This is a genomic window from Escherichia sp. E3659 (assembly GCF_005781135.1).
Classification (GTDB): Bacteria; Pseudomonadota; Gammaproteobacteria; order Enterobacterales; family Enterobacteriaceae; genus Escherichia.
In genome coordinates this window covers 57,672-115,342 of the sequence record NZ_VATQ01000004.1, presented here as the reverse complement: position 1 = coordinate 115,342, position 57,671 = coordinate 57,672, and the positions used below count along the sequence as shown (strand labels likewise).

At 50.1% G+C, this 57,671-nt stretch carries 55 protein-coding genes (2 of these 55 cut by a window edge); 31 read left to right on the top strand and 24 right to left on the bottom strand.

Annotated elements, in window-relative coordinates:
- Positions 1–599, bottom strand: partial view of a DeoR/GlpR family DNA-binding transcription regulator gene (locus tag FEK47_RS04990; protein ID WP_000022286.1) — the 5' portion only. It extends 190 nt beyond the left edge of the window; only the first 599 of its 789 coding nucleotides appear in the window; its start codon is at positions 597–599; the stop codon falls past the left edge of the window.
- 39 nt (positions 600–638) lie between these two features.
- On the bottom strand, positions 639–1,535 hold the full coding sequence (locus tag FEK47_RS04985) for a sugar kinase (RefSeq protein WP_135405538.1): 897 nt from the start codon (positions 1,533–1,535) through the stop codon (positions 639–641).
- Positions 1,536–1,707: 172 nt separating this feature from the next.
- Between FEK47_RS04985 and yihU the strand changes: the two genes are divergently transcribed.
- The 10 genes from yihU (at position 1,708) to fabY (ending at position 11,398) form a co-directional block, all read left to right on the top strand.
- Entirely contained in the window at positions 1,708–2,586 is an 879-nt protein-coding gene (gene yihU / locus FEK47_RS04980) for a sulfolactaldehyde 3-reductase (RefSeq protein ID WP_135486864.1), read from the top strand.
- Positions 2,587–2,610: 24 nt separating this feature from the next.
- Complete coding sequence (locus tag FEK47_RS04975; protein WP_135486863.1) at positions 2,611–3,498, top strand: aldolase; 888 nt, start codon at positions 2,611–2,613, stop codon at positions 3,496–3,498.
- A gap of 32 nt (positions 3,499–3,530) precedes the next feature.
- The gene (locus tag FEK47_RS04970; protein WP_135486862.1) at positions 3,531–4,541 is read left to right on the top strand and encodes an alcohol dehydrogenase catalytic domain-containing protein; all 1,011 of its coding nucleotides are present in this window, start codon (positions 3,531–3,533) and stop codon (positions 4,539–4,541) included.
- 69 nt (positions 4,542–4,610) lie between these two features.
- Positions 4,611–6,044 carry an MFS transporter gene (locus tag FEK47_RS04965; protein ID WP_105283764.1) on the top strand — a complete coding sequence of 478 codons (1,434 nt, stop codon included), beginning with the start codon at positions 4,611–4,613 and terminating at the stop codon, positions 6,042–6,044.
- Between the two features lie 101 nt (positions 6,045–6,145).
- Positions 6,146–7,495, top strand: a complete 1,350-nt coding sequence (locus FEK47_RS04960) for an MFS transporter (RefSeq protein ID WP_105283807.1) — start codon at positions 6,146–6,148, stop codon at positions 7,493–7,495.
- A complete protein-coding gene (locus FEK47_RS04955; RefSeq protein ID WP_135486861.1) occupies positions 7,485–8,372 on the top strand; it encodes an aldose 1-epimerase in 888 nt (295 codons plus the stop codon). The genes FEK47_RS04960 and FEK47_RS04955 overlap by 11 nt, the downstream gene beginning before the upstream one ends.
- A gap of 140 nt (positions 8,373–8,512) precedes the next feature.
- The gene (yihX, locus tag FEK47_RS04950) at positions 8,513–9,112 is read left to right on the top strand and encodes a glucose-1-phosphatase (RefSeq protein ID WP_001521802.1); all 600 of its coding nucleotides are present in this window, start codon (positions 8,513–8,515) and stop codon (positions 9,110–9,112) included.
- Complete coding sequence (locus FEK47_RS04945) at positions 9,106–9,978, top strand: virulence factor BrkB family protein (RefSeq protein WP_000920721.1); 873 nt, start codon at positions 9,106–9,108, stop codon at positions 9,976–9,978. Before yihX ends, FEK47_RS04945 begins: the two co-directional genes overlap by 7 nt.
- On the top strand, positions 9,975–10,412 hold the full coding sequence (dtd, locus tag FEK47_RS04940) for a D-aminoacyl-tRNA deacylase (protein WP_000560983.1): 438 nt from the start codon (positions 9,975–9,977) through the stop codon (positions 10,410–10,412). Before FEK47_RS04945 ends, dtd begins: the two co-directional genes overlap by 4 nt.
- A gap of 44 nt (positions 10,413–10,456) precedes the next feature.
- Positions 10,457–11,398: a fatty acid biosynthesis protein FabY gene (gene fabY, locus FEK47_RS04935; RefSeq protein ID WP_001297068.1), complete on the top strand. Its 942-nt coding sequence runs from the start codon at positions 10,457–10,459 to the stop codon at positions 11,396–11,398.
- Between the two features lie 64 nt (positions 11,399–11,462).
- Here fabY and FEK47_RS04930 read toward each other — a convergent pair whose 3' ends face one another.
- A complete protein-coding gene (locus FEK47_RS04930; protein WP_135486860.1) occupies positions 11,463–12,371 on the bottom strand; it encodes an alpha/beta hydrolase in 909 nt (302 codons plus the stop codon).
- Positions 12,372–12,599: 228 nt separating this feature from the next.
- Here FEK47_RS04930 and FEK47_RS04925 point away from each other — a divergent pair, with 228 nt between their 5' ends.
- The 4 genes from FEK47_RS04925 (at position 12,600) to FEK47_RS04900 (ending at position 14,477) form a co-directional block, all read left to right on the top strand.
- The gene (locus FEK47_RS04925; protein WP_000897302.1) at positions 12,600–12,911 is read left to right on the top strand and encodes a hypothetical protein; all 312 of its coding nucleotides are present in this window, start codon (positions 12,600–12,602) and stop codon (positions 12,909–12,911) included.
- Positions 12,912–13,202 carry a NadS family protein gene (gene nadS, locus FEK47_RS04920; protein ID WP_000356397.1) on the top strand — a complete coding sequence of 97 codons (291 nt, stop codon included), beginning with the start codon at positions 12,912–12,914 and terminating at the stop codon, positions 13,200–13,202. It abuts the gene before it with no gap.
- 358 nt (positions 13,203–13,560) lie between these two features.
- Complete coding sequence (locus tag FEK47_RS04910) at positions 13,561–13,839, top strand: hypothetical protein (RefSeq protein WP_130223052.1); 279 nt, start codon at positions 13,561–13,563, stop codon at positions 13,837–13,839.
- A gap of 419 nt (positions 13,840–14,258) precedes the next feature.
- Complete coding sequence (locus tag FEK47_RS04900) at positions 14,259–14,477, top strand: CopG family transcriptional regulator (protein ID WP_001313440.1); 219 nt, start codon at positions 14,259–14,261, stop codon at positions 14,475–14,477.
- Between the two features lie 217 nt (positions 14,478–14,694).
- Here the strand turns inward: FEK47_RS04900 and fdhE are convergent, their stop codons facing one another.
- From fdhE to fdnG, 4 genes are all read right to left on the bottom strand, one after another.
- Entirely contained in the window at positions 14,695–15,624 is a 930-nt protein-coding gene (fdhE, locus tag FEK47_RS04895; protein WP_000027708.1) for a formate dehydrogenase accessory protein FdhE, read from the bottom strand.
- Positions 15,621–16,256: a formate dehydrogenase cytochrome b556 subunit gene (gene fdoI, locus FEK47_RS04890; RefSeq protein WP_000829013.1), complete on the bottom strand. Its 636-nt coding sequence runs from the start codon at positions 16,254–16,256 to the stop codon at positions 15,621–15,623. The genes fdhE and fdoI overlap by 4 nt, the downstream gene beginning before the upstream one ends.
- On the bottom strand, positions 16,253–17,155 hold the full coding sequence (gene fdoH / locus FEK47_RS04885; RefSeq protein WP_000331381.1) for a formate dehydrogenase O subunit beta: 903 nt from the start codon (positions 17,153–17,155) through the stop codon (positions 16,253–16,255). Before fdoH ends, fdoI begins: the two co-directional genes overlap by 4 nt.
- A gap of 126 nt (positions 17,156–17,281) precedes the next feature.
- Positions 17,282–20,341 (bottom strand): formate dehydrogenase-N subunit alpha, encoded by a 3,060-nt coding sequence (gene fdnG, locus FEK47_RS04880; protein ID WP_138183127.1) that lies wholly within the window; start codon positions 20,339–20,341, stop codon positions 17,282–17,284.
- A 193-nt stretch (positions 20,342–20,534) separates the two neighbouring features.
- On the opposite strand from fdnG, the gene fdhD reads away from it, so the two are divergent.
- The 4 genes from fdhD (at position 20,535) to FEK47_RS04860 (ending at position 27,091) form a co-directional block, all read left to right on the top strand.
- Positions 20,535–21,371 carry a formate dehydrogenase accessory sulfurtransferase FdhD gene (fdhD, locus tag FEK47_RS04875; RefSeq protein WP_135486859.1) on the top strand — a complete coding sequence of 279 codons (837 nt, stop codon included), beginning with the start codon at positions 20,535–20,537 and terminating at the stop codon, positions 21,369–21,371.
- A gap of 310 nt (positions 21,372–21,681) precedes the next feature.
- On the top strand, positions 21,682–23,517 hold the full coding sequence (locus FEK47_RS04870; RefSeq protein ID WP_135486858.1) for an ATP-binding protein: 1,836 nt from the start codon (positions 21,682–21,684) through the stop codon (positions 23,515–23,517).
- A 1-nt stretch (position 23,518) separates the two neighbouring features.
- Positions 23,519–25,825 carry a hypothetical protein gene (locus FEK47_RS04865; protein WP_135486857.1) on the top strand — a complete coding sequence of 769 codons (2,307 nt, stop codon included), beginning with the start codon at positions 23,519–23,521 and terminating at the stop codon, positions 25,823–25,825.
- A gap of 210 nt (positions 25,826–26,035) precedes the next feature.
- Positions 26,036–27,091: a YiiG family protein gene (locus FEK47_RS04860; protein WP_138183126.1), complete on the top strand. Its 1,056-nt coding sequence runs from the start codon at positions 26,036–26,038 to the stop codon at positions 27,089–27,091.
- Positions 27,092–27,255: 164 nt separating this feature from the next.
- Here FEK47_RS04860 and araD read toward each other — a convergent pair whose 3' ends face one another.
- From araD to yiaK, 10 genes are all read right to left on the bottom strand, one after another.
- On the bottom strand, positions 27,256–27,951 hold the full coding sequence (gene araD, locus FEK47_RS04855) for an L-ribulose-5-phosphate 4-epimerase (protein WP_135486856.1): 696 nt from the start codon (positions 27,949–27,951) through the stop codon (positions 27,256–27,258).
- The gene (locus FEK47_RS04850; RefSeq protein ID WP_135486855.1) at positions 27,945–28,805 is read right to left on the bottom strand and encodes an L-ribulose-5-phosphate 3-epimerase; all 861 of its coding nucleotides are present in this window, start codon (positions 28,803–28,805) and stop codon (positions 27,945–27,947) included. The genes araD and FEK47_RS04850 overlap by 7 nt, the downstream gene beginning before the upstream one ends.
- Positions 28,798–29,460 carry a 3-keto-L-gulonate-6-phosphate decarboxylase UlaD gene (ulaD, locus tag FEK47_RS04845; protein WP_135486854.1) on the bottom strand — a complete coding sequence of 221 codons (663 nt, stop codon included), beginning with the start codon at positions 29,458–29,460 and terminating at the stop codon, positions 28,798–28,800. Before ulaD ends, FEK47_RS04850 begins: the two co-directional genes overlap by 8 nt.
- On the bottom strand, positions 29,457–30,953 hold the full coding sequence (gene lyxK / locus FEK47_RS04840; RefSeq protein ID WP_135486853.1) for an L-xylulokinase: 1,497 nt from the start codon (positions 30,951–30,953) through the stop codon (positions 29,457–29,459). The genes ulaD and lyxK overlap by 4 nt, the downstream gene beginning before the upstream one ends.
- A gap of 3 nt (positions 30,954–30,956) precedes the next feature.
- The gene (yiaO, locus tag FEK47_RS04835) at positions 30,957–31,943 is read right to left on the bottom strand and encodes a 2,3-diketo-L-gulonate TRAP transporter substrate-binding protein YiaO (protein WP_135486852.1); all 987 of its coding nucleotides are present in this window, start codon (positions 31,941–31,943) and stop codon (positions 30,957–30,959) included.
- A 12-nt stretch (positions 31,944–31,955) separates the two neighbouring features.
- A complete protein-coding gene (gene yiaN / locus FEK47_RS04830) occupies positions 31,956–33,233 on the bottom strand; it encodes a 2,3-diketo-L-gulonate TRAP transporter large permease YiaN (protein WP_167854651.1) in 1,278 nt (425 codons plus the stop codon).
- A 2-nt stretch (positions 33,234–33,235) separates the two neighbouring features.
- Complete coding sequence (gene yiaM, locus FEK47_RS04825) at positions 33,236–33,703, bottom strand: 2,3-diketo-L-gulonate TRAP transporter small permease YiaM (protein WP_135486850.1); 468 nt, start codon at positions 33,701–33,703, stop codon at positions 33,236–33,238.
- Between the two features lie 114 nt (positions 33,704–33,817).
- Entirely contained in the window at positions 33,818–34,738 is a 921-nt protein-coding gene (locus tag FEK47_RS04820; protein WP_135486849.1) for a DUF4862 family protein, read from the bottom strand.
- A gap of 23 nt (positions 34,739–34,761) precedes the next feature.
- Positions 34,762–35,226, bottom strand: a complete 465-nt coding sequence (locus FEK47_RS04815; RefSeq protein WP_130223019.1) for a YhcH/YjgK/YiaL family protein — start codon at positions 35,224–35,226, stop codon at positions 34,762–34,764.
- An 11-nt stretch (positions 35,227–35,237) separates the two neighbouring features.
- The gene (yiaK, locus tag FEK47_RS04810) at positions 35,238–36,236 is read right to left on the bottom strand and encodes a 3-dehydro-L-gulonate 2-dehydrogenase (protein WP_130216228.1); all 999 of its coding nucleotides are present in this window, start codon (positions 36,234–36,236) and stop codon (positions 35,238–35,240) included.
- A 214-nt stretch (positions 36,237–36,450) separates the two neighbouring features.
- On the opposite strand from yiaK, the gene yiaJ reads away from it, so the two are divergent.
- Both yiaJ and FEK47_RS04800 read left to right on the top strand, forming a co-directional pair.
- Complete coding sequence (gene yiaJ, locus FEK47_RS04805; protein ID WP_135486848.1) at positions 36,451–37,284, top strand: IclR family transcriptional regulator YiaJ; 834 nt, start codon at positions 36,451–36,453, stop codon at positions 37,282–37,284.
- Positions 37,285–37,385: 101 nt separating this feature from the next.
- Positions 37,386–37,859 carry a 4Fe-4S binding protein gene (locus FEK47_RS04800; RefSeq protein ID WP_135486847.1) on the top strand — a complete coding sequence of 158 codons (474 nt, stop codon included), beginning with the start codon at positions 37,386–37,388 and terminating at the stop codon, positions 37,857–37,859.
- A gap of 141 nt (positions 37,860–38,000) precedes the next feature.
- On the opposite strand, the gene avtA is transcribed toward FEK47_RS04800, so the two are convergent.
- Positions 38,001–39,254: a valine--pyruvate transaminase gene (avtA, locus tag FEK47_RS04795; RefSeq protein WP_130216234.1), complete on the bottom strand. Its 1,254-nt coding sequence runs from the start codon at positions 39,252–39,254 to the stop codon at positions 38,001–38,003.
- Between the two features lie 174 nt (positions 39,255–39,428).
- On the bottom strand, positions 39,429–41,459 hold the full coding sequence (malS, locus tag FEK47_RS04790) for an alpha-amylase (RefSeq protein ID WP_135486846.1): 2,031 nt from the start codon (positions 41,457–41,459) through the stop codon (positions 39,429–39,431).
- 320 nt (positions 41,460–41,779) lie between these two features.
- On the opposite strand from malS, the gene FEK47_RS04785 reads away from it, so the two are divergent.
- Positions 41,780–42,604 (top strand): protein bax, encoded by an 825-nt coding sequence (locus tag FEK47_RS04785; protein WP_032337158.1) that lies wholly within the window; start codon positions 41,780–41,782, stop codon positions 42,602–42,604.
- Positions 42,605–42,732: 128 nt separating this feature from the next.
- Here FEK47_RS04785 and xylR read toward each other — a convergent pair whose 3' ends face one another.
- From xylR to xylF, 4 genes are all read right to left on the bottom strand, one after another.
- Positions 42,733–43,911: a D-xylose utilization transcriptional activator XylR gene (gene xylR / locus FEK47_RS04780; RefSeq protein WP_130210034.1), complete on the bottom strand. Its 1,179-nt coding sequence runs from the start codon at positions 43,909–43,911 to the stop codon at positions 42,733–42,735.
- Between the two features lie 77 nt (positions 43,912–43,988).
- Complete coding sequence (gene xylH, locus FEK47_RS04775; RefSeq protein WP_130210036.1) at positions 43,989–45,170, bottom strand: xylose ABC transporter permease XylH; 1,182 nt, start codon at positions 45,168–45,170, stop codon at positions 43,989–43,991.
- The gene (locus FEK47_RS04770; RefSeq protein WP_135405320.1) at positions 45,148–46,689 is read right to left on the bottom strand and encodes a D-xylose ABC transporter ATP-binding protein; all 1,542 of its coding nucleotides are present in this window, start codon (positions 46,687–46,689) and stop codon (positions 45,148–45,150) included. Before FEK47_RS04770 ends, xylH begins: the two co-directional genes overlap by 23 nt.
- 77 nt (positions 46,690–46,766) lie before the next feature.
- Positions 46,767–47,759 carry a D-xylose ABC transporter substrate-binding protein gene (gene xylF, locus FEK47_RS04765; RefSeq protein ID WP_130210040.1) on the bottom strand — a complete coding sequence of 331 codons (993 nt, stop codon included), beginning with the start codon at positions 47,757–47,759 and terminating at the stop codon, positions 46,767–46,769.
- 366 nt (positions 47,760–48,125) lie between these two features.
- On the opposite strand from xylF, the gene xylA reads away from it, so the two are divergent.
- The 4 genes from xylA (at position 48,126) to yiaA (ending at position 51,965) form a co-directional block, all read left to right on the top strand.
- Complete coding sequence (gene xylA / locus FEK47_RS04760) at positions 48,126–49,448, top strand: xylose isomerase (protein WP_064527882.1); 1,323 nt, start codon at positions 48,126–48,128, stop codon at positions 49,446–49,448.
- 70 nt (positions 49,449–49,518) lie between these two features.
- Positions 49,519–50,973 carry a xylulokinase gene (gene xylB, locus FEK47_RS04755; RefSeq protein WP_135486845.1) on the top strand — a complete coding sequence of 485 codons (1,455 nt, stop codon included), beginning with the start codon at positions 49,519–49,521 and terminating at the stop codon, positions 50,971–50,973.
- A 167-nt stretch (positions 50,974–51,140) separates the two neighbouring features.
- Positions 51,141–51,482, top strand: a complete 342-nt coding sequence (yiaB, locus tag FEK47_RS04750) for an inner membrane protein YiaB (protein WP_130223009.1) — start codon at positions 51,141–51,143, stop codon at positions 51,480–51,482.
- A 45-nt stretch (positions 51,483–51,527) separates the two neighbouring features.
- Positions 51,528–51,965 (top strand): inner membrane protein YiaA, encoded by a 438-nt coding sequence (gene yiaA, locus FEK47_RS04745; protein ID WP_130216246.1) that lies wholly within the window; start codon positions 51,528–51,530, stop codon positions 51,963–51,965.
- Between the two features lie 36 nt (positions 51,966–52,001).
- Here yiaA and FEK47_RS04740 read toward each other — a convergent pair whose 3' ends face one another.
- A complete protein-coding gene (locus tag FEK47_RS04740; protein ID WP_135486844.1) occupies positions 52,002–52,997 on the bottom strand; it encodes an acyltransferase in 996 nt (331 codons plus the stop codon).
- Positions 52,998–53,170: 173 nt separating this feature from the next.
- Between FEK47_RS04740 and FEK47_RS04735 the strand changes: the two genes are divergently transcribed.
- From FEK47_RS04735 to yidD, 6 genes are all read left to right on the top strand, one after another.
- Positions 53,171–53,470 (top strand): YsaB family lipoprotein, encoded by a 300-nt coding sequence (locus FEK47_RS04735; RefSeq protein ID WP_130216250.1) that lies wholly within the window; start codon positions 53,171–53,173, stop codon positions 53,468–53,470.
- 94 nt (positions 53,471–53,564) lie between these two features.
- Positions 53,565–54,476: a glycine--tRNA ligase subunit alpha gene (gene glyQ, locus FEK47_RS04730; RefSeq protein ID WP_001168544.1), complete on the top strand. Its 912-nt coding sequence runs from the start codon at positions 53,565–53,567 to the stop codon at positions 54,474–54,476.
- A gap of 9 nt (positions 54,477–54,485) precedes the next feature.
- Entirely contained in the window at positions 54,486–56,555 is a 2,070-nt protein-coding gene (gene glyS / locus FEK47_RS04725; protein WP_130216252.1) for a glycine--tRNA ligase subunit beta, read from the top strand.
- 68 nt (positions 56,556–56,623) lie between these two features.
- Entirely contained in the window at positions 56,624–56,983 is a 360-nt protein-coding gene (locus FEK47_RS04720; RefSeq protein ID WP_138183125.1) for a hypothetical protein, read from the top strand.
- 298 nt (positions 56,984–57,281) lie between these two features.
- The gene (hokA, locus tag FEK47_RS04715) at positions 57,282–57,434 is read left to right on the top strand and encodes a type I toxin-antitoxin system toxin HokA (protein ID WP_130216254.1); all 153 of its coding nucleotides are present in this window, start codon (positions 57,282–57,284) and stop codon (positions 57,432–57,434) included.
- A 157-nt stretch (positions 57,435–57,591) separates the two neighbouring features.
- Positions 57,592–57,671 carry the beginning of a membrane protein insertion efficiency factor YidD gene (yidD, locus tag FEK47_RS04710; RefSeq protein WP_135486843.1) on the top strand. The gene runs 301 nt beyond the window's last position, so only the first 80 of its 381 coding nucleotides appear in the window; its start codon is at positions 57,592–57,594; its stop codon lies off the right edge, out of view.

The window sequence follows — 57,671 nt, the reverse complement described above, 5'->3', positions numbered from 1 at the left end:
ATCGTTCTCGCGACTAACGCTTCATTGACATCAAATTCCAGCAGGGTGCCGTCATGTTCAATGGCACCAATACTGGTGATTAAATAGTCTGCGCGAAAACCTTCAATAAAATCCACGGCTCCAGGGCCGATAATCCCACCGTTATGGGCGCGTAAAGTGCCTCCCGGCACCATCACTTCAATATCCTGATTCTTATAAAGAATCTGTGCCACACGCAGGCTGTTAGTGATAATGCGTAAATCACGACGGTTGAGTAATGCCCTGGCAACGGCTTCTACGGTTGTACCGATGGTGATAAAGACAGTACAGCGTTCGGGAAGGTAATCGGCGACCGCCTCAGCGATCGCCCGTTTCTCGGCGGTTAGCGAAAGTTCCCGTTGCTCAAAAGCGGTATTCATGACGCTGGAGACGCGCCCGGCTCCTCCATGATGACGGGTGATCAACCCCTGCTCACTGAGTTTTCGGATATCCCGGCGCACGGTTTGCGTTGAAACATCCAGCAGTTGTGCCAGTTCTTCAATATTCATATAACCGCGTTCTGCGATTAGATGAACGAGTTGGTCATGGCGTGGATTACCTGTCACTTCGATGATACTCATGAATACTCCCTTGCCCCTCCTCGGTAGATGTTTACCATTTTACGCATAAAGTGACAAAAATGATTCGGTTTGCTCACGATTAGGAATGCCAGCCCGACCGCCAGGCTGGGTACATTTCATCGCGGCAACCGCACTGGCAAAACGAATAGCCTCTTTTGTTGGCATTTTTTCTGCCAACGCTACCGCGAGTGCGCCGTGAAAAACATCGCCTGCTCCAGTGGTATCAACCACATTGACAGAAAATGCCTCCTGTTGACACAAATGATCATCTTCAATCCACAACGAACCTTCAGAACCCAGCGTGACATACACTTTACCTGCTGTTTGTGTCGTTGCCTGGTACAAGCTTTCTTCAGGTGACTGAAGGCCAGTCATACGTTTCAGCCCTGGCGTAGAGAAAACGGCGTGATCGGCAAGCGCGACAAGTGGAGAAATATCCTGCGGTGTCATATCGGCGTCTAAAAGTGTTGTCACACCCGCAAGGCGCGCTAGCGAGAATGCTTTTTCAGTACCGCTATGCCAGCGAACATCGGCCAGAATCAGATCATAACGAGAGAAATCGATCGCTTCTAACCATTCGGCATCAGTACCGAGATCAGGACTTGGATAATTAACGATAATCCGTTCGCCATGCTGATCAACGAGGATCGCTGATTGCGACGAACGGGCGTTAGGATATCGGCGGCAAAATGCGGTATTGACGCCCCAACCCTCAAGTTCTGCAAGTAAGGTATTTCCACAACTGTCATCGCCGACGCGACCGATGAAATCAACCTCCACGCCAAGCTTTGCGATTGCAACAGCGGCTGTTGCTGCAGGGCCGCCACCAATCTCAAGATAATGATTTGCCTGATATTTCCCGCCGCCCTCCGGCAGAGTGGGCAAAGAATAAATCCTGTCCTGAACTGTGATACCCACGCATGCAATTCTGGTCATATTTGTCTTGTCCTGTTTAAGTTTGTCGTCTTTGGTCAATTTAAATGACACAAATGATCAAATTAGTGATGCGTGTCGTGTTTTTGAACATAAATTACAAATATGCTCAAAAACAGACGAAAACGAATTTTCAATTGTCATTATTTTGTCAATGTCAGACAGGAGAGCATTCATGGCAACCATTGCATTTCTCGGGCTGGGGCAGATGGGTAGCCCAATGGCTAACAATCTATTGCAAAAAGGGCATTCATTGCAGGTATTTGATGTCAATGCACAGGCCGTCGATGCGCTAGTTACGCAGGGGGCCACTGCGGCACAAATCCCAGCAGAAGCGGCAGCAGGCGCTGAATTTATCATCACTATGCTTCCCAATGGTGACATTGTTCGACAGGTGCTGTTGGGGGAAAAAGGCGTCTGTGAAACTGTTTCATCTGACGCGTTAGTGATTGATATGTCGACTATTCATCCCTTACAGACCGATGCATTAATACGGGAATTACAAGAAAAAGGCATCAGTATGATGGACGCCCCCGTGGGCAGAACGTCCGTGAATGCGATTGATGGCACATTGCTGATTTTAGCGGGTGGCACTGATGAGCAGATTGCGCGTGCACGCCCGATTCTCATGTGCATGGGTAATGAGCTGGTTGAGGCTGGCGGCCCAGGAATGGGGATCCGTGTGAAGCTAATTAACAACTATATGAGCATTGCGCTTAATGCGCTGTCCTCCGAAGCCGCTGTGTTATGTGAGTCACTGGGATTAAATCTTGATGTCGCAATTAAGGTGATGAGTGGTACGGCAGCAGGGAAAGGACATTTTACGACCACCTGGCCTGGCAAAGTGCTGAAAGGCGATCTTTCTCCCGCCTTCATGGTGGACCTGGCATTGAAAGATCTGCGTATTGCAGTTGACGTCGCTCGGGAAACGGGGGCGCCGCTCAATATGGGGATTGCAGCAGAAAGTTATTACGCCGCAGCAAGTCAAGACGGCAAAGGGCGGCAGGACTGGAGCGCCCTGCTAAATCAGGTTCGCCAGCAGGCTGGTCTTTAATTTTATCTATTAACAGGAGTTTCTATGTCACCCCACTTCACCCCATACACGCTGAAAGATATCTCCCGCCCAGGTGGTGGATTCGCCATGTTAGCTGTCGATCAGCGTGAGGCCATGCGCCTGATGTTTGCGGCAGCAGGGCAGCCAAAACCCATCGCCGACTGTGTACTCACCGATTTTAAAGTTGCCGCGACCCGAATCCTTTCTCCTTATGCTTCTGCCGTTCTGGCGGATAAACAATTTTGTCTTGAGCAAATAGTCGAGCAGGGCGCTGTTGCTAATTCTTGCGGCCTGATTGTCGCTGCCGATCTTTTTATCCCAGGTAATGGCATCCCGGTTGATAGCGTTGAAATAGATATGTCCGTCGACCCGCATAAAGCCCGTGAAATGGGGGCTAAGGCAATGAAATTACTTGTACTCTGGCGTGAAGATGAACCCGCAGAGGAACGTCTGGCAATGGTTGATAAATTTGTTCGTCGCTGCCGTAGTGCCGGGCTGGTTAGCATTATTGAACCTGTGGTGCGTCCACCTCGTCGTGGTTGGGACTTTGATCGTGAAAGCGCCATTGTTGCCGCCGCCGCAGAGCTTGGTGGAACAGAGGCTGATCTTTACAAAGCCGAGATGCCATTAGGGGGCAAAGGCGATGAAAAAACCTTACTTGCCGCCTGTCAGAAACTTAACGATCAGATGAAGATGCCGTGGGTAATTCTTTCTTCTGGCGTTGATGCCGATATTTTTGGCCGCGCAGTCAGTATTGCCATGAAAGGTGGTGCGTCGGGCTTCCTGGCTGGACGAGCGGTTTGGGCGTCGGTTGTTGGTGCACAAGATCCACAAACTATGCTGCGCGATGTCTCCGTTCCACGCTTGCAACGGCTGGCTGAAATTGTCGATGAAGGTATCGCGCAACGCTAATCCCCTATGGATATCGATTCTGGAGAATAACAATGGATAAAATTACCCAGGTTTTATTTTCAGATATTGGGAAAGTCACCACTCAATATGTTGAAGTACCACACCAGCAACTTAAACCGCACGAAGTACGGATTGCGCCCGTGTTCTACGGGATATGCGGTTCGGATCTGCATGTTCTGAAAGGCGGTCATCCGTTTGCCAAACCGCCTGTCATCCCCGGTCATGAAATTGCAGCGCGTGTTACGGAAGTGGGCAGCGACGTTAAAAATGTACAGCCGGGCGATCATGTTGTGGTCGATCCCATCATGGCTTGCATGGAATGCCGGGCCTGCAAAGCAGGACGTTTTAATCTTTGTGAACCACCGCAGGTTGCCGGTTTTCGCGCGCCGGGCTTTGCTCGCTCACAGCACATTGTTCCTGCGCGTAATTGCCATGTTGCACCAGCCTCTTTACCGCTAAAAGTGTTGGCCTTTGCCGAACCGGCGGCTTGTGCTCGCCATTGTGTTAACCGGATGCCGAAGGCTTCTCTGGAAAGCGTACTGGTTATTGGTGCCGGAACGATTGGCTTATCTATCGTGCAGGCACTGCGCATTATGGGAGCAGGGAAGATCACCGTGATTGAACCTGACGCTGCCAAACGCGCGCTGGCGTTAAAGCTGGGCGCAGCAGAAGTTTGGGCTCCAGGGGAACTGGCCGCAGATGTGCGATTTACGGGGGCGATTGATGTTGTTGCAGCGCAGGCCACGCTTAATGATGCCTGTACCCGTGTGTATGCCGGAGGCACCGTCGTCTGCATGGGCGTACCGAGTGGGCCGCGTGAAATACCGCTACCGATGATGCAACGTTTCGAGCGTGACTTGCTCAACTCTGGCATGTACATCCCTGAAGATTTCGATGCTGTTATCGAATGGCTGGCGGATGGGCGGTTTGATACCAGTGAACTGGTTACCGATTTATTTGCCATTGAGGATGCAGCGGCAGCATTCGAACGTGCGCAGCAAAATGATTCCATAAAAGTCATGCTGCAATTTGCGCCGGAATGATTTTCTAAATCTCTGTCTGGCGCTGCGCCACGCTAGCGCCACCCTACAACAATTAAAAAGGACACTGCGATGAGTCAAATCACCAGTCCTGCAACTTATTCAATTAGTCGGCCACAGGACGTAATTGATATTGTTAATAAGAACTCTGCAATCAACACCAGCATCGGCGTTATTTTTATCGCTTTAGGCGGCATATTGATTGATGCCTACCAGGCGGCGATGGTGGGCTTTGGTAATAAATACATTGCCGCTCAATTTGGCATTTCGCCGGGCCTTGCCGCAACCGTTAATGCGTCAGTATTAATCGCCGCGTTAATTGGCGGTTTATTAGCGAACCGAGTAATAAACCGCTTTGGGCAAAAGCGGGCATTTATTATTGGCATGGGGCTGTGCACCATCGGGGCTGCTGCGGTAGCTATTGCGCCCAGTATCTGGTGGGTGCTGGTGTGCCGCGTCATCATGGGCTTTGGCTTAGGCATCGACTTCCCTTTGGCAACCAATGCCGTGGCAGAGCTTCGTGGTTCAACGTCGAAGAAAACCGGAACGTCGGTCAACCTCTGGCAAATGGCCTGGTATGTTTCGACAACCGTTGTTTATTTGGTGCTTTTGCCGCTGCTTCTGTCGGGTATCGCTGAAGAACAATTGTGGCGTTACGGAATATTCATCGGAGCTATTTTTGCAGTCATCTTCATGATTTTGCGTTACTTCTTTATTGGTGAATCCGCAATGTGGGCCGCACGCGTCGGGCGTTACCAGGAAGCGTGCGACATTCTGGGAAAACGTTATGGTGTTCAGGCTCGCGTTGCGGCACCGGGTACAGCAGAAGCCAGATCCTCGGAAAAAGCAGAGAATAAATACAGCGGTGGATATGGCATCTTATTTAATGATCGTTACCGCAAACGCACCATTCTTGGCTGTGTCGTGGCAACCATGCAGGCGTGGCAATATAACGCCGTAGGTGTTTATCTTCCTCTTACGTTGGCGGGAATAATAAGTGGCGGGCTTACTGGTGCGTTGACGGGTTCTGCCGTCGTGAATGCCCTTTGTGGGGTGACTGGCGGGATGATCGGCTCGTTTATTCTCCAACGACTGGGTACTCGCCGACAATCGATGTATGGATTTGCCGTTGTGACCTTAGCATTACTGTCGTTAGGTGCGCTGGCAACGACTAACCCCTGGCTGTCTTTAGGGTTATTGGGATCAATTATTTTCTTCCATTCAGCGGGGCCTGGTGGGCTGGGTATGACCATTGCCACACTCTCTTATCCTCCTGCTATTCGCCCTACAGGGGTCGGGTTTGCCCGCGCGATTATGCGCACCGGTGCGATTGCCGGGCTTATTTTCTGGCCGATGCTGTGGGGGGCGTTGAAAACTGAAGCGTTTTACTGGTTGGCAATTGTGCCATTCCTGGGATTCCTGACCTGCGTATTGATTAATTGGGAACCTTTGGGGGCGAATGTGGATGCCGAAGACGCGGAAGTTCTGGCGGAATTGAACAAATAAACATAACGCGTATCGGCATCGGGCCGATGCGCGTATTTATCAGACTGCCCACTTTGTAGTGGGTTATTCCCCAATTTCTCGCCGACCAGGAGAGGAAAATGATGTCTGAAACGTTACCCACACCGCGAGAAGGACTTTCCGGTAAAGCCATGAGACGTGTCGTAATGGGCAGTTTCGCGGGCGCGTTGATGGAATGGTATGACTTCTTTATTTTTGGCACGGCAGCAGGGCTGGTATTTGCTCCGCTTTTTTTCCCGAACAGCGATCCTTTTATAGGTCTTATAGCCTCCTTTGCGACCTTTGGCGTTGGTTTTTTGACTCGTCCCTTAGGTGGCATCGTCTTTGGCCATTTTGGCGATAAAATTGGGCGAAAAATAACACTTATCTGGACACTGGCTATTGTCGGTTGCTCCACATTTTTGATTGGTTTTATTCCGACGTATCAGGAAATTGGGATCTGGGCACCGCTCATATTAATGGCGCTGCGTTTAATTCAGGGCTTTGGCCTTGGTGGCGAGTATGGCGGAGCGGCATTGATGACCATTGAATCTGCGCCCGAATCCCGGCGCGGTTTTTTAGGTTCGCTCCCACAAACGGCTGCATCAGTGGGGATTATGCTGGCAACCGGTGTTTTTGCGCTCTGTAACCATTTACTGACTCAGGAACAGTTTCTCTCCTGGGGATGGCGTATTCCGTTCTGGCTTTCAGCGGTGATGTTGATCGTTGGATTATTTATCCGCCTGCATACTGAGGAGACACTGGATTTTCAAAAGCAAAAAACGACGAATAATAAAGAAAAGTCTGTTCCTCCGTTGATTGAATTATTCAAAAAACATCCGCGAAATATTTTATTAGCGCTGGGCGCGAGGCTGGCGGAGAGTGTCTCTTCCAATATTATTAACGCCTTTGGTATTGTCTATATTTCCAGCCAATTAGCATTATCGCGAGATATTCCCCTGACGGGTATGTTGATTGCCTCGGCGATCGGTATTTTCAGTTGCCCATTGGTTGGATGGTTATCAGATCGTATAGGTCAAAAATGTCTGTATTTATCAGGCGCGGGATTTTGTGTCCTGTTCGCGTTTCCTTTCTTCTTATTGCTGGATAGTAAAAGTACGCTCATCATCTGGTGCAGTATGATCCTCGGCTATAACTTAGGCCCGACGATGATGTTCGCCGTGCAGCCGACACTCTTCACCCGCATGTTCGGCACCAAAGTACGATATACCGGCCTTTCTTTTGCCTATCAATTTTCCGCGATTCTTGGCGGATTAAGCCCTCTTATCGCCTCAAGTTTGCTGGCGCTAGGGGGAGGAAAGCCGTGGTATGTCGCTCTGTTTTTATTTGCTGTCTCAGTTCTTTCTTTTGTTTGCGTCTGGCTGATTGAGCCGACTGATGAACAAGAAACCGCTTCTTACCGCTACATCAGGGAACAATCTCATGAAAACTGAACGGAAAAACGAACATCACCAGGCGCTACAGCTCGCATTTGACGCGCCCTGGCCTGGGCCTGTAGGAGAGTTAGTTACGCTGGAAAAAGGCAATATTCGCCTGCAGATTTATCCGCATGATGGTGCCAGGATAACCTCGTTACAGGCATTTGGTTCTGAAGTATTACGCCAATGGCAGCCGCAACGCAGAGCTTTTCAGTACGGCTGTTTTCCAATGGTGCCGTGGGCAGGGCGACTGGGGAATGCGACGCTGAATGCTGGTGGGCAATGTTATTCTTTACCCGCCAATAAACCACCGCATGCATTGCATGGTATGGCTTGTTACTCAACGTGGGAAATCATCGACAAAACAACAGATTCCCTGACTTTACGTATGCCCCTGGCTTCACCGTGGCCCTGGCAAGGGGAAGTGGTTCAGACTTTTTTGCTGGAGAATGATGCGCTGGTTTTGCAACTGGAAATCCATTCACATACCGATACATTCCCGGCCTCTGCAGGCTGGCATCCGTGGTTTGCGAAAAAGCTGACTCCGCAAAGTACAGAATCGTTGCAGGTGCTTTTTGATGCGGACTGGCAAGAAGAAGCGGGTAGTGATGAACTGCCAACAGGAAATCGCATCTCTCCTCAAGCCGGTCCCTGGGATGACTGTTTTGGTTTTTATGACGGGGTGAAGGTTAAGTTACTGTGGCCTGGTAAACTCGCGATGACCATGACCTCTTCTGCAAACAGTCTGGTGGTATTTGATAAACAGCCCGATGCCACCTGTATTAACCCGCTGACTCAGGCACCTAACGAAATAAATCTAACGCCGGAATTGGTGACATCAGATAAGCCGCTGGTCATCGAAACTCGTTGGCAATTTACACCTGAATCTTAACCATTCATCTATTGCGAAAAAGTCAGTGAAATTACTCTGCTTTTTCGCAATCAGCATCACAAGATTACCCTTATTGCCACATAGCCAAACCCATCCTTTCCCGCTACAGTTAATTTCTTGTGGCGAGAAAGGAGGCAAAAATGCTCTATATCTTTGATTTAGGTAATGTGATTGTCGATATCGACTTTAACCGTGTGCTGGGAACCTGGAGCGATTTAACGCGTATTCCGCTGGCATCGCTTAAGAAGAGTTTTCATATGGGGGAGGCGTTTCATCAGCATGAGCGCGGGGAAATTAGCGACGAAGCGTTCGCAGAGGCGATGTGCCATGAGATGGCTCTACCGCTAAGCTACGAGCAGTTCTCCCACGGCTGGCAGGCGGTGTTTGTCGCGCTGCGCCCGGAAGTGATCGCCATCATGCATAAACTGCGTGAGCAGGGGCATCGCGTGGTGGTGCTTTCCAATACCAACCGCCTGCATACTACCTTCTGGCCGGAGGAATACCCGGAAATCCGTGATGCTGCTGACCATATTTATCTTTCGCAAGATCTGGGCATGCGCAAACCTGAAGCGCGAATTTACCAGCATGTTTTGCAGGCAGAAGGTTTTTCACCCAGCGATACAGTCTTTTTCGACGATAACGCCGATAATATAGAAGGAGCAAATCAGCTAGGCATTACAAGTATTCTGGTGAAAGATAAAACCACCATCCCGGACTATTTCGCGAAGGTGTTATGCTAAAAACCATCCATGAAAAAGCCAGGCATCGTACCCGTCCGCTATGGGCCTGGCTGAAACTACTCTGGCAACGCATTAATGAGGACAACATGACCACCCTGGCAGGTAATCTTGCCTATGTGTCGTTGCTCTCATTAGTGCCGCTGGTTGCCGTTGTTTTTGCGCTTTTCGCCGCTTTTCCCATGTTTTCCGACGTCAGCATTCAGTTGCGTCACTTTATTTTTGCCAACTTTCTGCCTGCCACTGGCGACGTTATCCAGCAATATATTGAACAGTTTGTTGCCAATTCCAACAAGATGACCGCTGTCGGGGCATGTGGCCTGATCGTCACGGCGTTATTGTTGATGTATTCCATTGATAGTGCACTGAATGCCATCTGGCGAAGTAAACGGGTACGGCCAAAAATTTACTCGTTTGCTGTGTACTGGATGATCCTGACGTTAGGGCCGCTGCTGGCAGGGGCCAGTCTGGCGATCAGTTCCTATCTGCTTTCCCTGCGTTGGGCGAGCGATCTCAATACTGTCATCGACAATGTGCTGCGTATTTTTCCGCTGCTGTTGTCGTGGATCTCCTTCTGGTTGCTTTACAGCATCGTTCCCACCATCCGCGTACCGAATCGTGATGCTATTGTCGGCGCGTTTGTCGCCGCACTCCTGTTCGAAGCAGGAAAGAAAGGTTTCGCGCTTTATATCACCATGTTCCCGTCATATCAGCTCATTTACGGCGTGCTGGCGGTGATCCCCATTCTCTTTGTTTGGGTGTACTGGACATGGTGTATCGTCTTGCTTGGCGCGGAAATTACTGTCACTCTCGGGGAATACCGCAAACTAAAACAAGCAGCTGAACAAGAAGAAGACGACGAACCATGATTGCATTAATTCAACGCGTAACCCGTGCCAGCGTCACCGTGGAGGGAGAAGTGACGGGCGAAATTGGCGCGGGACTTTTGGTGTTATTGGGTGTCGAAAAGGATGACGACGAACAGAAAGCAAACCGTCTGTGCGAGCGTGTGCTCGGCTACCGCATCTTTAGCGATGCCGAAGGCAAGATGAATCTCAACGTGCAACAGGCGGGCGGTAGTGTGCTGGTAGTTTCCCAGTTTACCCTCGCCGCAGATACCGAACGGGGGATGCGCCCAAGTTTCTCCAAAGGCGCATCACCGGATCGCGCAGAGGCGTTATATGACTATTTCGTCGAACGCTGCCGTCAGCAGGAGATGAACACGCAAACAGGACGCTTCGCTGCGGATATGCAGGTATCGCTGGTCAATGATGGCCCCGTGACATTCTGGTTGCAGGTATGAGTCAGCTTCCAGGGGTGTCACGGGAAACAAGAGAGAGTATCGCTATGTATCACCTTCGGGTTCCACAAACAGAAGAAGAATTAGAGCGCTACTATCAGTTCCGCTGGGAAATGTTGCGTAAACCCCTGCATCAACCAAAAGGTTCTGAACGCGACGCGTGGGATGCGATGGCGCATCACCAGATGGTCGTCGACGAGCAGGGTAATCTGGTGGCAGTAGGGCGGCTGTATATTAATGCCGATAACGAAGCGTCCATTCGCTTTATGGCCGTTCATCCCGACGTGCAGGACAAAGGGCTGGGAACGCTGATGGCGATGACCCTTGAGTCGGTGGCGCGTCAGGAAGGCGTTAAGCGCGTGACCTGCAGCGCCCGTGAAGACGCGGTGGAGTTTTTTGCCAAGCTGGGGTTTGTTAATCAGGGGGAGATCACCACGCCAACCACCACGCCGATTCGCCATTTTTTGATGATTAAACCCGTCGCCACTCTGGATGATATTCTGCATCGCGGCGACTGGTGCGCGCAGTTGCAACAAGCGTGGTATGAACACATCCCGCTTAGTGAAAAAATGGGCGTGCGCATTCAGCAATATACCGGGCAAAAATTTATCACCACCATGCCGGAAACCGGCAATCAGAATCCGCACCATACGCTGTTTGCCGGGAGTTTATTCTCGCTGGCAACGCTCACCGGTTGGGGGCTTATCTGGCTGATGCTGCGCGAACGCCATCTCGGTGGAACGATTATTCTTGCCGATGCGCATATCCGCTACAGCAAGCCGATTAGCGGTAAACCTCATGCGGTAGCCGACCTCGGTGCCTTAAGCGGCGATCTCGACCGTCTGGCGCGCGGACGAAAAGCACGGGTACAAATGCAGGTCGAAATCTTTGGCGACGAGACGCCGGGGGCAGTGTTTGAAGGCACGTATATCGTTCTTCCCGCGAAGCCATTTGGCCCGTATGAAGAGGGCGGGAACGAAGAAGAGTAGGGGGCGTTTTACTTGACTGAAAAGGTTTTCAATCTGAAAACCTTTTCAGGGCCCAGGTCCGAAGTTACTTTCCCGCTCTCCAGGCCACATCCCGCAGCGCCGATCGCGCAGCCTCACTGATACCACCTAACTGAAAAAATCCGTGGATAACGCCAGGGTAGCGTTGGCAGGTGCATTGCACTCCTTGCCCTGTCATGCGGTGATACAACGCTTCACCTTCATCGCAAAGTGGGTCGTATTCAGCGGTAATGATATGTACAGGTGGCAAGCCATTGAAATCATCGCGCCAAAGAGGGCTGGCTTCAGGATGCTTGCGATCAATATCTGGCAGGTACATCTCAAAGCCGCTCAGCAGAGTATCGCGTGTGATGATGTAATCGTGACCATTGCGGATATAGCTTTCGAAATGCGCAGTCGCATCAAGCATGGGATAAATTAATATGAGTTGTGCAGGTTGCCACTCGCCAGCACGCTTTAATCGTAAAGCAGTTACCAGCGCCAGATGTCCGCCCGCACTGTCACCGGCAAGAGTTATGCGCTGTTTATCAACGCCGAGTCGTTCGGCGTGTTGCCAGACTAATTCTGCACCTCGTTGCGCATCATCATGGGCGGCGGGGAAAGTATGTTCCGGTGCCAGCCGATACTGGACGGCAATAACCCTACATTGCCCGTAATAGGCTAACTGGCGCAGCTGGTTGTCGTGAGTTGCGAACCCGCCGCTAACAAAACAGCCACCGTAGTAATAAATTATCGTCGGGAGTAATGTCGGGGCATTCAGCGGTGACACTATTCGTAAGGTCATCCCTTCAAGTTCGATAGTCTGAATATCTACCCGCGTTTCTGTCTCACCCGCAAGGACAGCGCTGGCGATATAGCCCTCCCTGCGCTGCGCAATACTTTGTTGACGCGATGAGGGGCGACCCGCAGCGATAAACTCTTCGACTAACTCTGCAATTCCTTTTTCCAGTGCCATTGGAGAACTCATTCTTCTGTATGAATGTACAGTTTTATACCCCCGTTTTTGCTGTATGGAAACAGGGAAATTCACGGGCGTGAAAAATCTGGAAAGCGCCTCGCAAATGTAAAGACAAACCCGGCAGAGACGTGGTTTTGCTGGAGCACTATCAGTAAGCTAGTGGTTTCAAGGGTACGTCAATGACGTACAAAAAGGATTATTACTCTAAGCCAATGGCGTATAGTTATACTCTTCATCGAAACGGAAATTTTTACTGAAGATGTTCAAAAACTGCTGAACGACGATGAATTCAGTCGTTTTCAGTTTTTCCTGGCCTTGAATCCTGACTATGGTGAGGTAATACCTGAAACTGGTGGGTTAAGAAAGGTTCGATGGGTGTCAGGAGGAAAGGGGAAACGTGCTGGTGTCAGGGTTATTTACTTTCATCAGGTTAAACATTATGAGATCAGATTACTGCTTATTTATCGTAAGGGTATTAAAGATGATCTGTCTCCCCAGGAAAAAGCAATGCTCCGGTTGTTAAATACGAGGTGGTAAATGGATAAGGCACTTTTTGAGCGGTTGACTCACAGCATGGCCCAGATGAATGAAATTATTGAAGGAACGCGACAGCCTTCACGGACTTTTGAAGTTGATGCTATGAAAATCAAAGAAATACGCCGCGCTTCAGGGTTGTCACAATCTAAATTTGCCGATCTTATTTCTGTAAGCGTAGACACGTTGCGTAACTGGGAGCAGGGGCGACGTTCACCGACCGGGCCTGCAAAGGCTTTGCTGCGAGCGATTGCCAATGATCCGCAACATGTGCTGCAAGCACTTAACCGTTAGAGGCATGTTTATGCCATACAGAAAGCACCAGCATTCAGAACTCCTATGAAAGCGGCATAGTGCCGCCTGCTCAGGAGTTTTGCTATGACCCGTAATCGTGCTGAACGTCGCCATCATATGGCGCGATTAAAAAAAATCCGCTGTCGTTATCGCACTGCAGGCGATGGAAGCAAAAAAGCATCAGGTATTTGCTTTCGTACTCCCTGTATGTGTTCTTGTTGGATGTGTGGGCATCGACGCTATCATAATGGTCCCCGCGTATCGGAAATTCGTGCAAAAGCACGCTATGCGAATTAAGGGAAAATGATGAACTATTTTAAGGAAGCACATTTTTAGAACTCTCAACAGGAGACTAAAAATGTCCACCTTTAATACGCGTAAAGATAGGGATCGTAATGGTAAAGCGAAGCCGCATAAGCATTCAGGGATCCCAACACTGACAGGTAAATGGCGTCACCCTTCAATGGATTGTTGGGTAAACTACAGTACACCGGGCGATCATGAATGGAAGCGGCTCTATACTACGCTTCGCCGTCGTGCCGATGATCGACGCCAATGTTATCGGGTAATGCAGGGGAATGATCCGGAAGGAATCGTCTGGTTCCCGGACTGTTATCCACAAATTTACTACTACTAACAATTAAAGACAGGTTGGTGCGGCACTGACCGGTCAGTTATGAATGGTAGATTTCACCTTAAACCCTGGTGCGGTAAAGATGCTGACTTTTTTCGGGTACACCATCCTGATGAAGCAAATGAAGACCCAATCAAAAAAATATTCTTGAATATAAAATATTTATAGCTCCCATAATTCATCCTTATTATTTGTTGTTGCTTTTCTGTAGATGTGCCCCCGCTTAATTAAAAGTAATAAACCATCCTGGGCTATAACTAAACCATTTTTGATTAAAAATTGAAATAACTGCAGCTGTTACATTATCTTTGGAAAGCGTCTCGCAAAAACAAAACAATATGCAAAAATCCGCTTTCGTTAATTAACTTTCCGGCGTAATTTTCGCACATACATTAATGAGTAATATGTGTAAGGTGGTGGCAATGGCGATGAATACGGTTTTTCTTCATTTATCAGAAGAGGCAATTAAACGGCTGAACAAGCTCAGGGGCTGGCGTAAGGTTTCACGATCTGCAATTTTACGCGAAGCGGTAGAGCAATATCTGGAGCGGCAGCAATTTCCGGTGCGTAAGGCAAAGGGTGGCAGGCAAAGGGGTGAGACAGTAGGTGTTGATGATCAGTGTAAGGATCATAAGGAATGACAAAAAGATTTTTTCATTCTTGAATATAAAAAACCAGATGCCCTTATTCTGGTATTAATACAAGGTTGTTTTACTTGAACTTATAATAACTGCAACTGTTACATCATATCTGGACAACGCCTCGCAAAATACGAGAGATTTTGCGGGAATAGCAGGTGTCGTCACACCCTATGAGCTGTAATCCGGGCGACCTGCGCCACCCGGAAAACGTCAGAGATTACTCCCCTTCACCCGGAAACAGGAACGGGTTGATGGAACTACGGGCGTAGCCTTCTTGCTCCATTCGCGCGTCCAGGACCAGAGAGGCGAGGTCATCTGCCACGGCTTCAACTTTCGGTTCTTTTTCCTGATAAAGAATCTTCAGGTAAGTGCCGCAGTCATCGCAGCTTTCGGCTTTAATCGCGGCCTGTTCGTCATCCAGCGACCAGTAATGCAGTTTGCCGCTCTGTTCACAGTTGCTGCATTTTACGCGCACTACGTGCCATTCGGTTTCACACAGGTTGCAGTGCAGGTAACGCAGACCCTGAGTGGTGCCAATTTGCACCATGCTGGACACCGGCATAGAACCACAAACCGGGCAATATTGACGTTGTTCGCCATATTCCGCACGCGCTTTGCCGGGGATCAGATTGGCCATCTGCGCCCAGTAGAGCGACAGTGCAGCCCAGATAAACGGCGCTTTATCGCTGCTGACGGACGAGAAATCAGAGGCAAACAGTGCGCTGGCCATATCTTCCAGCTCCTGGGTCGATGCCTTCTCCAGATTCTCAATCACTGCCAGCGCCGGGCCGCTCATTTCAGGTTTCAGCTCAGCAATCAGCGCCATCAGCAGCTTTTGCCAGTGCTTATCACGCGGCAGAACGTGAATATCCAGCGGGGGCTTGCCCTGTGCGCTGGCTTCTTTAATGCGTGCAGTCAGATCCATCTCCAGCGGATGGTCGTACAGCACCACCTCCTGGGCGTGGGCGATAAGCGCAGCAAAGCGCAGGTAATCACCCAGCGGATTATTTTCTGCCAGCTCGCGCAGACGCTCGGCGCGGCGGTTGTATAAATTCTTGAGCCGAGGGAACAATAACGGCGGAATCATATCCGCCGTACGTTTCTCGCTCGAACCCAGCTCATCTTGCGGGATTATGCGAATACTCATTCAGCTTTCTTTTCCGTTGTCTTGCGGACCTCACGGTACCAGCGCGGGTGATGTTTCTTCGCCCAGGCGCTGGTAACCCATCCTTCCACCATGGCGGTAATCGTGCCTTTCACCCAAAGGGCGGCGTAGATATGCACCATGATAACCACAATTAACGCCACTGCGGCAAATGAATGCAGCATTAACGCGAATCGGATCACCGGGATTGAGAAAGCAGGCGCAAAATAAGGACGCCAGATAATCACGCCGCTCACCAGCAGCAGAACCAGGAAAATAATCGCCGCCCAGAAAACGCATTTCTGACCGAAGTTATAACGCCCGGTGTCACCTACTTCCTCGTTGACGACGATCTTACGAATATTCTTCGCCCAAAAGATATCATCCCGATTGATTAGGTTGTGATGCCAGTAACGGAAAAACATGATGATGAACGAGGCAAACATAACCACGCCGACAAACGGATGCAGAATTCGCGCCAGCTGCGGTGTGCCCATGATTTGCATCAACCAGTTGAAGGACGGGAACAAAAAGCCCAGCCCGCTCACCGCCGCCAGGATGAAGCAGAAGGCGGTGATCCAGTGGTTGATACGTTCCGGCGCGGTGTAGCGCACGATGGTGTCACGTCGTTTCATTTGCGCTCCTCGTCTTTCTCTTCGTGCAGATTATTCTCTTCCTCATCCGCACGGTTCGGACCGACACCCACGTAGTGGAAGATACTGGCTGCGAAGGTAGCCGCAAAGCCAACAGCTGCAAGCGGTTTCCAGATGCCTTTCCAGAATTTCACGGTTTGGCTGATTTCCGGGTTCTCCGGCAAGCCATGATACAGATTTGGCTTGTCAGCATGGTGCAGCACGTACATAACGTGTGTACCACCGACGCCTGCAGGATCGTACAGACCCGCATTGTCGTAACCGCGGGTTTTCAGCTCCGCCACGCGCTCGCTCGCCAGCGTTTTCATCGACTCTTTCGTACCGAAGTGAATCGCGCCCGTTGGGCAGGTCTTCACGCAGGCCGGTTCTTGCCCAACCACCACGCGGTCAACGCACAACGTACATTTGTAGACGCGGTTGTCTTCCGGGTTGAGGCGCGGAATATCGAACGGACAGCCCGCAATGCAATAACCGCAGCCAATGCACTGCTCGGACTGGAAGTCGACGATACCGTTGGCATACTGAATAATTGCACCTTCCGCCGGGCACGCTTTCAGGCAGCCTGGATCGGAACAGTGCATACAGCCGTCTTTGCGGATCAGCCATTCCAGTTTGTCGTTCTGCTCCACTTCCGAGAATCGCATCACCGTCCACGATTTGGCACTTAAATCATTGGGGTTGTCGTACACCCCAATGTTATTGCCGACGGTATCGCGAATGTCGTTCCACTCTGAACACGCCACCTGACAGGCTTTACAGCCGATACAGGTGGTGACGTCGATGAGTTTCGCCACTTCTTCCTGGAAGTCCCGCGCCTGAGGCGCGGGGGTCAGACCGTTAGTCGCGGAACGACGAATGATATCTTGAGATTGGTAAGCCATATTTCGTCTCCGTTTACCCTTCATCTTTCAGCTTGCAGGTTCGCTGGCTTCCTTATTCATCCCGGTCACATAGTGTTTCTATGCTCCCGGTCTTCATGGCGTCGCCAGCTCCCTGCAATCTGAAATCTATTGGGTATCCACCTTTTCCACATTCACGAGGAAGGATTTAAACTCTGGCGTCTGCGTGTTCGCATCACCAACGAATGGCGTTAACGTATTGGCAATAAAGCCTTTTTTCGCAACACCTTCATAGCCCCAGTGAATCGGAATACCGATGGTATCGATATCTTTGCCGTTCGCTTTCAGCGTGCGAATACGTTTGGTCACCACCGCTTTGGCTTTGATATAGCCACGGTTGGAGGAGACTTTCACGGTATCGCCCTGGGCAATGCCAAGTTTATTCGCCAGCGACTCACCGATTTCCACAAACTGCTCTGGTTGCAAAATCGCGTTCAACAGCGCGTGTTTGGTCCAGTAGTGGAAGTGCTCGGTCAGACGATAGGTGGTTCCGACATACGGGAACTTATCGGCTTTACCCAATGCTTCGGCGTCGTCTTTAAAGATTCGCGCAGCCGGGTTCGAGATAACGTTTGGATGCAGCGGGTTAGTTCCCAGCGGCGTTTCAAACGGCTCGTAGTGTTCCGGGAACGGACCTTCCGCCATCTTATCGAGGGCAAACAGACGCCCCATGCCTTCCTGCTGCATGATAAACGGCCCGACGCCACTGCCCGGAGGTGCTGCGCTGTAGTCCGGAATATCCCAGCCGGTCCACTTAGTGCCGTCCCATTTCAGCAACTGACGCTTCGGATCCCACGGGTTACCCTGCGGGTCTGCGGAGGCGCGGTTATACAGGATGCGACGGTTAAGCGGCCATGCCCATGCCCAACCCAGCGTGTTACCGAGGCCAGACGGATCGGCGTTATCACGGCGTGCCATCTGGTTACCTTCCGGCGTCCAGCTACCGGCGAAAATCCAGCAGCCACAGGAGGTTGTACCGTCATCGCGCAGTTGGGCAAACGAGCTAAGTTGTTGGCCTTTCTTGACGATAACCGCACCGGTTGCCGGATCGGTAATATCGGCCAGCGCCTTACCGTTACTCTCCATCGCTACTTCTTCTGAAGATGGCTCATGCGGAATGGCGTAGTTCCAGGTCATGTTCAGCACCTGGTCCGGGTTCGCGCCACCCTGTTCGGCATACATCTTGCGCAAGCGCAGGAAGATACCGGAGAGGATCTCGCCGTCAGTCAGCGCAATCCCCGGGGCGTCCGCACCTTTCCAGTGCCACTGCAACCAGCGACCTGAGTTAACGATAGAACCGTTCTCTTCCGCGAAGCAGGTCGATGGCAGACGGAACACTTCGGTCTGGATCTTCGACGAGTCAACTTCGTTCAGCTCACCGTGGTTCTGCCAGAAGTTAGAGGTTTCAGTGTTCAGCGGGTCGATGGTGACGAGGAACTTCAGTTTCGACAGACAACCGATCACTTTGTTTTTGTTCGGGAATGAGGCAACCGGGTTAAAGCCCTGGCAGATATAGCCATTGACCTTGCCCTCTTTCATCATCTCGAAGTATTGCAGGACGTCGTAGCCTTTATCCCACTTCGGCAACCAGTCAAAGCCCCAGCTATTTTCCGCCGTTGCTTTATCGCCAAAGAAGGCCTTCATCATGGAGACGAAGAATTTCGGGTAGTTGCTCCAGTAGTTAACCTGTCCTTCCAGCAGCGGTTTCGGCGTGCTGGCGGCGAGGTAGGTTTGCAGATCGGTCTGCTTCTCGCTTGGCAGCGTCATGTAACCTGGCAGGCTCTGCGACAGCAGCCCCAGGTCCGTCAGCCCCTGAATATTGGAGTGACCGCGCAGGGCGTTAACGCCGCCGCCTGCCATCCCCATGTTGCCGAGCAGCAGCTGGATCATCGCCATCGTACGAATGTTTTGCGCACCAACGGAGTGTTGCGTCCAGCCGAGGGCATACAGGAACGAGGCGGTTTTATCGTGAGCACTGGTTTCTGCGATGTATTCGCAGACTTTCAGGAACGCGTCTTTTGGCGTACCACAGATGTTTTCAACCACATCTGGCGTGTAGCGGGAAACGTGCTGTTTCAGCAAGTTCCACACGCAGCGCGGATGTTGCAGCGTGGTATCGCGTTTGGCGAAGCCGTTTTCGTCCAGTTCGTAAGTCCAGCTGGATTTATCGTACTTGCGTTTTTCCGCGTCGTAGCCGGTGAACAGGCCATCTTCAAAGCCGTAATCCTCACGCACGATCAAGCTGGCGTTGGTATAGGCTTCGGTGTATTCGCGGTTGAATTTTTCATTGTTCAGCAGGTACAGCAATACGCCTGACAGGAAAGCAATGTCAGTACCGGAACGAATAGGAGCATAGTAGTCAGCCACCGCCGCCGTACGCGTAAAGCGAGGATCGATCACAATCAGCTTCGCGCCGTTGTGAATTTTGGCTTCCATCGCCCAGCGGAACCCGACCGGGTGTGCTTCAGCGGCGTTACCGCCCATCACCACGACGAGGTTGGCGTTCTTGATGTCGACCCAGTGGTTGGTCATCGCACCGCGACCAAATGTTGGAGCAAGACTTGCTACCGTTGGTCCGTGTCAGACACGCGCCTGGTTGTCGACCGCGAGCATACCCAGCGCGCGGGAGAATTTTTGCGTTAAATAGCCGGTTTCGTTACTCGACGCGGAAGCACACAGCATCCCGGTGGAGAGCCAGCGGTTAACAGTCACGCCTTCGGCGTTTTGCGCAATGTAGTTAGCATCGCGGTCTTCTTTCATCAGTTTGGCGATGCGATCAAACGCCTCTTCCCAACTGATTTGCTGCCATTTATCAGAACCTGGCGCACGGTATTCCGGAAACTTCAGACGGCTTTCGGAGTGGATGAAATCCACCAGGCCAGCGCCTTTCGGACAAAGTGCACCGCGGTTGACCGGGTGATCCGGATCGCCTTCGATATGGAAGATAGATGCTTTGGCGTTTTTTGCTCCGTCACCGAGGCTGTACATCAACAGCCCACAGCCTACGGAACAATAGGTGCAGGTATTACGGGTTTCGCGGGTGCGCAGCAGTTTATACTGCCGGGTTTCCGCGAGTGCTACGCTGGGTGCAAAACCCAGTGCCGCTGCCGTGGTGCCTGCCATACCGCCAGCGCAGATCTTAAAGAACTGCCTTCTGCTGACCTGCATGGATTGCTCCTTGTTTCGACATTGTCACGTCCCATTTACATTCGCTTGCTGAGTGTGCAGGGAGTGGGAGTTATTTTTCTTTGCGGAAGGGGCCGCAAAGGTCCAGAATTGGCTCAATTTCCCTCCATCCAGGAAGGGTTTGTAACAGAATACCATAATGTTGGTGTGTGTGTTCTTATCTGGTTAATATAAAGTGAAAAAAACACGGCAAAAAGAAGTCAAAAATGTGACAAATATCACAGGCGTTAGCCAAATTGAGTTATGGCGTCGTGACGATTTACAACACCCACGGTTAGATGAGGTGGCGGAAGAAGTTCCCGTTGCGCTGGTCTACAACGGTATTTCGCATGTGGTGATGATGGCATCGCCCAAAGACCTTGAACTGTTTGCGCTCGGTTTTTCGCTTTCCGAAGGAATTATCGAAAGTCCGCGCGATATCTTCGGCATGGATGTCGTTCCTTCCTGTAACGGTCTGGAAGTGCAAATTGAGCTGTCCAGCCGCCGTTTTATGGGGCTTAAAGAGCGCCGTCGCGCGCTGGCCGGGCGCACGGGCTGTGGTGTATGTGGTGTAGAACAGCTTAATGACATCGGTAAACCGGTGCAGCCGCTGCCGTTCACCCAGACGTTTAATCTCAACAAACTGGATGATGCATTACGTCATCTCAATGATTTCCAGCCAGTGGGGCAACTGACTGGTTGTACTCACGCCGCCGCCTGGATGTTGCCATCTGGCGAATTGGTCGGCGGGCATGAAGACGTGGGCCGCCATGTGGCGCTGGATAAACTGTTAGGCCGCCGGTCACAAGAAGGGGAAAGCTGGCAGCAAGGTGCGGTGCTGGTTTCCAGCCGTGCCAGTTATGAAATGGTGCAAAAGTCGGCGATGTGTGGCGTAGAGATTTTGTTTGCGGTGTCTGCCGCGACCACACTGGCCGTAGAAGTGGCTGAGCGCTGTAATTTGACGCTGGTGGGCTTTTGTAAGCCGGGGCGGGCAACGGTTTATACCCATCCGCAGCGTTTGATTCATAATTAAAGAAATACCGCAATTCTGAATCTGGATTGCGGTTTTATTTTTCTATTAAATAATCCTCAATATATTATTCAGCATTTAAATAATAATTTCATCACAAGAAATTATCTCGTTAACTCCGATTTATATCGATATACTCCAGTCGCATTAATCCTTTAAGAATTAATCATTATTTATATAAGATATTTTGTTTTAATCATCGCATCAATAAATAAATGTTTCCGATGAGTGAATGAAAATAACAAACCTTGCACCGGTTGTAAAAACAGCAATGTATTTTCAATAGTAGGTGATGGATTATGAGTATTGAAAAATGAGTACATTACAGTTACCTGGCAGTTCATATTCTACAGAAGTTAATTTAAACGGCTTAATTGAGGTGCTCAGCAAGCATCTTTACTCCACTCCCGTGGTTGCCGTGCGCGAGCTGGTGCAGAACGGCCATGATGCGATCGTGCGCCGCAGGATTGAGCAGCCCGATGCGCCAAAGGATAACCAAATTCGTGTGGTGGCTGACGTGGCGAAGTCCACTATCACTATTACCGATACTGGTGCGGGACTGACAGAAAGCGAAATTCACGGCTTCCTGGCGACAGTGGGCGTGGGTTATACCCGAATGTTGCGCCAGCAGGATGACAACACCGGTTTAATTGGTATGTTCGGCCTCGGTTTTTTGTCGGCCTTTGTACTGGCAAAAGAGGTCACGGTGTTGACCACATCCTGGCAAACACCGGATCAGAGCTGGAAATACCACTCTACCGACGGGCAAAAATATACCGTTACGCCGCATCAGTCCTCGGAAACGGGAACGCAGGTGATTCTGACGCTCAAAGAAGAGTACAGCCATCTGGCGAGTAATAATTTGCTGAACCGCGTTCTTTCCCGCTACTGCATATTGCTGCACGAACCGGTCTATGTCGGCGATGCCAGCGAGCCGGTAAATAAACTTCAACCACCGTGGCGTGAAGTTGCCCCCGAAGGCGTAACCATGCACCGCGCGCTGGTACAGCGTAAAAATCTCGCCTTTGCCGCCCAGTTTGAATCCTCCTTCGAACCGATTTGCACCATTCCGGTGGTGCCAGCGGGAATGAGCGACGCGGTTGGGATTTTATGGATTCAGGATGGCGCGACCTACGGCACCAGCGATAACCGCAACCTGTCGTTGTTTTTGCGCGGCATGTTACTGGATGATGAAGCGCGTGAGTTGTTACCGCCCTGGGCCGGATTTATTGGTGGCGTGATTGAGTCATCGAAACTGACGCCGACGGCGAGCAGGGAAGATCTCCAGCGGGATGAAACCTGGGTTGCGGTACAAGAGGCGTTAAAAGAGGCGCTGATCTCTGGTTTGTCCGATCTCGCACAAAATCAGCCAGAAATCTGGCGGCGTGTATTAATGCGCCACAACGAAGCGTTGCTGGGTGCGGCCTTGTGTGATGACCGTCTGTTTGATTTGCTCAAAGATCGCTTGCAGGTGCCAACGTCAAAAGGCGCGCTGCTGGCGAAGGATTTACGCGTTAATAACAGCATTCATATTCTGTTAAGCCGCGACGGCGGTTTTGAAGAGATGTTGTTCCACATTCTGCAACGGCCTGTAGCCCGTGGCGATCGCTATGCGGTGGTGCCATTTTTACGCCGTTGGGCGCTGTTATATCACTGCCGGATTATCGAAGTCGGTACGCAAACAGGTAATGAGCAGTTGTTCAGCCTGGCAGAATTACCTGAAGAGCAGGTGGCTTATCTGGAAGAGCATCTCTGCGATGGCGAGCAATTAATTATCTCCCGCTTCGAACCAGCGGTTTTACCGCTCGTGGTCACGCCAGACCGCGAAGCAGAATTAAAACAAATTCTCGAACAGGATGACGCAGATAAACGCATCAGTACCGCAGCGTTAATGCTGGCGCGGCAATTTACCTCGCAAATCCAAAACACTAAAACCTCAAGTCTGTATATCAATCTTAATAACCCCTGTGTCATGCAACTGGTGACGGCCTTACAACAGCATCAGCAGCCAGCGGCAGCATTACGGTTATTAAAATCGCTGAAAGTGATTTTGTGCTCCAGCGGTAATAAAGAACAGCAGTGGGATTTACACCAGGCACTGGAAGATTTTACTCAGGTTATTCCTGTCTTAATTAATCAAGGAAAATAAAATGGATACATGGGAGTGGTACAACAAATATAGTCAGGAGTTGCGCGATGCCGGGCAAGAATATATTCCGCAGCTTATTGATGATTTTTCAGAAAGTGTTTTGCACCTGCAAATAGAAAAATGCGATTCGCTATTGCCGGAAATGAAAGCGCTGAATCAAGTAGCTAAAAATCCGTGGCTGGAAATATTTATCGGTCACTGGGAGATGCGTCATCGCCTGACTAACTATGAAGAAGGCGAAAAAGTGCTGCCAGACGTGGTAGCGCTGTTTGAAAAAGCGCACCGGGAAGAGGCAAAAGATTGCCCGCAATCCATTTGCGTTACCCAGGATTTATCAGCCTGCTACGAAAATATCGATGGCCCAGGCTGGGCGAATGAACGCATGGCAGTATGTGAAGAAACCATTGCGCGCATTGATCCGACCTGGAGCTGTTTTATGTGTTTATCCTGCGAGTATGCCAGTGCACTGGTGGACTCCAACAAAACAGAAGAAGCGTTGGTTTATATCGACAGGCAAATCGAGGCGGTGAAAGCATCGGGGAGTGAATATTTAGAAGCGCTGCTGGCAACACGCGCTGATATTTTGGTTGCCCTTCAGCGCTACGATGAAGCTCGTGAACTGATTGATGAACTGGCAAAAGAGAATGATTACTGGGGCCGTGATCGCATCAATTATCACCTCAAAAAACTGTACATTATGGCGTTATGCGGGCAGGACGAAGAAGTCTGGGAAGAATTACCGCGTTGGTCAGATCTGACCCCCTATTCATGGGGCATGTGGGTAAAGATTATTACCGTACTGCTTCCTCGCCATCCGCAGAGAAACCACTGGCAGCTGGCGCGCATCATCCAGACAATGCTGGATCAACGTTCGCAGGCCGGGGCGCACCGCAAAGCGGTTGATTTGGCAAAACTGCAAATCACTCTGGCGCTGGAGCGTGAATCCGTCTGGGTGGCCAAAATGGCGATGAAACAGGCCCAACGGCACATGCCGAAATTACGTTCGTTAGTGGGCGTTGATCGCGAGTTTCTCGAACTGAGTGAAAAAATCGCCGCCAAAGAGGCGGAGTTGCTTGCTCGTCCGGTTGTAGAAGTACCTGAAAATAGCGATGAAGAAACGCAGCCAGATCCAGAAAAAGACGTAGAGATATTCCGTCGCGCTTATCTGAACACGCCAGATGATGCGGAATTGCTGGGCAAACTGGTCAATGCGTTAAACGCCTGTAATGCGATTAATGAGTCGATCGAACTTCTGCAACGCCACGTTGAAAGCCATCTTCAGGAAGATAACGGCCTTTGCTTCGATCTACTGGATCTCTTGCTTAACCGTGGCGATCAGCAAGCGATCGAGCACCTGGCGAAGCTGTATGAACAGGCGGGTCTGCTACATATGGCACTGTGGTTCCGTGCGCGGGTGATCAACCAACAGGAAGACTGGAGTGAACTGGAGTCGATTGGGCAACAGTTGCTGGAAAACGAAAAAGGGCGTGAGTGGGTCGGCGTTTATCGCATGTGTTCCTGGGCAGCACAAAAACAGGAAGCCTGGGAGCGACAGCTGGATTATTTACAGCAATTGCAGCAACTGATGATTAGCCGTGAAGAAGATATTCGTAATCTCCAGTGGGATATCATGGCGACCGCCAGCATCTTACAACAGTGGGATTCGGTGCGTGCTATTGCTGCTGAACTGGAAATCGAACTCACAGAAGGCGAAGGTTTTATCGACGAAAAATGGGGGCTGCTAAACATTCGCTTCCGGGAAAATTACGAATACCGCTATTACTATGCTCAACGCATTGGGCCGGTAACAGCAAGGATTATAGAGCCGACTTACCGGACCGATTTCCCGCAACATGTTGATGAAATAGTGGTTTTCGATGCAGAAATGTTGAATACCCGACCTGAAGACGAAGAAGAGCAGAAGAATTTCACGCCACTTTATGGGTGTCTGAAAACCATTATCCCGACCGAGTACGGCGAGTCCTGGTTCTGCGAAGGTGTTATGCCTGGTGAAGCACAGTTTAATGCCTTCCGTGAGGCGCTCCGTGAACGAAACTGGTACTACTGGAGCAACAGTAATGACGACTATACGTTAACCGATAGTCATCAGGGAGAAGATGCGCAGCCACTTCCCGCATTCTACTTTGTTATCAGTGCGCCGCGTTCAGTTTCTAAAGGTGATATCGATAAGACCTTGCACGAATTGACCTCTGACTGGGAACATCCGTTGTGCTGGTGGCGTCTTGCCAAAGAAGCCGGAGCAAATGAAGAGAAACATGCTGCTATTGCCGAGCGTTATGGGATGTAGTGCGTGATTAATGGCGGGGGAGATGACACTCCCTCTCGCCAGGGTTGTGCCGTTAATTAAAATAAGTCCTGTGATTTAGAAATTAAATTACAGGACTTATTCATTTTGTGAATATTATCAATTTATTTATAAACAAAACGCGTGTAGTGACATTTTCTTTTTTCCTTTATTATATTCACTCTCTTATTTATCTATTTATAAGGCAATTAAATGAAAAGGAATTTATTATCTTCCGCTATTATAGTCGCTATAATGGCCCTCGGTATCACTGGCTGTGATGATAAAAAAACCGAAACAGAAACTCCCCCGCCCGCCAATAGTCAACCTGCCGCTCCCGCTCCTGAAGCGAAACCTACTGAAGCCCCCGTTGCAAAAGCAGAAGCTAAACCTGAAACACCTGCGCAACCGGTGGTCGATGAACAAGCGGTTTTCGACGAAAAAATGGATATCTATATCAAGTGCTACAACAAGTTACAGATCCCGGTACAGCGCAGTCTGGCGCGTTATGCTGACTGGCTGAAAGATTTTAAACAGGGGCCTACCGGTAAAGAGAGTACTGTTTATGGCATCTATGGCATCAGTGAATCCAATCTCTCTGAGTGTGAAAAAGGCGTAAAAAGTGCTGTGGCGTTAACACCTGCGCTGCAACCTATTGATGGCGTGGCGGTGGGTTATATCGATGCTGCCGTGGCGTTGGGTAATACTATTAACGAAATGGATAAATATTACACTCAGGAAAATTATAAAGACGATGCGTTCGCCAAAGGGAAAACGCTGCACCAGACATTCTTAAAAAATATTGAAGCCTTTGAACCTGTAGCAGAATCTTATCATGCGGCAATTCAGGAAATTAATGATAAGCGCCAGCTTGCGGAACTGAAAAATATTGAACAAAGAGAAGGAAAAACATTCAACTACTACTCTCTGGCGGTCATGATTTCAGCGAAACAAATTAATAACCTGATATCGCAAGATAAGTTTGATGCCGAAGCGGCAATGAAGAAAGTGACTGAACTTGAAACGCTGGTGGCGCAGGCCAAAGAAGCGGATAAAGGCGGCATGAATTTCTCGTTCATTAATTCGGCAGATCAATATCAGCTCGAGGCTAAAAAATATGTTCGCCGCGTCAGAGATAAAGTCCCGTACTCTGACTGGGATAAAGAGCAACTTCAGGATGCAAACTCAAGTTGGATGGTCGAAGACTCTTTCCCGAGAGCGTTACGCGAGTACAACGAAATGGTTGATGACTATAATCGCCTGCGCTAAACATTTTTGATTTTGCTGATCAATGTAATGTCGGATACGGCAGTGGACATCAGCCTGACCGAGCCATCGCAACAGACGAGCTGCTAACCGAAGTGGCAGTGTTGTGCGGATACGGGAGCATATCAATTCATAGTACCGGGGCGATGAAGCCCCGGCGTGAGAGATTATTGCCCGTAATAAGCATTGGCCCCATGCTTACGCAGGTAGTGTTTATCCAGCAGTTCGTTTTGCATGGCAGGAAGCTGCGGCGAGAGCTGGCGTGAGAACAGTCCCATATAGGCGCATTCTTCCAGTACTACGGCATTATGCACCGCATCGGCGGCATTTTTTCCCCAGGCGAACGGGCCGTGAGAATGCACCAGCACCGCCGGAATTTGCGCTGGACTCCTGCCGCGTTCTTCGAAAATTTCAATGATCACTTCGCCGGTCTGGTATTCATACTCGCCGTTGATCTCCTCTGCGGTCATCAGGCGCGTGCAGGGGATGGCGCCATAGAAATAATCGGCGTGCGTGGTGCCCCAGGCGGGGAGATCCAGCCCGGCCTGCGACCAGATGGTAGCGTGGCGCGAGTGGGTATGCACAATACCGCCAATTTCGGCATAGCGACGGTAGAGCGCCAGATGCGTTGGCGTGTCGGACGAGGGCTTTTTGCTGCCTTCCACCACCTTACCGCTGGCTATCTCAACCACCACCATATCGTCGGCGGTCATCACTTCATACTCGACGCCGGAAGGCTTGATCACCATCCATTGCCGCGTCTCGTCTAGCGCGCTGACATTGCCCCAGGTGAACGTCACCAGATGGTGAGCGGGAAGCGCCAGATTCGCCGCCAGCACGTCGGCTTTCAGTTGCTCTAACATAGAAAACCAGCCTCCTGCATACGCGCTTCAATCCACCGGCGTGCCTGAATAATCTCCAGTACCGGCTCGTTGGCTTTTTCGGTCCACATCTCAATCAGAAATGATCCGCGATAGTTAAGCTCATGCAGCGTTTTGAAAATGCCAACAAAATCGACACAGCCTTCGCCAAACGGCACGTCGCGGAACTGTCCGGGACTTTGCTCGGTAACTGGCTGGGTGTCTTTCAGGTGGATCGCGGCGATACGATCAATGCCCAGTTTCAGTTCGGCGGGAACATCATTGCCCCAGGCGCTAAGATTGCCGACGTCCGGGTAGACGGTGAACCACGGCGAGGCGAGCATCTCGTCCCATTTTTTCCATTTGCTGATGGAGTTCATAAACGCGGTGTCCATAATCTCCACCGCCAGCATTACTTGTGATGCCGCCGCCTGTTCGACCGCCCACGCCAGCCCTTCAGCAAAACGTTGCTGCGTGCCTTCGTCATGGTCTTCGTAATAGACGTCATAACCTGCCAGCTGGATGGTGCGAATGCCGAGATCGCGCGCCAGGCGAATCGCTTTACTCATGATTTCCCGCGCCCGTTCGCGTACCGCCTCGTCCCGGCTGCCAAAAGGAAAACGGCGATGGGCAGACAAACACATTGACGGAATGGCAACACCCGTTTCGATCATCGCAGTGACCAGAGAAGCCCTTTGCGCGGCGCTCCAGTCAAGACGTGAGAGCCGTTCGTCGGTTTCATCCACCGACATTTCGACAAAATCAAAGCTACAGCTTTTTGCCAGCACCAGCCGCTCCGGCCAGGAGAGATCTTTCGCCAGCGCTTTTTCATAAATCCCTAACGGATGATTACGCACGTGCGCCTCCCCAGATGGCATCAATTTGCGCATGGAAATCGCCAGCCACCTGCGCCGGATTTGCTGCGCCTGCCAGCGCCCGCCCGGCTATAAACGCTTTCACGCGGATATCTTTAAACAGCGGCAAGTCAGCAGGGGTAATCCCGCCAGTAATGGAAAGCTCAAGGCCGATATCGGAAAGCGCTTTCATGCGTGCCAGATCGGCCTCGCCCCACTGTTGCCCGCTGGCCTGCGCGTCACGACCGCGATGATAAATGGCCTGCCGCACGCCAATACGATGCCAGTCGCGGGCGTCGTCCAGCGTCCAGTTACCAAACAGCTCTATCTGAATTTCACCGCCGCAGTTCTGCGCCATGGCGTGGCCTTTTTCTACCGTGGCGAGCGGCGCGGCGCAGATGATGGTCATCCAGTTAGCACCTGCGGTAAATGCTTGTTGAGCGAGTGTTTCACCAGCGTCGGCGACCTTCCAGTCAGCAACGATGATTTTGTCCGGGCACTGTTCGCGCAAGGCTTTCACCGCGCCAAGCCCTTCGTTTAAGCAGAGAATGGTACCTGCTTCAACAATATCGACACTGTCTTTTAACAGCGTAACGTCGCGCTGTGCGGCCTCAAGTGATGAGTGGTCGAGGGCCAGTTGCAGAAGTGGTCTGCTCATAATGTGTGCTCCTTGATGCGGGTGTGATAACCCTGAAGTGCGGCAATGAGATGCTGATAGCGTTGGTATTTTTGTTGGTAAAGCTGATGGGCGGTCATATCCGGTAGCAGGGTGCGTACCGGGTGCTGTAAGCCTCGTTGGGCTTCGCTGAAATCGCGATAAACCCCGGTGCCGACGCGGGCGGCAAGCGCCGCGCCAAAACAACCGGTTTCTTCCACCTGCGGCAATTCGATTCGTAAGCCGCTAACGTCCGCCAGCATTTGCATCCAGACATCGGAATGCGCTGGGCCGCCAGTCACGCGCAGGGTGTGCACATCAGTAAAACGTTCGCGCATCCGGTTGAGGTGGGTCATATGGCTGAACACTACCCCTTCATAGATGGCCTGCAACAGGTGCGCGCGGGTGTGAATGGCCTGCATCCCGTAGAAACCGCTGGTCATCTCCAATCCGGCGTTGCTGCCGTACAGGAACGGCAGGAAAAAGAGATCGCCACCGGCTTTCGGCAAGCTGGCAACGGCCTGGTTAATCTCATCAAACGAGATTTCTCCCCACTGTGCGGTAAACCATTCGAGGTTGCCGGAAGAGGTAGGGCTGGCTTCGTGAACGATAAATTCACCGTCATTAACGTAGCGACCATAGACATACGGATGCGCTTCACCGTCACCTAAACCGCGGGTTATGCCGCTGGTCACCGCCCAGGTCCCCATCACCGCATTGAGGGTGAATTCGTCTTCGATTCCGGCGCAGAGTGCGGTGGAAACCACATCAAACAGGCCGCCGACAACGGGCGTACCCGCTTTCAGACCGGTCAGTGCGGCTGTCTGAGCGGTGATTTCCCCGCAGATTTCGGCAGATCCAACAACAGGCGGCAGGGCGTGATTGATTTCAGCGATCCCCAGCCAGTCGGTGAGGCACGGGTCATATTCCCCGCGGCTCATGTTGTAGAGATTGGACTCGGAAATATTGCTCTCTTCGCAACCTTTGACGCCGGTTAAACACCAGCGTAGGTAGTCGTGCGTCATCATCACGCAGCCAATTTGCGCGTAGCGCTCCGGTTCGTGCTCTTTTAGCCAGCGTAACAGCGACACCGGATGCCCGGTCCATAAGGTCTGTCGGGTCAACGGGTAGAGTTTTTCCGGGATACCATCTTCCTGCCAGCGACGAACGATTTCCATCGCCCGGCGATCCGAGGACAATATGGCATTACCGAGTGGCTTGTTGTTTTTATCCAGTAAAAACAAGCCTTTTCCTTGTGCGGAGATACCGATACCGACAATTTGTTCCCCGCTAACGCCAGAATGAGTAAGCAGGGCGCGAATGACAGCCATGCAGCATTGCCACAGTTCTGCCATATCGCGCTCTGCCCAACCTGGCTGCGGGCTTAATGCGCACAGCGGCAGGCGCTGCACGCCTGCCTCCCGGCCTTCGCGGTCATACAGCCCGGCTTTCAGCCAGCTACCGCCACAATCTAACCCCAGCCAGTATTGCGTCATGGTTTATTGCACCTCATCCACGGCTTTCAGCAGATCGGCGCCCTGCGGAACATCTTTAACAAACATGTCGCGGACTTGAGTACCCAGTGCGTCGCTAAAGGCTTTGCGGTCGAGATCGGTAATCACTTCCACGCCCGCTTCTTTCATGCCGTCGATGATTTTTTGCTGATCTTCGGCGACCAGTTTGCGCTGATAGCTACCTGCTTCCTGCGCAGATGAGATCAGCGCCTGCTGGAACTCCGGGGTTAAGCCATCAAACTTCGCTTTGTTGATCACCACCAGAAGCGGGGAATAGGCGTGGTGCGTCAGAGAAAGGTACTTCTGCACTTCGTAAAATTTTGCTGACCAGACAACGTTGATCGGGTGTTCCTGAGCGTCGATAGTGCGCGTTTCCAGCCCGGTATACACTTCGGCAAACGGCATCGGGATTGGGTTAGCGCCAAAAACTTTGAATGCCGCGATATTCATCGGGCTATTGTTGGTGCGAATTTTCAGCCCTTTCAGGTCGGCTGGCGTTTTAACCGGTGCGCGCGAGTTGGTGACATCGCGCCAGCCGTTTTCCCAGTAGGCCAGTACTTTTAGTCCTTTACCTTCAAGGGAGACTTTCAGGTCATCACCGACTTTGCCGTCGAGCGTTTTATGCGCGTGAGCGGTATCGCGGAACAGGAAAGGGACGTCGAGCAGGTTGATTATGGGCGAGAGTCCCGTAAAGTTGTTAGAGCCAGACATCTCCATATCAATAGTGCCGCCACGCACGCCGCTGATCATCGCCTGCGCATTACCGAGGGTGCTATCCGGGAACAGTTTTAATTTCAGTTCGCCTTTGGTTTTTTCCTGTAATAATTCATTGAATTTTTTTGCCGCAATATGTTGTGAATCGGTTTGCGATGTTTCATAACCGAAACGTAATGATTGTGCCGCCATTGATGACGTGCTGAATGCTGCCACTCCGGCAATTAATAATGCGTAGGTTACAGAACGTAATTTCATTATGATTTCCTTTTAACTCATCCATTTAAGAGGAGCGGTAATGAGCTCCGGTACAAAAATAAATAATGCTAACAACATGAATAAAACCATGACGTAAGGCGCAACGCCTTTTACCGCATCGTCAAATTTAAGTTTCGCCACGCCGCATACCACGTTAAGAACGTTACCGACTGGAGGCGTAATCAGTGATATTGAACAGTTGATAATAAACATGATGCCGAAATAGACTGGATCTATTCCCGCTTCTTTTACTAATGGCATTAATACTGGTGTAAGAATTAAGACAGTAGGCGTTAAGTCCATGACCGTACTGATCACCATAATGGCGAGCATAATGACGATGAATAATAAGCGAGGCGAATCAACCAACGGTTGTAATAGCTCCGATACCATCATGGGTAATTCGGCGATAGTAATAAGCCATGCAGATACCGCAGCAGAGGCCACCAGGAACATCACCACAGACGTGGTTTTCGCCGCGTTAATCAGCACATGGTAAAGCGTGGCAAACGACATTTCTCGATAGACCACAATGGACACAAACAGCGCGTAGAAAGCGGCAACTGCGCCTGCTTCGGTTGGTGTGAATAGCCCCGAACGGAAACCACCAATAATGATAATCGGTAAAAAAAGCGCCCAAATACCGGAAACTAACGATTGCCAGACTTCCCGCAGTGAGGCTTTCGGCTGGCAAGGTAAATTCAGTCGTTTTGCCTGCCACCACCAGGTAATCATCAGTGTGATGCCCATCATGATGCCCGGCGCGATACCCGCCATAAACAGTTTGCTGATGGAGAGTCCGCTGGAGACGCCGAAGATAATGAGCGGAATGGATGGCGGAATAATAGCTGCAATAATACCGCCAGAACCGATTAGCCCAGCGGCGCGGTTTACCGGATAGTTGGCCTGACGCATCATCGGCACCAGCAGCGCCGCGACAGCTGCGGTATCGGCAACCGCAGAACCGGACAGGCTTGCCATGATCATTGCCGCCAGTACACCAACGTAGCCCAGACCGCCTGGCCTGTGGCCTACCAGCTTCATTGGCAAGTCGACAATACGTTGCGACAGGCCGCCCGCGTTCATGATCTCACCCGCCAGTACAAAGAAGGGAATGGCTAACAGGGAGAAGCTGTCTGCGCCATTTACCAACGTTTGTGCCAGAATTTGCACATCAAAGATATCCATCCAGAACATCAATGAAATGCCGCACAGCAATAATGCCCAGGCGATGGGAACACCAATCGCGATAGCCCCCAACAAACTGACAATAAATATAAGGATTGTCATCGTCAGGCTCCTTGTTGGTTTCGGCTGGGGGTATTTGTGAACTGCCGGTATAAGTGACGTAATTCCAGCATCGCGATAATCAGGCTGGTGGGGATAGCGGCGGCGTACATTAAGCCAACGGGGACACCGAGAATGGGAGATAAGTTGCTCCAGTCCTGCGCTGTTTTTTCTATAGCGCCCCAGGCCAGCCCCAGACACAGCAATAAAATGAGCGTATGGGTTAGCAGCGAAACACGTTGTTGATTAGCAGGTGAGAGTTTTTCGATTAAAAAAGTAACCTGCACATGGCTGTTGTCCATATAAGCAACGATAGCGCCAATAAAGGTTAACCAGACAAATAAAAGCCGGGATAATTCATCAATCGATAATATGCTTGTGTGGAATCCATATCGAAGAATTATATTAATAAAAATAATACAAGACAGTATTGCGATGATGATCGCAAGAATGCCTTCGAGTATCCGTTTCATAACGAGTCCTTCTTGTTATGCAATATGTTTTCATTAATTGATGTTGTTGGTATTCGTAATATTTATTGGAAAACGACTAATCAGACATTCAATGTGCTATTTAAGTGAAACGGATTAACGAGATTCATTCAGAGTGTGAATGCCGTTACGTAATATTTCGATTCGATGTTGTACATCAGCCGTCGCATTTATTTCCAGCAGCTTGATGCCAGCAAAATGCAATGTTGACGGTTCTGCTGCATTAAATAACTCGCGAACATGATCTGTGGTCATCAGGCTTTCTGCACAGAAAGGTGCAAACGGCGCGTGCAAATCCTGCCATTCGCCGTATGCTCCGTTTAGCGTCGTACCAGAGAACATCAACGCGCCGAGTTTCCCGGCCTGTTTCGTCATTTGGGTATGGGTCAGCGGCAACGCTGTATTGCGCCCTTCAATAGCAGAGCGTGCCCAGTTAATACAGATACTGACGTCATAACCGGCAATGACCTGCAGAACATTTTCTAAAGGCAGAAAACCTTTACGGGGTGCAGAAGACGTCATGGCATCGCAGTGTTCCAGCAGCAGTTTGCACGGCCAGTCCCAACTGACGATTTCTTTCAACGAGCGGGCAAAAGCATCCGTCGCTTGCATAACATTGGGATTCGTTGCTAACGGTGCAGCCTGGATCTCCAGTGCGAGGACTTTATTTACCTGCAATGAGTTGATTTTATTCAACAAGTGGCGATAGTACGCCACGCACGCCTGACGCTGCTCTTCATCGCTGGAGGCGAGGCCAAAACCGTTGTTTTCGCTGCGACGACGCATAGTTTCCATCACAGCGGTGACGACAAATTTCCAGCTCTCTGGTGTATGACGGAGTAACCATTGATCGCCAAGAGGATGAAAATTTTCCAGGCAGGGTTGTTCCAGACCGAGAATATCAGGGGTATCTGATAATTGTCGCCAGAATTCCTTCTCTTCCTCTTCACTTCTTTGGTGAAAAGAAGGTGCACAGGGATACGCACCGATAATATAACCGGCATTATTCGCTTTCATTTTGTGCTCCAGTAATAATTTTTTTATAAAGCAGAGAGGGCCACTTTAACCACGATTTTCCGTATTGCCGTTGTGGCATTTTTATTACATGCCGGTCGGTGAACATCCTGCGGGAAGAAAATAGCGTAGCTGCCCGGTATCATTTCTATAAATGATTCATGTTCACTATTGTGATAAAAAATAATATCGCGCTGCTCTAATAGGGATTCGCTGACTTTATTATTTCCTGTATCAATAGCAATGCCGATTTTCTCTTCGCCCCATGCCAGGAACTGGATATCGATATAGCGACGATGCACTTCCGGGCGGTTTTCCACCGCCTCGCGCGTCGTTAAATCGATAATTTGCGCATAAATATTTTTACCGTCGATTTCGACAACGCCCGGCTCCAGGACATTGAAGTTGGTAGCGCGCAGAAAATCGAGCGCCTTTTCAATGGCGGCGGGCAAACGGCACGGGTTAGGTTGCGCGATATGTCCAAAAATCATGGCTTATCTCCTTATAACGCCTGGATTTTTTCCCACACACTGTCATCAACGGTGATGCCGTTACGGCGGTTTTCGGCCAGCAGGGTAGTAAATTCGTGGCCGGGTAAGCGAATGGCCTGATTTTCGTCAGCACGCTCGGCACTGGTAACGTAATCCATGATGCGTTGTAGCTTGGCGTCGCGGGTGGTGCCTTCGATCAGTTTGTCTACTTCAATGGCGATAAAGATTTGCGAAATGCCGTATTCGTCGCTGTTATCCTGGGTGACTTCAGCAACCGATGCACCATCAGAAAGGAGAGTAGCGATCATATCCAGCACAATCGACATGCCCGAACCTTTCCAGTAGCCCATCGGCAAAATGCGGCGATTTTTCTCGATAACGCCAGGTTCTTTGGTCAAATTGCCCTCATCATCAAAGCCACCATCTACCGGGAGCTGACGACCTGCCAGGCGGTTAACTTCTAACATGCCGTAGGAAAACATCGACATCGACATATCGACCATGGTGATCGGCGTGGAAGGAATGGCGACGATCAGCGGGTTAGTGCCGATGCGACATTCTTTTGCGCCCCATGGCGGCATTACGGCGATGGAGTTGGTCCAGCAGATGCCAATGTAGCCTTTCTCCGCCGCCTGCCAGCCATAGCTGCCACCGCGCATCCAGTGGTTGGCATTACGTAACGCCACCAGGCCAATCCCATGATTTGCCGCCAGTTCAATGGCGCGATCCATCATCTTTTTCGCCGTCAGGTTACCGATCGAACGCTGGGCGTCCCACTGCTCAATTGCGCCGAGGCTGGTCACGCGTTTTGGTTGGGCGTCAGGAATGATATCGCCATTATCCAGTTGTTGAATGAAGCGTGGGAAACGGTTAACGCCGTGAGAATAAACGCCGGACTCGGTGGTGCGGGCGAACATCTCTGCGCAGGCGTCAGCCGTTTCGCTGTCAACGCCGCGTGAAATTAAGACCCGATTAAAGGCTGCTTTTAACTGCTCAAATGTTACTTTCATCCCTGGCTTCCTTGTTTTTTTGATCGCTTTTTTGTCTTTAAATTTCAATATGCGAAATTTGATTTCAAATATATCGATCGCGTTTTAACAAAGCAATCCGCGCCGTGAATTTCAAAAATCATTAAAATCAAATGGTTGCAAATTATCTGCCCAGATCGTGAACTATGACACACTTTGCGCTACCATCAGGACGCGACAAAAGGGGAACCTGGACATGGGGAAAAAAGAGGGCGAGATGACGCAAGAAAAAGAAAGGCCAGCCGGAAGCCAGAGCCTATTTCGTGGTTTGATGTTAATTGAGATCCTCAGCAACTATCCAAACGGTTGCCCGCTGGCGCATCTTTCGGAACTGGCAGGTTTAAATAAGAGTACCGTCCATCGCTTATTGCAGGGGTTACAATCCTGTGGCTATGTGACTACCGCGCCCGCCGCAGGGAGTTACCGCCTGACCACCAAATTTATTGCCGTCGGTCAGAAGGCTCTGTCTTCGCTGAATATTATTCATATTGCTGCGCCGCATCTTGAGACGCTGAACATTGCCACCGGAGAAACCATTAACTTCTCCAGCCGCGAAGATGATCACGCTATTTTGATTTATAAACTCGAGCCCACCACCGGGATGCTACGTACCCGCGCCTATATTGGCCAGCATATGCCGCTCTACTGTTCCGCAATGGGCAAGGTCTACATGGCGTTTGGTCACCCGGACTACGTGAAGTCGTACTGGGAAAGCCATCAGAATGAAATCCAGCCGTTAACCCGCAATACCATTACCGAGTTACCTGCGATGTTCGACGAACTGGCGCACATTCGTGAAAGCGGAGTAGCAATGGACAGAGAAGAAAACGAACTCGGTGTCTCCTGTATTGCTGTTCCGGTGTTTGATATTCATGGGCGGGTGCCGTACGCCGTGTCGATTTCGCTTTCGACATCACGGTTGAAACAGGTGGGGGAGAAAAATCTCCTGAAACCACTGCGTGAAACCGCTCAGGCTATCTCTAATGAACTGGGATTTACTGTCAGAGACGACCAGAGTGCAATCACATAACGCTTTAGACAGGTGACAAAACTTTAACATTTCCTTCGTTGGATCAAAGCAGTAGAGGGGCGCTCTCTGGCACTCTGCTGTTTTAGTGCAAAGGAGTGATCATGAACCGGTTTATTATTGCGGATGCGACGAAATGTATCGGTTGCCGTACCTGTGAAGTGGCTTGCGCGGTGTCGCATCAGGAAAATCAGGATTGCTCTGCGTTGTCGCCGGGCGAGTTTATTTCGCGAATTCGAGTCATCAAAGACCATACCTGGACCACGGCAGTAGCCTGTCATCAGTGTGAAGATGCTCCGTGTGCGAATGTCTGCCCTGTGGAGGCGATAAGCCGCGAACATGGGCATATTTTCGTTGAACAATCACGTTGCATTGGCTGTAAAAGCTGTATGCTGGCTTGCCCGTTTGGTGCGATGGAGGTCGTTTCTTCGCGCAAAAAGGCGAGGGCGATTAAGTGCGATCTGTGCTGGCATCGGGCGACGGGACCGGCCTGTGTTGAAGCCTGCCCGACACAGGCGTTGCAATGTATGGATGTCGAGAAAGTGCAGCGGCATCGGCTACAGCAGCAGCCTGTTTGAAACGTTTTTCCGGCGTTTCTCAACGCCGGAATAGTGCGCTTTGTTTATGCCAGATGCGGCGTAAACGCCTTTTCCGGCCTACAAATTCAATTGATTGCAGAAATTATGTAGGTCTGATAAGCGCAGCGCATCAGGCAATTTTTAATGGCTTTCAGCCCAGGCGCGTTCAATCTCTTCCGCCAGAATCTTCACACCCGCCTCAATTTTCTCCGGCTCTGGTACGTAGTTCATGCGCATACATTGATGTGTATGCGGCCACGGTTTATCCAGCCCTGGGAAGAAGTTGTGGCCTGGCACCATCAGCACGCCGCGCGCTTTCAGGCGCTGATAGAGTTGCTCGGTGGTAATCGGCAAATCCTTAAACCATAACCAGAGGAATATTGCCCCTTCTGGTTTATGAATCAGGCAGCGATCTTCCGGTAAATAGCGGCGAATGATGGCGATAGTCTCCTGAACACGCTGGTAATAGAACGGCTTGATGACCGTTTCTGACAGGCGCAGCAGATCGTTACGCTTAATCATTTCACACATTATCGCCGGACCAATGCCGCCAGGCGCGAGACTGATAATGCCGTTCATATTAGTGATGGCGGTGATGATTTTTTCATTGGCGATGATAATGCCGCAGCGCGAACCTGGCAGACCTAGCTTGGAAAGGCTCATGCATAGCACGATATTCGGATTCCACAGCGGGCGCGCTTCGCTAAAGATGATGCCCGGGAACGGGACGCCATAGGCGTTATCAATCACCAGCGGGATCCCGTGCTGATTCGCCAGCGCATCCAGCTTCAGCAACTCTTCATCGGTTATCACATTACCTGTTGGGTTCGTCGGTCGCGAGACGCAAATCATCCCCGTCTCTTCGCCAATGCGCAGATGTTCGAAATCGACGTGATATTTAAACTGGCCCTCTGGAAGTAGTTCGATATTCGGACGCGTAGAGACAAACAGATCCTCTTCCAGCCCGGCATCCGCGTAGCCAATATATTCCGGTGCCAGCGGGAACAGTACTTTTTTGACCCGGCCATCGGCACGGCGTCCGGCAAACAGGTTAAATAAGTAGAAAAAGGCGCTCTGGCTACCGTTTGTTAGTGCAATATTCTGTGGTTCGATATCCCAACCCAGCTTCTCGCGTAACATACCGGCAAGCAGAGACAGCAGCTCCGTTTTCCCCTGTGGCCCATCGTAATTGCACAGCGCATCAGTGGCTTTGCCACTTTCCAGCATGTCGGTTAGCAGCGTCTGGAAATAGTCCTGCATTTCCGGGATCTGCGCCGGATTGCCGCCGCCAAGCATAATCGCGCCGGGGGTGCGTAAACCGTCGTTCAGATCTTCCATCAGCAGCGTAATGCCGGAGTGGCGGGTAAATTTGTCACCAAAAAGGGAGAATGTCATAGCGGGATATCTGTCGAACTCTGTAGCAAGGAAGGTAACAATAACGCTACATTTGCCAGGGTGCAAATCACGCTGTTGACGGGGGATTGACACTTTATGCTGTGGTTTTCGATTAGGCTGGTATTTTAGGCTGCGTGGCTTCCTGACGTACTGCCGCACGGGAAGCCGGAAAAGTTACTGTTGTCCCGCCCAGACGACCATTACTTTATCGTCGCCGTGTTCACGGACAAATCCGTACCCCTGTTTCAGCGAAAGCGCCGTTTGTTTGCCTGCGCCAATGGCTGGATGCCGTGCGCGGAACTGACTGATGCGCTGCCAGTGCGCGACGCTGGCGGCAGATTTACCACTGATATCCTGCCAGTTCATATCAGAACGTGTGCCTTGTAGGGGATCAGAACCGGTGGGGCCGAACGGACGTAAGGATTCATCACCATAAAAGATTTGCACTGCACCTGGCGCGAGTAACAATAACTCTGCTGCTTTGTCGTCCCCTTCGCGGAACAAGCGGGTATCATGCGAGGAGAGATAGCTCAACACATTGAAATCTTGCAATTTCTCGGCCATTTGCTGCCAGGTGGTATCCATCTGCGCCAGGCAATCGACCGCTTTCGCCGCCTGTTCCTGATAATCGAAATTGATCATCGCGTCGAATCCGTGGCGATAGTAGTCGCTTTGCATTACACCATGACCCCAGGCTTCACCGGTCATCCAGAAAGGTGTGTCATCTAATGCTTTCTCGGGGTTAGCTTTTTTCCATTCGCGAAGTGCGGCGCTGGCCTGAGTTTTCAGTTGCTGCCAGGCGGGCAACTCAACATGTTTGGCGGTATCGACCCGAAAACCATCAATACCGTAGTCGCGGACCCATTGACTTAACCAGTGGGTTAAGTAATCGCGCGGCGTATAGCCGTCAATGGCTTTGGCGTGGGTATCCGGTTTGTTTTTATAGAACACCGGCAGACCAGAAGCGGTAGTTGATTCGGTTTTGATATCCGGCAAAAAGGCTAGCGACATGGTGAGATCGTCGAATCCAGGATTGTCGTAATCGCCGATATCGGTACGGATCCAGTTTTTCCCCCACCATTTATCCCAGCCTGTTTTGTCGCTGAAATTAATGTAATCGTTAAAGCTATGCCAGGTTTGCCCGGCGGTAGGTTTCCAGTCGCTCCAGCGTTCACCCAGCGTTTTTTTCACTTCGTCACCTGAAAGGTATAACGCGCCAAACTGATACTCCTGCATATCCGCCAGCGTGGCATAGCCGGTGTGGTTCATCACCACATCAAAAATAATGCGGATACCGCGCTGGTGCGCGCTATCAACCAGCGTCCGTAGATCGGCTTCGTTGCCCATATTGGCATCAAGATTCGTCCAGTCCTGTGTGTAATAACCGTGGTAGGCATAATGTGGGAAATCGCCTTTCGTACCGCCGCCGACCCAGCCGTGAATTTGCTCAAATGGGGCGCTTATCCATAAAGCATTGACGCCCAGCTGCTGGAGATAATCCAGTTTGTTGGTCAGGCCGCGTAAATCACCGCCGTGGAAAGTGCCAATTTCCTCCATGCCGTCTTTATGACGTCCGTAGCTCTGGTCATTGCTGGGATCGCCGTTTTCGAAACGGTCTGTTAGCACAAAGTAAACCGTGGCGTTATGCCAGTTGAAAGGGGCAGGTGCGTCAGTTTCCGCGCGTTCCAATAGAAGTAAACCATTGCTGGTGGCGGCAGGTTGTAACGTTATTTGGCCGTTCTTCACCGTCGCGATTTGCTGGCTGTAATAATCCCGGACTACCGTACCTTCCGGGAAAGTGCCGCTGACATTAAGTGTCAGTGGTTTTCCATCCCATTTTGGGCATTCGCGGACCTGGTTTGCTACCGGTTCGGCGGTGTTCTGGACCGAAATCATCAACGTTGGTGTGCCGGAGCGGGTATCTATTTGCAGCGTATATTCACCGTTCCTGAACAATCGCCACTGAGGGGGCGTGCTGTCGCAAGGTTTGAGAGAAAGCATCTGATTGAGTTTTATCGCATCCGCAGGCTGCCAGCATTGTTGGTTAAAATTTAGCGTCAGCGGTCGCGTACCTTTGGTCAGCTGGGCATGACTAACAAATGTTCCTGCACTTTGTTCAGCAAAGGTGGGAAATCCCTGAGATGTCCAGTCGGCGGCAATGGCAACACTGGGCAGGAGTATCAGAAAACAGGCGGCAAGTTTCATAACGGATGAGTCCTTGTTGCTGCGAATTTCACCAGTTTGCCAGTGATAATACTGGTAAAACTCATCCCTGATGAGGATTGCGCCAGGATGAGACGAAAGGGGGAGTATTTCACCTGAGATTTAAGTTTATTTTTTGCGATAAACCCCACATTTTCTGCGATTTAGCGCCAATCTGAACGGTTAACACGTGACATAGTTTCAGATTTGGACTATTCCTTGGGGTGCTCTTGACAGCTATTTTTGATATGATTTGAGATTCAACTCTCAAATTTGTGAAAAATATAAGGTGTTGGAATGATTAAATCCGACCAGGAGAACTGATGATTTTGACTCCCATACGACGATATGGGGCGATGATTCTTATGTTACTCACTCTGATGTTTTCGAGTGAGGTGTTAGCGAAAACGCACACGACAACAGCGAGTCAAAAGTCCCACATAACCAAAGCTAGTAATAAACAGGTAAGCAGTAAACAAGAGTATTCTCGCAATAGTGCAAAGAGCAGTTCACTTCCTGATTTGCGAAAATACCCTTCCGGAACACCAAGGAAAAAAGCGTTTCTCCGGACCGTAATGCCTTACATTACCAGCCAAAATGCTGCCATTACGGCGGAACGTAACTGGCTGATTTCAAAACAGTACCAGGGCCAATGGTCGCCTGCAGAGCGTGCGCGTCTGAAAGACATCGCCAAACGCTATAAGGTGAAGTGGTCTGGTAATACACGAAAAATCCCGTGGAATACGCTGCTTGAACGCGTAGACATTATCCCGACCAGTATGGTGGCGACGATGGCTGCGGCAGAAAGTGGTTGGGGGACGTCGAAGCTGGCGCGTAACAACAACAACCTGTTTGGCATGAAGTGCATGAAAGGGCGTTGTACCAATGCGCCGGGTAAAGTGAAGGGCTACTCACAGTTCAGTTCTGTCAAAGAATCGGTGAGCGCCTATGTCACTAACCTGAATACGCACCCGGCTTACGCTTCGTTCCGTAAATCACGTGCACAATTGCGTAAAGCTGATCAGGAAGTCACCGCCACAGCGATGATTCACAAGCTGAAAGGTTATTCAACGAAGGGACAGAGTTATAACAACTACCTGTTCGCGATGTACCAGGATAACCAGCGGTTAATCGCTGCGCATATGTAATTGCATTCCCTCGAGCCTTATCCGACTTGTTGGTCGGATAAGGCTTTTGCTCGCATCAGGTGGTTGTGCTGCGTTACCTGATGCGACGCTGGCGCGTCTTATCATGCCTGGCGGCTTTTCCCCTCCTGCTACAGCAGGACCTCGCTGTTTACATCGCGATACTCTTTCGGCGTTGTGTCATATGCTTTTTTAAATACAGAGTAGAAATATTGCAACGATGGATAACCGCACATTTGCGATATTTCGTTGATTGATAAGGTTGTTGAAATTAGCAGGCTGCGCGCTTTCTCCAGCTTCTCGGCATGAATCATTGCGTGTATGGTTTCGCCCACCTCTTCTTTAAAACGCTTCTCAAGATTGGATCGTGATATGCCGACAGCGTCCAGCACCTGATCCACTTTAATCCCTTTACAGGCATGATTGCGGATGTAATGCATGGCCTGAATAACAGCCGGGTCGGTCAACGAACGGTAATCCGTAGAACGCCGTTCAATGACGCGTACTGGCGGGACCAAAATCCGCTGCAACGGCATCGCTTCTTTATCTAACAACCGATGCAGAAGTTTTGCCGCCTGATAGCCCATTTGCCGTGCGCCCTGGGCAACCGAAGAAAGCGCGACGCGAGAAAGATAGCGGGTCAGCTCTTCGTTATCGATGCCAATTACGCATAGTTTTTCCGGTACGGGAATATGCAGATGCTCGCAAACTTGCAGAATATGCCGCGCCCGGGCGTCAGTAACGGCAATAATCCCGGTTTGCGGTGGTAGCGTTTGCAACCAGTCGGCCAACCGGTTTTGCGCGTGCTGCCAGTTTTCTGGTGCAGTTTCCAGTCCCTGATAAACGACACCACGGTACTTTTCTTCGGCGACAAGCTGGCGAAAAGCATATTCGCGTTCGGCAGCCCATCTTTTGCCACTCGACTCTGGCAGACCATAAAAAGCAAAGCGGTTAACGCCTTTTTCTTTTAAATGCAAAAATGCGCTTTCAACCAGCGCATAGTTATCAGTGGCAATGTAATGTACGGGCGGATAGCTTTCTGCCAGGTGATACGAGCCGCCAACCCCGACAATGGGGACGTCGACATCAGCCAACGCTTGCTCGATTTGTTTATCGTCAAAGTCGGCAATAACGCCATCTCCTAACCAGTCCTTGATTTTATCAATGCGGGCGCGGAAATCTTCTTCAATGAAAATATCCCATTCCGATTGTGACGCCTGTAAATATTCCCCCACACCTTCTACAACTTGACGGTCATAGGCTTTATTAGCATTGAACAGTAATGTGATTCGGTGACGTTTAGTAAACATGGTTCTTTTCCTGCTGAATCATGCAAAAACTCAAAACCGGCAACACGTTACCGGTTTTGAGAAAATTTTTATCAAAATCAGGAACGGCGTTTGGTTGCGGAGTCCATCCATACTGCCAGCAACAGAATCGCACCTTTGACGATATACTGCCAGAAGGTCGGAACATCCATCATACTCATGCCGTTATCCAGCGAAGCCATGATGAATGCCCCCATCACAGCCCCCGCAACACTCCCTACGCCGCCAGCCAGACTGGTGCCGCCAATCACGCAGGCTGCAATGGCATCCAGTTCGGCGATATTACCGGCAGAAGGCGAGCCTGCACCAAGCCGTGAACTGAGGATTAACCCCGCGATGGCCACCATCAAACCGTTGATAGCAAACACGACAAGTTTGGTGCGTTCTACGTTAATCCCGGAGAGTCGCGCCGCTTCCAGATTGCCGCCAATAGCGTAAATGCGCCGCCCGAAAGCTGTCCTTGTTGCCATAAACATGCCGCCGAGTAACAGCAACGTCAGCAGCAGGACAGGAGTAGGAACGCCACGGTAATCATTCAGTAGCCAGATTGCGCCTAATACGATGATGGCGGTCAAAGCCTGGCGACCGACCACCGCTGTAGATGCCGGAGACTGTAAACCCAAAGCTTGTCGGCGCATTCTTCCACGCCATTGCCAGCCGACAAAAGCCATTAAGCCAAGCGCGCCAATAATGAAACCGGTGCTGGCGGGTAGATAGCTCTGTCCAATTTGTGACATCGCGGCGCTGGTGGGTGAAACCGTCGTACCGTTGGTGATGCCAATGAGGATGCCGCGAAATGCCAACATGCCCGCCAGGGTGACAATAAATGAAGGCACTTTGCGGTACGCGACCCACCAACCATTCCATGCGCCGAGAAGCAGGCCCAGAACCAGCGTCACAATAATGGTGAGTGGCAGAGGCCAGCCTAACCAGACGTCGCAGATAGCGGCGACGCCGCCTAATAGCCCCATCATCGAGCCGACCGAGAGGTCGATTTCGGCAGAAATTATGACGAACACCATCCCTACCGCAAGGATGCCAGTAATCGCGGTCTGGCGTAGCAAGTTGGAGACGTTACGGGCGCTTAAATAGGCGCCGTCAGTAGTCCAGGTAAAGAACAGCATGATGGCGATGATTGCTGCAATCATCACGAAAACTTGTAAATTCAGTGACTTCAGCACAGAGAAGCCACCGGATGTCGGTACGGCTAATTTCACTTCAGACGGATTGCTTTTCGACATGATGTTCGCTCCTCAATGCGGCTTCCATCACCTGCTCCTGAGTCAGGTTATGATTTATCAGGTTGGCTTTTAGTTTTCCTTCATGCATCACCAGTACGCGATCGCTAAGACCAAGTACTTCAGGTAATTCAGAAGAGATGACAATAACGGCGATACCCTGCTGGACGAGTTGGTTAATTAATTTGTAGATCTCGTATTTCGCGCCAATATCGATACCCCTGGTAGGTTCATCAAGAATGAGAATGCGCGGGTTGAGTAACAGACAGCGTGCCAGGATCGCTTTTTGTTGATTGCCGCCGCTTAAACGTCCAATAGCAAGTTCCGGAGACGACGTTTTCACTTTGAGTCGCTGGATAGATTCCAGAATACATTTTTGCTCTGCGGCATCATCAAGCTGGCTAATACCCCCGGTAAATTTGTTGAGTGCGGCGAGGGTAATATTTTTACCAACTGCCATTACCGGAACGATGCCATCACGCTTTCTGTCTTCTGGCACCATTGCAATACCCTGGGCGATGGCTTGCTGGCAATTACGAATATCCACTTGTTTGCCATCAATATAGATTTTCCCTTCCCATTGTCCGGGCCAAACGCCAAAAAGGCATTGAATAGTTTCGGTGCGACCAGCGCCGACCAGTCCAGCAATCCCCAGTATTTCGCCACGTTTCAGGGAAAACGAGACATCGTTAACCCGTTTAATATGACGATTAACCGGATGCCATGCCGTCAGATGTTCTATGCGTAATATTTCATCGCCAGTGGTATGTGGTTCGTTTGGGTACAGTGCCGTTAATTCTCGCCCAACCATCATGGTGATAATATCGTCTTCGCTCATTCCGGCTGCATCACGCGTACCTATGTGTTGACCGTCGCGAATAACACAAATTGTGTCGGAAATCGCTTTGACTTCGTTGAGCTTGTGAGAAATATAGATACATGCGATGCCGTGTTGTTGCAGATCGCGAATAATATCCAGTAAAACTGTGGTTTCCAGCTCAGTTAATGAGGCGGTTGGTTCATCGAGAATTAATAAACGCACCTGTTTATTTAGTGCCTTGGCAATTTCAACGAGTTGTTGTTGCCCAAGCCCTAAATCACCAACGCGGGTATCTGGTGAAATGGATAAGCTGACTTGCGCTAACAGTTTCTGACAGCGTAGCGTCATCTGGTCATAATCCATGACCCCATTGCGGGTTATCTCATTGCCAAGAAAGATATTTTCCAGCACGGTCAACTCTTTCACCAATGCTAATTCCTGGTGAATGATGGCAATACCTTTGCGTTCGGTATCGCGGATGTGACTTGCCTGTATTACTTCACCAGCAAAAGTAATTTCGCCTTCGTAACTGCCAAAGGGATAAATTCCGCATAGCACTTTCATTAATGTTGATTTACCAGAACCGTTCTCACCGCAAAGTGAGACGATCTCACCAGCATTTAGCCGCAAACTGACGTTATCTATCGCCTTTACGCTGCCGAAAGTTTTGGTAATGCTCTTCATTTCAAGTAGATAAGACATAACGACTCCACCTAAGCCAATCAGTTCATGCGGCATGGAGAGAAATCACGTCCCCGTTGTCGACAGGGACGTAACGCTTAAAGCTCGCTCTCCTTGTGGAAACCGTCTTTAATCACCGTGTCTTTGATGTTGTTTTTATTCACATCAATAGGTGTCAGCAGGCGGGATGGAACATCTTTCAGCCCATTATTCAGCGTGGTATCTGCTTTAGGTTGTTGATCGTTACCCAGTTCAACGGCAATTTCCGCGGCAGTATTTGCCAGAAGAGTAATCGGTTTATACACCGTCATGGTTTGCGTACCCGCAGCAATGCGTTTAATACCGGCGAGATCCGCATCCTGACCGGAAATGGCGACTTTCCCTGACAAACCTTGTGCGCTTAATGCCTGAATAGCCCCGCCAGCAGTAGCATCGTTAGAAGCAACAACAGCGTCAATTTTGTTATTGTTGGCGGTCAACGCGTTTTCCATAATTTTCAGCGCGTTTTCTGGTAACCAGCCATCAACCCATTGGTCGCCTACGACTTTAATTTTCCCGGAGTCGACGTAAGGTTTTAATACTTTCATTTGCCCGGCGCGGAAAAGCTTAGCGTTGTTATCTACTGGAGAGCCGCCCATCAGGAAATAATTTCCTTGCGGGACGATATCGACCAGCGCTTTTGCTTGTAGTTCACCCACTTTTTCGTTATCGAAAGAAATATAAAAGTCGATATCAGCATCATTAATCATGCGGTCGTAAGCTAATACTTTAATGCCTTCTTGTTTTGCTTCTTTTACAACGTTACTTAATACCTGTCCGTTATACGGAATAATGACAAGAACATCGACTCCCCGGTTAATCATGTTTTCAATCTGCGACATTTGAGTTTCTTCGTTGCCATTTGCAGACTGCACAAATACTTTTGCACCGAGAGATTCAGCTTTTTTCACGAAAATATCCCGGTCTTTCTGCCAGCGCTCAAGACGGAGATCATCAATAGCCATACCGATTTTGACTTCTTTAGCATGTGCCGCAACGTTGGTTAGCAGAAGTGAGGTGCACAGGGTGAGTAAAATGTTCTTTATTTTCATGGTTCAGAGGCCTTCTTTTGTTAGAGGGTAGCTTTAAAAAGTCACAATCACCGCGTTAAACGTGACCAATTTTTAGCAACTAAATGGGGGAAAACAATTACAGATTTTTATCTTTCGATTACGATTTTTCGTTTATTTCTTGATTTATGACCGAGATCTTATTTTTGTTGGTTAATCGAATTTGTTGCATTTTTCTCTTCGAGTAATTACCCAATTTCATCATTCCCTTTTATTTTGCGAGCGAGCGCACACTTGTGAATTATCTCAATAGCAGTGTGAAATAACATAATTGAGCAACTTAAAGGGAGTGCCCAATATTACGACATCATCCATCACCCGCGGCATTACCTGATTATGGAGTTCATTATGCAAGCTTATTTTGACCAGCTCGATCGCGTTCGTTATGAAGGCCCGAAATCCTCTAACCCGTTAGCATTCCGTCACTACAACCCCGACGAATTGGTGTTGGGTAAGCGTATGGAAGACCATTTGCGTTTTGCCGCTTGCTACTGGCACACCTTCTGCTGGAACGGGGCGGATATGTTTGGCGTAGGCGCGTTTAACCGTCCCTGGCAGCAACCTGGCGAGGCGCTGGCATTGGCGAAGCGTAAAGCAGATGTCGCATTTGAGTTTTTCCACAAATTACATGTGCCTTTTTATTGCTTCCACGATGTGGACGTTTCCCCGGAAGGCGCATCGTTAAAAGAGTACATCAATAACTTTGCGCAAATGGTCGATGTGCTGGCAGGTAAACAAGAAGAGAGCGGCGTGAAACTGCTGTGGGGAACCGCTAACTGCTTTACTAACCCACGTTATGGTGCGGGCGCAGCTACGAATCCCGACCCGGAAGTTTTCAGCTGGGCAGCAACACAAGTCGTTACGGCGATGGAAGCGACGCATAAACTGGGTGGTGAAAACTATGTGCTGTGGGGCGGTCGCGAAGGTTACGAAACGCTGCTGAATACCGATTTGCGTCAGGAGCGTGAACAGATTGGCCGCTTTATGCAGATGGTGGTTGAGCATAAACATAAAATCGGTTTCCAGGGTACTCTGCTTATCGAACCGAAACCGCAAGAGCCGACCAAACATCAATATGATTACGATGCCGCGACGGTCTACGGCTTCCTGAAGCAGTTTGGCCTGGAAAAAGAGATTAAACTGAATATTGAAGCAAACCACGCAACGTTGGCGGGGCACTCTTTCCACCATGAAATTGCCACCGCCATTGCGCTTGGTCTGTTCGGTTCTGTCGATGCTAACCGTGGTGACGCGCAGTTGGGCTGGGATACCGACCAGTTCCCGAACAGCGTGGAAGAAAATGCGCTGGTGATGTATGAAATTCTCAAAGCGGGCGGTTTTACCACCGGTGGTTTGAACTTCGATGCCAAAGTACGTCGTCAGAGCACCGATAAATATGACCTGTTTTACGGTCATATTGGCGCGATGGATACGATGGCACTGGCGCTGAAAATTGCAGCACGTATGATTGAAGACGGTGAGCTGGATAAACGCGTCGCGCAACGTTATTCCGGCTGGAATAGCGAACTGGGCCAGCAAATTCTGAAAGGCCAAATGTCACTGGCGGATTTAGCAAAATATGCCCAGGAACATAATCTTGCACCGGTGCATCAGAGTGGTCGCCAGGAGCAGTTAGAAAATCTGGTAAACCATTATCTGTTCGACAAATAACGGCTAACTGTGCAGTCCGTTGGCCCGGTTATCGGTAGCGATACCGGGCATTTTTTAAGGAACGATCGCTATGTATATCGGGATAGATCTTGGCACATCGGGCGTGAAAGTCATTCTGCTCAACGAACAGGGTGAGGTAATTGCTTCACAAACAGAAAAACTAACCGTTTCTCGCCCGCATCCCCTCTGGTCTGAACAAGACCCGGAACAGTGGTGGCAGGCAACAGATCGTGCAGTGAGAACGCTTGCGCGACAATATTCTTTGCAAGAGGTTAAGGCGTTAGGTATTGCCGGACAGATGCACGGAGCAACGTTACTTGATGCTCGGCAGCAGGTATTACGTCCAGCGATTTTGTGGAATGACGGGCGCTGTGCGCAAGAGTGCGCTTTGCTTGAAGCACGAGTCCCGGATTCGCGCGCTATAACCGGCAATCTGATGATGCCCGGATTTACCGCGCCTAAGCTGCTGTGGGTGCAACGCCATGAGCCAGATATATTCCGTCAGGTAGACAAAGTTTTATTGCCAAAAGATTATTTGCGTCTGCGTATGACCGGAGAGTTTGCCAGTGATATGTCTGATGCGGCAGGCACCATGTGGCTGGATGTCGCGAAGCGTGACTGGAGTGATGTCATGCTGCAAGCTTGCCAGCTGTCCCGTGACCAGATGCCAGCATTATACGAAGGCAGTGAAGTTACCGGGACTTTGCTACCCGAGGTGGCAAAAGCATGGGGAATGGCGGCAGTGCCTGTTGTCGCGGGCGGCGGCGATAATGCGGCTGGCGCGGTTGGTGTGGGTATGGTTGATGCCAATCAGGCAATGCTGTCGCTGGGAACTTCTGGTGTTTATTTTGCGGTGAGCGAAGGGTTCTTAAGCAAGCCGGAAAGCGCCGTACACAGCTTTTGCCATGCATTACCAGAGCGTTGGCATTTAATGTCGGTGATGTTGAGTACAGCATCGTGTCTGGATTGGGCCGCGAAATTAACCGGCCTGAGTAATGTCCAGGCCTTAATTGCAGCTGCGCAACAGGCAGATGAAAGTGCCGAGCCAATCTGGTTTTTGCCTTATCTTTCCGGCGAGCGTACCCCGCACAATAATCCACAGGCGAAGGGGGTTTTCTTTGGCCTGACCCATCAACACGGCCCTAATGAACTGGCGCGAGCAGTGCTGGAAGGCGTGGGATATGCGCTGGCCGATGGCATGGATGTAGTGCACGCCTGCGGCATTAAACCGCAAAGTATTACCCTGATTGGTGGTGGAGCGCGTAGTGAGTACTGGCGTCAGATGCTGGCGGATATCTGCGGTCAGCAGTTGGATTACCGCACGGGTGGTGATGTAGGGCCTGCACTGGGCGCAGCAAGGTTGGCGCAGATTGCGGTGAATCCAGATAAATCGCTCAGTGAATTGTTGCCGCAACTGCCGTTAGAGCAGTCGCATATGCCGAACGCGCAGCATCATGCCGCTTATCAGCCACGACGCGAAACATTCCGTCGTCTCTATCAGCAACTTCTGCCACTAATGGCGTAAACTTATCCCCCGCCTGACCGGGCAGGGGATAATTTTCGTCTATATATATTATCAATTCATTAATATTTCATATGAATTTATTCTGAAAATCATTTGTTAATGGTGTTTTTCAGTTTTGTCTTTCGTTGGTTAATCGTAATGTATCGCTGGTAGATACGGAGATCATTATGAAAACCTCAAAGACTGTGGCAAAACTATTATTCGTTGTCGGGGCGTTGGTTTATCTGGTTGGGCTAGGGATCTCATGCCCATTGTTAAGCGGCAAAGGCTATTTTCTCGGCGTGTTAATGACGGGAACGTTTGGCAATTATGCTTATCTTCGTGCTGAAAAACTCGGGCAACTGGATGACATGTTTATTCGCATCTGCCAGTTAGTTGCGTTAATCACTATCGGTCTGTTGTTTATCGGCGTTTTAAATGCACCTATCAATGCTTATGAAATGGTGATCTACCCCATCGCCTTTTTTGTCTGCTTGTTTGGTCAAATGCGTTTGTTTCACTCGGCATGAGCAACATAAAGCTCTTACGCATTCAGGAATGAAAGGAATACTGTGATGGAAAACAAAATATCAACCTATTCTCCAGCATTTAGCATTGTGTCATGGATAGCGCTTGGCGGCGGTATTGTTACCTATTTATTAGGGCTATGGAATGCGGAAATGCAGTTAAATGAAAAAGGATATTACTTTGCTGTTCTGGTGCTAGGACTATTTTCAGCCGCATCTTATCAAAAAACTGTGCGGGACAAATATGAAGGCATCCCCACTACATCCATTTATTATATGACCTGTCTGGTTGTCTTTATCATTTCTGTCGCATTACTGATAGTTGGTCTGTGGAATGCAACATTATTACTCAGCGAAAAAGGGTTTTACGGCCTGGCCTTCTTTTTAAGTTTGTTTGGTGCAGTAGCAGTGCAGAAGAATATTCGTGATGCTGGAGTTAACCCATCAAAAGAAACAGTGGTTGCTCAGGAAGAATATAGCGAATAATCCTTGTAAGCCCGGTCAATGTGACCGGGCTTTTGCTCAACTTACGAATCTGTTTCGGTCGATTCGTTGCACCAGCACAGAAAGTAATAAGCTTGTGGCCAGCGTGGCGCAGAAGATCCAGATAATATCCAGTATTGGCCAGTTTTTAAGCTCAATCCCCCGGGTACGCAGCGCATGGATAATCAATGCGTGGAACCCGTATATACCTAAAGAATGGCGTGATATCAGCCCAAGCCCGGGAACAGTGTGTGTATCCAGCGTATTTTTTACCAGGGTCAGTAACGCGATTGCGCAGATAAAAACCATCGGTCCGCAATAGAGATACCAGGTATCGGCAAAATTTCCGCGCCACTGTAATTCATATAATGTCCCGCGAGAGATAATAAATACCCCCGCAACAAACAGTACGGCGCTCACCCACGACAGTGATTTATGTTGCGTATCCACCATGCCAATGGCGCGGCCCAACATGCCATACAGGATGTAGTAAAAAGTATCGCCATTGATATATAAATTAATCGGTAGCCATTCGAAGCCGTCGATCTTCTGTGGCACAGTGTTTGGGTTAGCGATGATGCCAATCACCACCATGAGTACCAGCAACATTTTACCGCTAACGTTTTTCACCTGAACCAGCGGCGAAACCAGATAAATCACCGCAATCGCGAAGAAAAACCATAAGTGATAAAACACAGGCTTTTGTAGCAGGTTTCTCAGCGCTAACTCCACATTGATAGCGGTAAAAAGCGCAATGTAGATCAACGCGATGACACTATAAAACAGCAGGCATAAGCCAATACGCAAGAAATGACGCGGTTGGGCGCTACGTTCGCCAAAAAAGAGATAGCCGGAAATCATGAAAAATAGCGGCACGCTGACACGGGAGGCAGAATTTAGAACATTCGCGATATCCCAGGTTATGGGGCTGACGCTATGGGCGTTGGTTACATACCAGGTGGTGGTATGAATCATCACCACCATTAAACAGGCTATCCCTCGCAGGTTATCAATCCAATAAATTTTGGGCTGCATCTGTGTCTCTGTAACTGGTTAAAAAAGGTCTGACCGATAAATCATTCGGCTGGTGCACTGGAATAATCCGAGTTTTATCTCTACAGCTTATAGAGGCTTGAGGAAATTCGTTAGATTCAGCCACTATACCGATATTAATAATAAGACTCACCTGCAAATAAGACGGTAATTTAATGATGATGAACTATTTCTTTCCAGCAATGGCACTTATTGTGTTAGTGGGATGCTCGACACCGCCACCCGAGCAGAAAGCACAGCGGGTAAAGGTTGAGCCGCTGCGTTCATTGAATATGGAAGCGTTGTGCAAGGATCAGGCAGCAAAACGTTATAACACCGGTGAGCAAAAAATCGACGTCACCGCATTTGAACAGTTCCAGGGGAGCTACGAAATGCGTGGTTATACCTTCCGGAAAGAGCAGTTTGTCTGTTCTTTTGACGCAGATGGCCATTTTTTGCATCTTTCCATGCGTTAAGGCCTGCTTTTTCCCGTTTCGTACTGTATATCTTCCATCCAGCGGGTATACTGATCCCTTCCTTTAAATCCACACGTATCCAGCACGAAATAATATGCAAAAGTTTGATACCAGGACCTTCCAGGGCTTGATCCTGACCTTACAGGATTACTGGGCTCGCCAGGGCTGCACCATTGTTCAACCATTGGACATGGAAGTCGGCGCGGGAACCTCTCACCCAATGACCTGTCTGCGCGCGCTGGGGCCAGAACCGATGGCGGCTGCTTATGTCCAGCCTTCTCGTCGCCCGACCGATGGTCGCTATGGCGAAAACCCCAACCGTTTACAGCACTACTATCAGTTCCAGGTGGTCATTAAGCCATCGCCGGACAATATTCAGGAGCTGTACCTCGGTTCTCTGAAAGAGCTGGGCATGGACCCGACTATCCACGATATCCGTTTCGTGGAAGATAACTGGGAAAACCCGACGCTGGGTGCCTGGGGGCTGGGCTGGGAAGTGTGGCTGAACGGCATGGAAGTGACACAGTTCACTTACTTCCAGCAGGTTGGTGGTCTGGAGTGTAAACCGGTTACCGGCGAGATCACCTACGGTCTGGAACGTCTGGCAATGTACATTCAGGGCGTAGACAGCGTTTACGACCTGGTCTGGAGCGACGGCCCGCTGGGTAAAACCACCTACGGCGACGTGTTCCATCAGAACGAAGTGGAGCAGTCCACTTACAACTTCGAATACGCGGATGTGGACTTCCTGTTCACCTGCTTCGAGCAATACGAGAAAGAAGCGCAGCAGTTGCTGGCGCTGGAAAATCCGCTGCCGCTGCCAGCCTACGAGCGTATTCTGAAAGCCGCCCACAGCTTCAACCTGCTGGATGCGCGTAAAGCCATCTCCGTCACTGAGCGTCAGCGCTATATTCTGCGCATTCGCACCCTGACTAAAGCAGTGGCAGAAGCATACTACGCTTCCCGTGAAGCCCTCGGCTTCCCGATGTGCAACAAAGATAAGTAAGAGGCGGCTATGTCTGAGAAAACTTTTCTGGTGGAAATCGGCACTGAAGAGCTGCCACCAAAAGCACTGCGCAGCCTGGCTGAGTCCTTTGCTGCGAACTTTACTGCGGAGCTGGATAACGCTGGCCTCGCACACGGCACCGTTCAATGGTTTGCTGCTCCGCGTCGTCTGGCGCTGAAAGTAGCTAACCTGGCGGAAGCGCAACCGGATCGTGAAATCGAAAAACGCGGCCCGGCGATTGCCCAGGCGTTCGACGCTGAAGGCAAACCGAGCAAAGCGGCAGAAGGTTGGGCGCGTGGTTGCGGTATTACCGTTGACCAGGCTGAGCGTTTGACTACCGATAAAGGCGAATGGCTGCTGTATCGCGCCCATGTGAAGGGCGAAAGCACCGAAGCACTGCTGCCGAATATGGTTGCGACTTCGCTGGCGAAACTGCCGATCCCGAAACTGATGCGCTGGGGCGCGTCTGACGTACACTTCGTGCGTCCGGTACACACCGTGACCCTGCTGCTGGGCGACAAAGTCATTCCGGCAACCATTCTGGGGATTCAGTCCGATCGCGTGATTCGCGGTCACCGCTTTATGGGCGAACCGGAATTCACTATCGACAATGCCGATCAATATCCGGAAATTCTGCGTGAGCGTGGGAAAGTCATCGCCGATTACGAAGAACGTAAGGCGAAGATTAAAGCCGATGCCGAAGAAGCAGCGCGTAAGATTGGCGGTAACGCTGACTTAAGCGAAAGTCTGCTGGAAGAAGTGGCTTCTCTGGTTGAATGGCCGGTTGTTCTGACCGCGAAATTCGAAGAGAAATTCCTCGCGGTGCCGTCTGAAGCACTGGTTTACACCATGAAAGGTGACCAGAAGTACTTCCCGGTGTATGCGAACGACGGCAAACTGCTGCCGAACTTCATCTTCGTTGCCAACATCGAATCGAAAGATCCGCAGCAAATTATCTCCGGTAACGAGAAAGTCGTTCGTCCACGTCTGGCAGATGCCGAGTTCTTCTTTAATACCGACCGTAAAAAACGTCTGGAAGATAATCTGCCGCGTCTGCAAACCGTGCTGTTCCAGCAACAGCTGGGTACGCTGCGCGACAAAACTGACCGCATTCAGGCGCTGGCTGGCTGGATTGCTGAACAGATTGGTGCAGACGTTAACCACGCTACCCGTGCGGGCCTGCTGTCTAAGTGCGACCTGATGACCAACATGGTCTTTGAGTTCACCGACACCCAGGGCGTTATGGGGATGCACTACGCGCGTCACGATGGCGAAGCGGAAGACGTAGCCGTCGCGCTGAATGAGCAGTATCAGCCGCGCTTTGCCGGTGATGACCTGCCGTCTAACCCAGTGGCTTGTGCGCTGGCGATTGCTGACAAGATGGACACCCTGGCGGGTATCTTCGGTATCGGTCAGCATCCGAAAGGCGACAAAGACCCGTTTGCGCTGCGTCGTGCGGCCCTTGGCGTGCTGCGCATTATCGTCGAGAAGAACCTCAACCTTGATCTGCAAACGCTGACCGAAGAAGCGGTGCGTCTGTATGGCGATAAGCTGACTAATGCCAACGTGGTTGATGATGTTATCGACTTTATGCTCGGTCGCTTCCGCGCCTGGTATCAGGACGAAGGTTACACCGTTGACACCATCCAGGCGGTACTGGCGCGTCGTCCGACCCGTCCGGCAGATTTCGATGCCCGTATGAAGGCGGTATCGCATTTCCGTACCCTGGATGCAGCTGCTGCACTGGCGGCGGCGAACAAACGTGTATCCAACATTCTGGCGAAATCTGACGAAGTGCTGAGCGACCGCGTGAATGCCTCTACCCTGAAAGAGCCGGAAGAAATTAAACTGGCGATGCAGGTGGTTGTTCTGCGAGACAAACTGGAGCCGTACTTTGCTGAAGGTCGTTACCAGGATGCGCTGGTCGAACTGGCCGAGTTGCGTGAACCTGTCGATGCTTTCTTCGATAAAGTGATGGTCATGGTTGATGATAAAGATCTGCGTATCAACCGCCTGACCATGCTGGAAAAACTGCGCGAATTGTTCCTGCGCGTTGCGGATATTTCGCTGTTGCAGTAATTGATAAGTAATCGAAAAACCGACATTCATTTTGGGTGTCGGTTTTTTTTTATCTTAAGGAATGAGATATGGCAAAGTTACGAAAGATAGTAGTGGCTGGCCGCACCTGGCTTTGGGTTTATCGTTACTACTATGCAGATGAGCGAGATTGTTATTTAAGGATAATAAGCAAAGATAAAAAAGCACAGTTTGTAATCTATTTCAGAACTGCTACTTACCATTACGGTGGTTGCCCATTTAATGATGGCCTGCCTGCTTTATACAATAATGTAAAAATCAATATTAATTTGAATCAACCTCGCTTTGTTGCTCAGTTACTGACTTATGTGTTGGAGAATATTCTTCAAGGTACACCATCAGGTGTGATCGAGTACGAGAACGGTACTGAGATGTTGCAGCAGATTGGGTATGAATTTGATTATAAATAATAAAATCCACATACCCCATGATTCCTGGTTAATACGATTATCATTAATAATCACCTGTTGAATATAATATTATGTATCTATTCAGTAAGTGAGATTTTTTTCGGAATTTATCAACAAGAGTGAAATCAGAATATACGCTAGAATAGCTGCGGGTGCTTGAGACTGTTTGTCTCAGGTATCACCGAAAGGCAGACAGAGAAAAGCCCCACCTGACTATAAATCAAAGTGAGGCCCCTCTATGCATAGACACCATAAGGTTAGCCTCTTACTCGTTGGAAATCAACACAGGAGGCTGGGAATGCCGCAGAAATATAAATTGCTTTCTTTAATAGTGATTTGTTTTACGCTTTTATTTTTCACCTGGATGATAAGAGATTCACTGTGTGAATTGCATATTAAACAGGAGAGTTATGAGCTGGTGGCATTTTTAGCCTGCAATTTGAAAGAGTAAGAGTCTTCGGCGGGAAGTTATTCCCGCCTTTCTTACGGTGTTGGGTATTCTCAATGCACCCTAATTTATTTCTTTGATGAATATTATTTAAAAAATACGAACGGATTTGGCTATTAAATAGGTTTTTAATTGAGAACAGGAATGGTTCGGAGCCTTCATGAATAAACTTCTTTTACTGTTGATAATGCTTTATCAACGACATCTTTCTCCTCGCAAAGGATATCGCTGTGCTTACAG

Bases quoted from the DNA above. Each gene is read 5' to 3' on its own strand.
- xylA (WP_064527882.1), top strand. From the start codon at position 48,126: ATGCAAGCTTATTTTGACCAGCTCGATCGCGTTCGTTATGAAGGCCCG.
- xylR (WP_130210034.1), bottom strand. From the start codon at position 43,911: ATGTTTACTAAACGTCACCGAATCACATTACTGTTCAATGCTAATAAA.
- FEK47_RS04865 (WP_135486857.1), top strand. From the start codon at position 23,519: ATGGATACATGGGAGTGGTACAACAAATATAGTCAGGAGTTGCGCGAT.
- FEK47_RS04735 (WP_130216250.1), top strand. From the start codon at position 53,171: ATGATGATGAACTATTTCTTTCCAGCAATGGCACTTATTGTGTTAGTG.
- glyQ (WP_001168544.1), top strand. From the start codon at position 53,565: ATGCAAAAGTTTGATACCAGGACCTTCCAGGGCTTGATCCTGACCTTA.
- yiaJ (WP_135486848.1), top strand. From the start codon at position 36,451: ATGGGGAAAAAAGAGGGCGAGATGACGCAAGAAAAAGAAAGGCCAGCC.
- FEK47_RS04930 (WP_135486860.1), bottom strand. From the start codon at position 12,371: ATGGCACTGGAAAAAGGAATTGCAGAGTTAGTCGAAGAGTTTATCGCT.
- avtA (WP_130216234.1), bottom strand. From the start codon at position 39,254: ATGACATTCTCCCTTTTTGGTGACAAATTTACCCGCCACTCCGGCATT.
- yiaB (WP_130223009.1), top strand. From the start codon at position 51,141: ATGAAAACCTCAAAGACTGTGGCAAAACTATTATTCGTTGTCGGGGCG.
- yihX (WP_001521802.1), top strand. From the start codon at position 8,513: ATGCTCTATATCTTTGATTTAGGTAATGTGATTGTCGATATCGACTTT.
- glyS (WP_130216252.1), top strand. From the start codon at position 54,486: ATGTCTGAGAAAACTTTTCTGGTGGAAATCGGCACTGAAGAGCTGCCA.
- FEK47_RS04965 (WP_105283764.1), top strand. From the start codon at position 4,611: ATGAGTCAAATCACCAGTCCTGCAACTTATTCAATTAGTCGGCCACAG.
- FEK47_RS04800 (WP_135486847.1), top strand. From the start codon at position 37,386: ATGAACCGGTTTATTATTGCGGATGCGACGAAATGTATCGGTTGCCGT.
- FEK47_RS04720 (WP_138183125.1), top strand. From the start codon at position 56,624: ATGGCAAAGTTACGAAAGATAGTAGTGGCTGGCCGCACCTGGCTTTGG.
- fdoH (WP_000331381.1), bottom strand. From the start codon at position 17,155: ATGGCTTACCAATCTCAAGATATCATTCGTCGTTCCGCGACTAACGGT.
- FEK47_RS04815 (WP_130223019.1), bottom strand. From the start codon at position 35,226: ATGATTTTTGGACATATCGCGCAACCTAACCCGTGCCGTTTGCCCGCC.
- yiaK (WP_130216228.1), bottom strand. From the start codon at position 36,236: ATGAAAGTAACATTTGAGCAGTTAAAAGCAGCCTTTAATCGGGTCTTA.
- malS (WP_135486846.1), bottom strand. From the start codon at position 41,459: ATGAAACTTGCCGCCTGTTTTCTGATACTCCTGCCCAGTGTTGCCATT.
- yiaA (WP_130216246.1), top strand. From the start codon at position 51,528: ATGGAAAACAAAATATCAACCTATTCTCCAGCATTTAGCATTGTGTCA.
- nadS (WP_000356397.1), top strand. From the start codon at position 12,912: ATGGATAAGGCACTTTTTGAGCGGTTGACTCACAGCATGGCCCAGATG.
- FEK47_RS04870 (WP_135486858.1), top strand. From the start codon at position 21,682: ATGAGTACATTACAGTTACCTGGCAGTTCATATTCTACAGAAGTTAAT.
- yiaO (WP_135486852.1), bottom strand. From the start codon at position 31,943: ATGAAATTACGTTCTGTAACCTACGCATTATTAATTGCCGGAGTGGCA.
- FEK47_RS04985 (WP_135405538.1), bottom strand. From the start codon at position 1,535: ATGACCAGAATTGCATGCGTGGGTATCACAGTTCAGGACAGGATTTAT.
- fdoI (WP_000829013.1), bottom strand. From the start codon at position 16,256: ATGAAACGACGTGACACCATCGTGCGCTACACCGCGCCGGAACGTATC.
- FEK47_RS04785 (WP_032337158.1), top strand. From the start codon at position 41,780: ATGATTTTGACTCCCATACGACGATATGGGGCGATGATTCTTATGTTA.
- xylH (WP_130210036.1), bottom strand. From the start codon at position 45,170: ATGTCGAAAAGCAATCCGTCTGAAGTGAAATTAGCCGTACCGACATCC.
- xylB (WP_135486845.1), top strand. From the start codon at position 49,519: ATGTATATCGGGATAGATCTTGGCACATCGGGCGTGAAAGTCATTCTG.
- yihU (WP_135486864.1), top strand. From the start codon at position 1,708: ATGGCAACCATTGCATTTCTCGGGCTGGGGCAGATGGGTAGCCCAATG.
- ulaD (WP_135486854.1), bottom strand. From the start codon at position 29,460: ATGAGCAGACCACTTCTGCAACTGGCCCTCGACCACTCATCACTTGAG.
- lyxK (WP_135486853.1), bottom strand. From the start codon at position 30,953: ATGACGCAATACTGGCTGGGGTTAGATTGTGGCGGTAGCTGGCTGAAA.
- FEK47_RS04970 (WP_135486862.1), top strand. From the start codon at position 3,531: ATGGATAAAATTACCCAGGTTTTATTTTCAGATATTGGGAAAGTCACC.
- yiaM (WP_135486850.1), bottom strand. From the start codon at position 33,703: ATGAAACGGATACTCGAAGGCATTCTTGCGATCATCATCGCAATACTG.
- FEK47_RS04955 (WP_135486861.1), top strand. From the start codon at position 7,485: ATGAAAACTGAACGGAAAAACGAACATCACCAGGCGCTACAGCTCGCA.
- dtd (WP_000560983.1), top strand. From the start codon at position 9,975: ATGATTGCATTAATTCAACGCGTAACCCGTGCCAGCGTCACCGTGGAG.
- yiaN (WP_167854651.1), bottom strand. From the start codon at position 33,233: ATGACAATCCTTATATTTATTGTCAGTTTGTTGGGGGCTATCGCGATT.
- FEK47_RS04770 (WP_135405320.1), bottom strand. From the start codon at position 46,689: ATGTCTTATCTACTTGAAATGAAGAGCATTACCAAAACTTTCGGCAGC.
- hokA (WP_130216254.1), top strand. From the start codon at position 57,282: ATGCCGCAGAAATATAAATTGCTTTCTTTAATAGTGATTTGTTTTACG.
- FEK47_RS04910 (WP_130223052.1), top strand. From the start codon at position 13,561: ATGTCCACCTTTAATACGCGTAAAGATAGGGATCGTAATGGTAAAGCG.
- xylF (WP_130210040.1), bottom strand. From the start codon at position 47,759: ATGAAAATAAAGAACATTTTACTCACCCTGTGCACCTCACTTCTGCTA.
- FEK47_RS04740 (WP_135486844.1), bottom strand. From the start codon at position 52,997: ATGCAGCCCAAAATTTATTGGATTGATAACCTGCGAGGGATAGCCTGT.
- FEK47_RS04820 (WP_135486849.1), bottom strand. From the start codon at position 34,738: ATGAAAGCGAATAATGCCGGTTATATTATCGGTGCGTATCCCTGTGCA.
- fabY (WP_001297068.1), top strand. From the start codon at position 10,457: ATGTATCACCTTCGGGTTCCACAAACAGAAGAAGAATTAGAGCGCTAC.
- FEK47_RS04860 (WP_138183126.1), top strand. From the start codon at position 26,036: ATGAAAAGGAATTTATTATCTTCCGCTATTATAGTCGCTATAATGGCC.
- araD (WP_135486856.1), bottom strand. From the start codon at position 27,951: ATGTTAGAGCAACTGAAAGCCGACGTGCTGGCGGCGAATCTGGCGCTT.
- FEK47_RS04960 (WP_105283807.1), top strand. From the start codon at position 6,146: ATGTCTGAAACGTTACCCACACCGCGAGAAGGACTTTCCGGTAAAGCC.
- FEK47_RS04975 (WP_135486863.1), top strand. From the start codon at position 2,611: ATGTCACCCCACTTCACCCCATACACGCTGAAAGATATCTCCCGCCCA.
- fdhE (WP_000027708.1), bottom strand. From the start codon at position 15,624: ATGAGTATTCGCATAATCCCGCAAGATGAGCTGGGTTCGAGCGAGAAA.
- FEK47_RS04945 (WP_000920721.1), top strand. From the start codon at position 9,106: ATGCTAAAAACCATCCATGAAAAAGCCAGGCATCGTACCCGTCCGCTA.
- FEK47_RS04900 (WP_001313440.1), top strand. From the start codon at position 14,259: ATGGCGATGAATACGGTTTTTCTTCATTTATCAGAAGAGGCAATTAAA.